This window comes from Amycolatopsis sp. NPDC059021 (genome assembly GCF_042739895.1).
In the GTDB taxonomy this organism is placed as follows: domain Bacteria; phylum Actinomycetota; class Actinomycetes; order Mycobacteriales; family Pseudonocardiaceae; genus Amycolatopsis.
This window is the reverse complement of the sequence record NZ_JBHYIQ010000074.1, coordinates 1-53,151: the sequence shown is the minus strand read 5'-3', so window position 1 is coordinate 53,151 and position 53,151 is coordinate 1. Positions and strand designations below refer to the sequence as shown.

Annotated in this window: 48 protein-coding genes; 19 read left to right on the top strand and 29 right to left on the bottom strand. The window is 69.7% G+C overall.

Annotated features, from left to right (window positions below):
* Positions 1–378: 378 nt before the first annotated feature.
* On the top strand, positions 379–726 hold the full coding sequence (locus ACFWX1_RS33970) for a DUF664 domain-containing protein (protein WP_378393857.1): 348 nt from the start codon (positions 379–381) through the stop codon (positions 724–726).
* A 43-nt stretch (positions 727–769) separates the two neighbouring features.
* Here the strand turns inward: ACFWX1_RS33970 and ACFWX1_RS33965 are convergent, their stop codons facing one another.
* From ACFWX1_RS33965 to ACFWX1_RS33950, 4 genes are all read right to left on the bottom strand, one after another.
* On the bottom strand, positions 770–1,603 hold the full coding sequence (locus ACFWX1_RS33965; protein WP_378393855.1) for a class I SAM-dependent methyltransferase: 834 nt from the start codon (positions 1,601–1,603) through the stop codon (positions 770–772).
* A 47-nt stretch (positions 1,604–1,650) separates the two neighbouring features.
* A complete protein-coding gene (locus ACFWX1_RS33960; protein ID WP_378393854.1) occupies positions 1,651–2,541 on the bottom strand; it encodes a hypothetical protein in 891 nt (296 codons plus the stop codon).
* Positions 2,542–2,569: 28 nt separating this feature from the next.
* Positions 2,570–3,208, bottom strand: coding sequence for a helix-turn-helix domain-containing protein (locus ACFWX1_RS33955; protein ID WP_378393853.1), 639 nt, complete (start codon positions 3,206–3,208; stop codon positions 2,570–2,572).
* Between the two features lie 67 nt (positions 3,209–3,275).
* The gene (locus ACFWX1_RS33950) at positions 3,276–4,445 is read right to left on the bottom strand and encodes an epoxide hydrolase family protein (RefSeq protein WP_378393852.1); all 1,170 of its coding nucleotides are present in this window, start codon (positions 4,443–4,445) and stop codon (positions 3,276–3,278) included.
* Positions 4,446–4,594: 149 nt separating this feature from the next.
* Here ACFWX1_RS33950 and ACFWX1_RS33945 point away from each other — a divergent pair, with 149 nt between their 5' ends.
* The 6 genes from ACFWX1_RS33945 to rho all read left to right on the top strand — a co-directional run bounded on the left by ACFWX1_RS33945 (position 4,595) and on the right by rho (position 11,968).
* A complete protein-coding gene (locus ACFWX1_RS33945) occupies positions 4,595–5,797 on the top strand; it encodes a cytochrome P450 (RefSeq protein WP_378393851.1) in 1,203 nt (400 codons plus the stop codon).
* Positions 5,798–6,036: 239 nt separating this feature from the next.
* Positions 6,037–6,864 (top strand): hypothetical protein, encoded by an 828-nt coding sequence (locus ACFWX1_RS33940; protein WP_378393850.1) that lies wholly within the window; start codon positions 6,037–6,039, stop codon positions 6,862–6,864.
* Between the two features lie 97 nt (positions 6,865–6,961).
* A complete protein-coding gene (locus ACFWX1_RS33935) occupies positions 6,962–8,368 on the top strand; it encodes a polysaccharide lyase 6 family protein (RefSeq protein WP_378393849.1) in 1,407 nt (468 codons plus the stop codon).
* 131 nt (positions 8,369–8,499) lie between these two features.
* Positions 8,500–9,684, top strand: a complete 1,185-nt coding sequence (locus ACFWX1_RS33930; protein WP_378393848.1) for an exo-alpha-sialidase — start codon at positions 8,500–8,502, stop codon at positions 9,682–9,684.
* The gene (locus ACFWX1_RS33925; RefSeq protein WP_378393847.1) at positions 9,677–10,648 is read left to right on the top strand and encodes a YncE family protein; all 972 of its coding nucleotides are present in this window, start codon (positions 9,677–9,679) and stop codon (positions 10,646–10,648) included. The genes ACFWX1_RS33930 and ACFWX1_RS33925 overlap by 8 nt, the downstream gene beginning before the upstream one ends.
* Before the next feature lie 240 nt (positions 10,649–10,888).
* Complete coding sequence (rho, locus tag ACFWX1_RS33920; protein ID WP_378393846.1) at positions 10,889–11,968, top strand: transcription termination factor Rho; 1,080 nt, start codon at positions 10,889–10,891, stop codon at positions 11,966–11,968.
* Positions 11,969–12,001: 33 nt separating this feature from the next.
* Here the strand turns inward: rho and ACFWX1_RS33915 are convergent, their stop codons facing one another.
* Positions 12,002–12,490 carry a beta-class carbonic anhydrase gene (locus ACFWX1_RS33915; RefSeq protein WP_378393845.1) on the bottom strand — a complete coding sequence of 163 codons (489 nt, stop codon included), beginning with the start codon at positions 12,488–12,490 and terminating at the stop codon, positions 12,002–12,004.
* A gap of 276 nt (positions 12,491–12,766) precedes the next feature.
* Between ACFWX1_RS33915 and ACFWX1_RS33910 the strand changes: the two genes are divergently transcribed.
* The gene (locus ACFWX1_RS33910; RefSeq protein WP_378393844.1) at positions 12,767–14,011 is read left to right on the top strand and encodes a hypothetical protein; all 1,245 of its coding nucleotides are present in this window, start codon (positions 12,767–12,769) and stop codon (positions 14,009–14,011) included.
* A gap of 25 nt (positions 14,012–14,036) precedes the next feature.
* On the opposite strand, the gene ACFWX1_RS33905 is transcribed toward ACFWX1_RS33910, so the two are convergent.
* Positions 14,037–15,221: a cytochrome P450 gene (locus ACFWX1_RS33905; protein WP_378393843.1), complete on the bottom strand. Its 1,185-nt coding sequence runs from the start codon at positions 15,219–15,221 to the stop codon at positions 14,037–14,039.
* Between the two features lie 126 nt (positions 15,222–15,347).
* On the bottom strand, positions 15,348–15,944 hold the full coding sequence (locus ACFWX1_RS33900) for a TetR/AcrR family transcriptional regulator (protein ID WP_378393842.1): 597 nt from the start codon (positions 15,942–15,944) through the stop codon (positions 15,348–15,350).
* Positions 15,945–16,044: 100 nt separating this feature from the next.
* Between ACFWX1_RS33900 and ACFWX1_RS33895 the strand changes: the two genes are divergently transcribed.
* Together ACFWX1_RS33895 and ACFWX1_RS33890 are read left to right on the top strand one after the other, a co-directional pair.
* Positions 16,045–16,986 (top strand): MBL fold metallo-hydrolase, encoded by a 942-nt coding sequence (locus tag ACFWX1_RS33895; RefSeq protein ID WP_378393841.1) that lies wholly within the window; start codon positions 16,045–16,047, stop codon positions 16,984–16,986.
* A 5-nt stretch (positions 16,987–16,991) separates the two neighbouring features.
* Positions 16,992–17,594 carry a carboxymuconolactone decarboxylase family protein gene (locus ACFWX1_RS33890; RefSeq protein ID WP_378393840.1) on the top strand — a complete coding sequence of 201 codons (603 nt, stop codon included), beginning with the start codon at positions 16,992–16,994 and terminating at the stop codon, positions 17,592–17,594.
* Between the two features lie 9 nt (positions 17,595–17,603).
* On the opposite strand, the gene ACFWX1_RS33885 is transcribed toward ACFWX1_RS33890, so the two are convergent.
* The 3 genes from ACFWX1_RS33885 to ACFWX1_RS33875 are packed head-to-tail and all read right to left on the bottom strand — an operon-like array spanning position 17,604 to position 19,656.
* On the bottom strand, positions 17,604–18,599 hold the full coding sequence (locus ACFWX1_RS33885; RefSeq protein WP_378393839.1) for an amidohydrolase family protein: 996 nt from the start codon (positions 18,597–18,599) through the stop codon (positions 17,604–17,606).
* Positions 18,596–19,342 carry an SDR family NAD(P)-dependent oxidoreductase gene (locus ACFWX1_RS33880; RefSeq protein WP_378393838.1) on the bottom strand — a complete coding sequence of 249 codons (747 nt, stop codon included), beginning with the start codon at positions 19,340–19,342 and terminating at the stop codon, positions 18,596–18,598. Before ACFWX1_RS33880 ends, ACFWX1_RS33885 begins: the two co-directional genes overlap by 4 nt.
* Complete coding sequence (locus tag ACFWX1_RS33875; RefSeq protein WP_378393837.1) at positions 19,339–19,656, bottom strand: hypothetical protein; 318 nt, start codon at positions 19,654–19,656, stop codon at positions 19,339–19,341. The genes ACFWX1_RS33880 and ACFWX1_RS33875 overlap by 4 nt, the downstream gene beginning before the upstream one ends.
* A 70-nt stretch (positions 19,657–19,726) precedes the next feature.
* On the opposite strand from ACFWX1_RS33875, the gene ACFWX1_RS33870 reads away from it, so the two are divergent.
* Positions 19,727–20,614 (top strand): LysR family transcriptional regulator, encoded by an 888-nt coding sequence (locus ACFWX1_RS33870; protein ID WP_378393836.1) that lies wholly within the window; start codon positions 19,727–19,729, stop codon positions 20,612–20,614.
* Here the strand turns inward: ACFWX1_RS33870 and ACFWX1_RS33865 are convergent.
* Positions 20,598–21,407: a hypothetical protein gene (locus ACFWX1_RS33865; RefSeq protein ID WP_378393835.1), complete on the bottom strand. Its 810-nt coding sequence runs from the start codon at positions 21,405–21,407 to the stop codon at positions 20,598–20,600. The two genes, ACFWX1_RS33870 and ACFWX1_RS33865, sit on opposite strands and share 17 nt — an antisense overlap.
* 103 nt (positions 21,408–21,510) lie before the next feature.
* Positions 21,511–21,939 carry a MarR family winged helix-turn-helix transcriptional regulator gene (locus tag ACFWX1_RS33860; protein WP_378393834.1) on the bottom strand — a complete coding sequence of 143 codons (429 nt, stop codon included), beginning with the start codon at positions 21,937–21,939 and terminating at the stop codon, positions 21,511–21,513.
* Positions 21,940–22,001: 62 nt separating this feature from the next.
* On the opposite strand from ACFWX1_RS33860, the gene ACFWX1_RS33855 reads away from it, so the two are divergent.
* Positions 22,002–22,607, top strand: a complete 606-nt coding sequence (locus tag ACFWX1_RS33855) for a TIGR03086 family metal-binding protein (protein ID WP_378393833.1) — start codon at positions 22,002–22,004, stop codon at positions 22,605–22,607.
* A gap of 24 nt (positions 22,608–22,631) precedes the next feature.
* Here the strand turns inward: ACFWX1_RS33855 and ACFWX1_RS33850 are convergent, their stop codons facing one another.
* The 8 genes from ACFWX1_RS33850 to ACFWX1_RS33815 form a co-directional block, all read right to left on the bottom strand.
* The gene (locus ACFWX1_RS33850) at positions 22,632–22,976 is read right to left on the bottom strand and encodes a hypothetical protein (protein WP_378393832.1); all 345 of its coding nucleotides are present in this window, start codon (positions 22,974–22,976) and stop codon (positions 22,632–22,634) included.
* A 230-nt stretch (positions 22,977–23,206) separates the two neighbouring features.
* The gene (locus ACFWX1_RS33845; protein ID WP_378393831.1) at positions 23,207–27,868 is read right to left on the bottom strand and encodes an internalin; all 4,662 of its coding nucleotides are present in this window, start codon (positions 27,866–27,868) and stop codon (positions 23,207–23,209) included.
* A 90-nt stretch (positions 27,869–27,958) separates the two neighbouring features.
* Positions 27,959–28,627 (bottom strand): TMEM175 family protein, encoded by a 669-nt coding sequence (locus ACFWX1_RS33840; RefSeq protein ID WP_378393830.1) that lies wholly within the window; start codon positions 28,625–28,627, stop codon positions 27,959–27,961.
* Between the two features lie 69 nt (positions 28,628–28,696).
* Positions 28,697–30,277, bottom strand: coding sequence for a helix-turn-helix domain-containing protein (locus ACFWX1_RS33835; RefSeq protein ID WP_378393829.1), 1,581 nt, complete (start codon positions 30,275–30,277; stop codon positions 28,697–28,699).
* Between the two features lie 5 nt (positions 30,278–30,282).
* Positions 30,283–31,350, bottom strand: a complete 1,068-nt coding sequence (locus ACFWX1_RS33830) for a DUF917 domain-containing protein (protein WP_378393828.1) — start codon at positions 31,348–31,350, stop codon at positions 30,283–30,285.
* Positions 31,347–32,438, bottom strand: a complete 1,092-nt coding sequence (locus ACFWX1_RS33825; protein ID WP_378393827.1) for a DUF917 domain-containing protein — start codon at positions 32,436–32,438, stop codon at positions 31,347–31,349. Before ACFWX1_RS33825 ends, ACFWX1_RS33830 begins: the two co-directional genes overlap by 4 nt.
* Complete coding sequence (locus ACFWX1_RS33820) at positions 32,438–34,009, bottom strand: hydantoinase/oxoprolinase N-terminal domain-containing protein (RefSeq protein ID WP_378393856.1); 1,572 nt, start codon at positions 34,007–34,009, stop codon at positions 32,438–32,440. The genes ACFWX1_RS33825 and ACFWX1_RS33820 overlap by 1 nt, the downstream gene beginning before the upstream one ends.
* Before the next feature lie 2 nt (positions 34,010–34,011).
* Positions 34,012–35,310 carry a purine-cytosine permease family protein gene (locus tag ACFWX1_RS33815; RefSeq protein ID WP_378393826.1) on the bottom strand — a complete coding sequence of 433 codons (1,299 nt, stop codon included), beginning with the start codon at positions 35,308–35,310 and terminating at the stop codon, positions 34,012–34,014.
* A 372-nt stretch (positions 35,311–35,682) separates the two neighbouring features.
* Here ACFWX1_RS33815 and ACFWX1_RS33810 point away from each other — a divergent pair, with 372 nt between their 5' ends.
* The 4 genes from ACFWX1_RS33810 (at position 35,683) to ACFWX1_RS33795 (ending at position 38,202) form a co-directional block, all read left to right on the top strand.
* The gene (locus ACFWX1_RS33810) at positions 35,683–36,468 is read left to right on the top strand and encodes a GGDEF domain-containing protein (RefSeq protein WP_378393825.1); all 786 of its coding nucleotides are present in this window, start codon (positions 35,683–35,685) and stop codon (positions 36,466–36,468) included.
* 141 nt (positions 36,469–36,609) lie between these two features.
* Positions 36,610–36,984 (top strand): Na-translocating system protein MpsC family protein, encoded by a 375-nt coding sequence (locus ACFWX1_RS33805; RefSeq protein WP_378393824.1) that lies wholly within the window; start codon positions 36,610–36,612, stop codon positions 36,982–36,984.
* 214 nt (positions 36,985–37,198) lie between these two features.
* Positions 37,199–37,774, top strand: a complete 576-nt coding sequence (locus ACFWX1_RS33800) for a cysteine dioxygenase (RefSeq protein ID WP_378393823.1) — start codon at positions 37,199–37,201, stop codon at positions 37,772–37,774.
* On the top strand, positions 37,771–38,202 hold the full coding sequence (locus ACFWX1_RS33795) for a rhodanese-like domain-containing protein (protein WP_378393822.1): 432 nt from the start codon (positions 37,771–37,773) through the stop codon (positions 38,200–38,202). Before ACFWX1_RS33800 ends, ACFWX1_RS33795 begins: the two co-directional genes overlap by 4 nt.
* 54 nt (positions 38,203–38,256) lie before the next feature.
* Here ACFWX1_RS33795 and ACFWX1_RS33790 read toward each other — a convergent pair whose 3' ends face one another.
* From ACFWX1_RS33790 to ACFWX1_RS33770, 5 genes are all read right to left on the bottom strand, one after another.
* Positions 38,257–40,119: a hypothetical protein gene (locus tag ACFWX1_RS33790; protein ID WP_378393821.1), complete on the bottom strand. Its 1,863-nt coding sequence runs from the start codon at positions 40,117–40,119 to the stop codon at positions 38,257–38,259.
* Complete coding sequence (locus ACFWX1_RS33785; protein WP_378393820.1) at positions 40,112–40,981, bottom strand: hypothetical protein; 870 nt, start codon at positions 40,979–40,981, stop codon at positions 40,112–40,114. Before ACFWX1_RS33785 ends, ACFWX1_RS33790 begins: the two co-directional genes overlap by 8 nt.
* A 174-nt stretch (positions 40,982–41,155) precedes the next feature.
* Positions 41,156–42,076, bottom strand: coding sequence for an RICIN domain-containing protein (locus ACFWX1_RS33780; RefSeq protein ID WP_378393819.1), 921 nt, complete (start codon positions 42,074–42,076; stop codon positions 41,156–41,158).
* A 125-nt stretch (positions 42,077–42,201) separates the two neighbouring features.
* Positions 42,202–42,381: a hypothetical protein gene (locus tag ACFWX1_RS33775; protein ID WP_378393818.1), complete on the bottom strand. Its 180-nt coding sequence runs from the start codon at positions 42,379–42,381 to the stop codon at positions 42,202–42,204.
* Positions 42,382–42,483: 102 nt separating this feature from the next.
* Positions 42,484–43,920: an amidase gene (locus ACFWX1_RS33770; protein WP_378393817.1), complete on the bottom strand. Its 1,437-nt coding sequence runs from the start codon at positions 43,918–43,920 to the stop codon at positions 42,484–42,486.
* A 193-nt stretch (positions 43,921–44,113) separates the two neighbouring features.
* Here ACFWX1_RS33770 and ACFWX1_RS33765 point away from each other — a divergent pair, with 193 nt between their 5' ends.
* From ACFWX1_RS33765 to ACFWX1_RS33755, 3 genes are all read left to right on the top strand, one after another.
* Entirely contained in the window at positions 44,114–44,860 is a 747-nt protein-coding gene (locus ACFWX1_RS33765) for a S1 family peptidase (protein ID WP_378393816.1), read from the top strand.
* 63 nt (positions 44,861–44,923) lie between these two features.
* Positions 44,924–45,571: a TetR/AcrR family transcriptional regulator gene (locus ACFWX1_RS33760; protein ID WP_378393815.1), complete on the top strand. Its 648-nt coding sequence runs from the start codon at positions 44,924–44,926 to the stop codon at positions 45,569–45,571.
* Positions 45,572–45,708: 137 nt separating this feature from the next.
* Positions 45,709–47,310 carry an alpha/beta hydrolase gene (locus ACFWX1_RS33755; protein ID WP_378393814.1) on the top strand — a complete coding sequence of 534 codons (1,602 nt, stop codon included), beginning with the start codon at positions 45,709–45,711 and terminating at the stop codon, positions 47,308–47,310.
* 67 nt (positions 47,311–47,377) lie between these two features.
* Here the strand turns inward: ACFWX1_RS33755 and ACFWX1_RS33750 are convergent, their stop codons facing one another.
* The 4 genes from ACFWX1_RS33750 to ACFWX1_RS33735 all read right to left on the bottom strand — a co-directional run bounded on the left by ACFWX1_RS33750 (position 47,378) and on the right by ACFWX1_RS33735 (position 52,963).
* The gene (locus ACFWX1_RS33750) at positions 47,378–48,796 is read right to left on the bottom strand and encodes an MFS transporter (protein WP_378393813.1); all 1,419 of its coding nucleotides are present in this window, start codon (positions 48,794–48,796) and stop codon (positions 47,378–47,380) included.
* The gene (locus ACFWX1_RS33745) at positions 48,796–49,911 is read right to left on the bottom strand and encodes an FAD-dependent monooxygenase (RefSeq protein ID WP_378393812.1); all 1,116 of its coding nucleotides are present in this window, start codon (positions 49,909–49,911) and stop codon (positions 48,796–48,798) included. Before ACFWX1_RS33745 ends, ACFWX1_RS33750 begins: the two co-directional genes overlap by 1 nt.
* Positions 49,908–51,341 (bottom strand): FAD-binding oxidoreductase, encoded by a 1,434-nt coding sequence (locus ACFWX1_RS33740; RefSeq protein ID WP_378393811.1) that lies wholly within the window; start codon positions 51,339–51,341, stop codon positions 49,908–49,910. Before ACFWX1_RS33740 ends, ACFWX1_RS33745 begins: the two co-directional genes overlap by 4 nt.
* Positions 51,342–51,670: 329 nt before the next feature.
* A complete protein-coding gene (locus tag ACFWX1_RS33735; RefSeq protein ID WP_378393810.1) occupies positions 51,671–52,963 on the bottom strand; it encodes an alpha/beta hydrolase in 1,293 nt (430 codons plus the stop codon).
* Between the last annotated feature and the right edge of the window lie 188 nt (positions 52,964–53,151).

Genomic DNA, 53,151 nt, shown 5'->3' with positions numbered 1-53,151 from the left:
TGGGAAGTCCGCATCACCACCGACGGACTCCCCGAATTCATCCCACCCGCCTGGCTCGACGCCACCCGCACACCACGACGCAACACCATCCACCTACGAACTTAAATGTGTCCTGTAAGACATCGGAGCCAGATGATGATGGCGGCGATGGTGAGTTCGGTGGTCGTCCGCCGTGGGAGCACTTGGTCCTACAGGTGAACCGGATCCTGCGTGTCCGCGATCCGTCGACTCACCCCGACCAACCACTTACAGGGCACGTGTACGACTGTACGGGCTCAGTCTTTTGTCCCGTTCGATGGGGTGTTCGGTGGCTTCGAGGTTCGATGCTGCCGCAGGTGTTGTCCTGGCGCATGGCAGGCTCGTGTCTCATGATCGACGATTTCGCGAAGGAGTACCTGCGTAGCGATCTGCGCCGTTCCCCGAGCCCCTGCCCCGACGGGACGACCTCGGACGATCAACGCCCTCGCCATCGACGCGCCCGGTCACGTGCCCTGGTGGCCACGCCCTGCCGTGATGCTGTTCAACGTCCTGGTGCACATGCTCACCGAGACCAGTCGGCACGCCGGACACGCCGACATCCTGCGCGAACAACTCGATCGCTCGACAGGGGCGACCGCTCACTTCGCGACCCAGCAGCACGACACAGCGTTCTGGGACGCCCGACGCGCCAAGATCGAGCAGGCCGCCACAGCAGCCGCCGCCAAGCTCGATCACGACCAGCTATAAACGACAAGCCAAGCCGATCATCCACAAAGGACCCGAGGCGCGGTCACGGCTGCCAGAGGCCGACGGCGATATCGTGCGTCTGTTCACTGAAGACGCCACTCGGGCTGGCGCGATGCAACAGCCGCCGCAGCTCGGTTTCGAACTCGGCTCGGTCGTCGCCGAACAGGTGAGGTGCCGAGCTGGACAACGAGAACACCGCCGCGACGAGATCTTCCGTCACACGCGTGACCACCCGGCCCGGGATCTCGATCCGCCGAGGCCCGGTGAATCCCGCGGCCCGGTAGATCTCGTCCTCACCGGAGGCCGTGCCCTGCGGCAGACAGCCCCGGCCCGCGCGTCGCACCGGGCCGAGGTACTCGCGCACCAGAGCCCCGATCGCCGAGTGCGGTGGACGCGGGTGTGGCAGTTCGGCGTCGCTCTCGACACCCTGGTGGGTCGTCGCGTGGACGTGCGCGCACACTCCGCCGTCCGCCAGCATTCCGCGTACCACAGCGGCGACCTTGGGCCGGTCCAGCCAATGAAACGACTGGGCGAACGTGACCAGCCTGAAGGTGCCGAGCCCGGCGGGAAGTTCCTCGGCACGCAGCCGCAGCCAGCGAGCGGTGCGAATCCCAGCCTCGGCGGCGGACCGCTCGGCCTGGTCGAGCATGTCCCGGTCGGCGTCGAGCCCGATCGCCTCCTCGAACAGCCCGGCCAGCGGCAGCGTCAGCGAACCGGGACCACAGCCGACGTCGAGGAGACGACCGGAACCGTCAAGGCGCAGCTCGCTCACCAGCGCATCGACGAGGGCCTTCGGGTAGGCCAACCGGCCTCGCGCGTAGTACGCGGCACTGCCGGAATAGAGCGACGCATCCCATTCCCACGTATCCCCACTCACACCGGCAGCGTAGCGACAGCGGTGTCCTTTGTGGATGCCTCGGTGAATCAGCGGCCGTTCGAGCGCAAGACGGAGATGGCTTTGACCGTGGCGTGACCACGCCATTCGAGCGCCGCGGCGGCCGAGTAGCTGGTGAAGTCGACGGCCCAGCCGCCGTCCTGGCGCTGTCCGCGTTCCAGGCGGTCGAGGTCGTCCGACACGGCTTGGGGGTCGAGCAGGTCCCTGACCGGTCGCCCTGGCTCGGGCGCGTAGTCGAGAAGATGCAGCGTTTCGCCCTCGGCCCCGCCGACTACGGCGACCGCGCCGTCCCGGGGAACGAACTGTCCAAGGTGGACGAGCAGCTCGCGCGCCTCCTCGTGCGTATCGGTTGCGATGTCCAGGAATTGGAGCGCGAACGAGAGCACGTACGCGAACGGGGCTTCGTCGATCCGGCGGATCGCGTCGAAGCAGTAGCGCGTCGCCTTCGCCAGCCACGGATGGTCTGGGATGGTCTTGTCCCACCGCGCCGCGCGATAGGCCTGCGCGGTCACCGCGGCCGTGATCTGCAGCGAGGACTCCGCGGGGTCCGCGTGCACCCAGAACGGCGCGCACGCCGTCGGGTCGCCGATCGGGAGGGCGAAAGGCAGTCCGCCATCGGGCAGTGTCGCGGAGTCCAGCCAGTCGAGGAGGGCGGCGACGTGCGGCGAGGTCGCGGGGCCGGCGTCGGCCATGGCCTCGAACGCATGCAGCGCGCCTCCCGGCTGGCTCTCCGTGGCACGAAGGTCCGGTTCGAGCCCCCAGCCGTAGCCACCATCAGGGTTCCGGTAGGCGTCGAGCCCGTCGATGACGGCCTGACGAGCCGCGTCGTTGTCGGTCGTGACGGCTTCGAAGCGCCGCCGGTCGAGAACTCGCGCGTGCGAAGCCATGAACGCTCCGGCGCGACCAAGATTGATGCTCATACGAGAACCTTGTCATCGATCGACGGCGTCAGGATTGAACGAAACGGCCAGCCAGCGCGGCGGGTGTCCGGCCGGCGAGCAGGTTGCTCTCCCGGGTGAAGTGGGCTTGGTCGGCGTAGCCCGCCGTCGCCGCGGCGTCGCTCAACGGCAGGCCCGCTCGCACCAGATGGAGTGCGTGCTGGAAACGGTGAATCCGCGTGAGTGTCTTGGGGCCGTAGCCGAAGAGCCGGTTGCTGAGCCGGCGCAAGGACCGCTCCGGCAGGCCGTGCAACTCCGCCATCTCCCGCACGCTCAAGCCTTCGCGGGCCGCGCGGTCGAGCGAGGCCGCCTCGCGCAGGAGGGAACGTTCCGGATCTGCCTGTGTCCACAGGGCGATGAAGACCCGCTCGAGCGCATCGGCCGCGTTGTCCTCGAAGGACCAGGTGCCGGGCAGCGAGACGAACTCCGACAGTTCGGCGCGCTGGTCGGTCAGTTCGTCCGCCGGCACACCGAGGAGCGCGTAGGCCACGCCAGGCGCGAATTGCAGGCCCCACGTCACCTCGCCCGCCCGTGTCTCCATGATCATCGTCCGGGTGTCGGCTCCCGCCACGACGAGACGATTCTGGAACCACATCAGATCCATCACACCATCGGGGACGACGTGCTTTTCCGGGCCGTCGGAGGACACGCGCCACAGCGTCGCGCCGGTCCGGGCGCCCCGTCGTGTCGCGTAATTCCCCATACTGCCGTCCTTTTCAGCCGATCGCGGTCCGATAGGGACGGAAGAACTCACGCAGTTCCTCCGCGTAGAGCTCCGGTTCCTCGAACGGCGCGAAATGTCCGCCCCGCGCGGGCTCGGTCGCCCGCACGACGTTCGCCGTGCGTTCGAGCCACGCTCGCGGCGGACGGACGAGATCGCCACGGAAGATCGAGAAACCGGACGGCACTTCGACCCGGCGAGCGAGTTGCGCCGGCGGGATCAGCGAGTTCGCGCGGTACATGCGCATCGCCGAGCCGATCGTCTCCGTGAGCCAGTAGAGCGTGACGTTCGTGAGGATCTCGTCCTTGGTGAAACGCCGCTCGATGTCCCCGTCGCAGTCGCTCCACGACCGCAGCTTCTCGACGATCCATGCCGCGAGCCCGGCCGGCGAATCGGTCAGCCCGAACGCGGCCGTCTGGGGTTTCGTGCGGTGCATGGCGGCGTAGGCGCCCTCGGCCGCGCTCCAGCCCGCGACGTCCTCGATCCAGGCACGTTCCTCCGGCGTGAGCTCTGCCGGATCGCCGGTGAAGACGGGCACGCCCGCGTCGGTGCGGTGCACGGCCACGACCCGGTCGGCGTGATCGAGGGCGAGATAGCGGCTCACGTGGCTGCCGAGGTCCCCGCCCGCCGCGCCGAACCGCGGATAGCCGAGAACGTCCATGAGTTCGGCCCACAGCCCGGCGACGGCGATGGAGTCGAGAGGTGTGGCGGGACGCTCGGAATAGCCGTAACCCGGGATGTCGGGCACGACCACGTCGAACGCGTCGGCGGGGTCACCGCCGTGCGCGCCGGGATCGGTGAGGAGCGGGATGACCTTGGTGTAGCGCCAGAACGAGTCCGGCCAGCCGTGGCTGAGGACCAACGGCAGGACGGGCCCGCCCGGCGCGACGGCCCGGACGTGTACGAAGTGGACGCCCAGGCCGCCGAGCGGGACGCGGAAATGGGGGAACCGGGCGAGCGCCGCCTCCTGCGCCTGCCAGTCGAACTCGTCCGCCCAGTAGGCGACGAGCTCACGGAGATAGCCGAGATCGGTGCCGAGCGACCACCCGGCGTCCTCCGGCGCGTCCGGCCAGCGCGTCCCCCGGAGCCGCGCGCGCAGGTCCTCCAGCACCGCGGGAGCGGTCCGCGGGACGAACGGCTCGGGACGAGGCGGAGTGTCCGACATGGCCCCAGTCTATGGGCTGTGCCGCCACGTAAGGACGCACCGGCGCCCGGCTTCATACCCGCCCCGAATGTGACGTAGTTCACGTCCGTTTTGTCCGATCACCGGGGTCTCCCGCGCCGCCATGATGCGAAGCGACGTGAGGAGAACCGATGACCGACAAGGCGAAGACACCGAAGTTCCCGATGCCCCGCGCCGCGGGGTGCCCATTCGACCCGGCACCGGAGCTGGCCCGGCAGGCGCCGGTTTCCCGGGTGCGGCTGTGGGACGGCAGCACGCCGTGGCTGATCACCCGGTATGCGGACGTGCGCGCACTGCTGGCCGACCCCCGGGTCAGCGTCGACGTGACGTGGCCCGGCTTCCCGCACACCAACGCCGTCAGCAAGGCCCGTGACACGCGGATGAAGACGTTGATGCAGCTGGACGCGCCCGAACACACCGCTCAGCGGCGGCTGCTGACCGCGGACTTCACGATCCGGAAGATGACCGCCCTGCGGCCCCGGATCCAGCGGATCGCCGACGCGCTCGTCGACGACCTCCTGGCCGGGCCGAACCCGGCGGATCTCGTGGCCGCCTTCGCCCTGCCGCTGCCGTCGCTGGTGATCTGCGAGCTGCTCGGCGTGCCCTACGCCGACCGCGACTTCTTCCAGCGGGTGGCCCGCACCCTCGTCATGGACGAGCCCGACCCCGAGCAGGCGATGGCCGCCAGCGAAGAGCTGAACGCCTATCTCGAGGATCTGGTGGCCACGAAGGCCGCCGACCCGGAGGACGACCTGCTCAGCAGGCTGGCCGTCGAGCAGTTCCGGACCGGTGCGATGACCCGGCGCGAAATCGCCGTGCTCGGGCAGCTGCTCATGGTGGCCGGGCACGACACCACCACCGCGATGATCGCGCTGGGCGTCACCGCGTTGTTCGCGCACCCGGAACAGCTCCGCGCGGTCCGCGACGGCGACCCCGAAGTGGTGGCCGGCGCGGTGGAGGAACTGTTGCGCTACCTGTCCATCACGCACACCGAGGCCCGCCGCGTCGCGCGGGAGGATCTGGAGATCGGCGGCACACGCATCCGCGCGGGCGAGGGCATCATCGCCGTGAAGAGCACCGCCAACCGGGATCCCGCGGCCTTCCCGGACCCCGGCATGCTCGACGTCGGGCGCAAGGCCCGTCACCACGTCGCCTTCGGCTACGGCACACACCAGTGTCTCGGCCAGGGCCTCGCCAGGGTCGAACTGCGGATCGCCTATCGCACCCTCCTCCGGCGGCTCCCCGCGCTGGCCCCGGCCGTACCGCTGGAACGCCTGGCGTACAAGGAGAACGCGGTCTTCTACGGGGTGCGGGAACTGCCCGTCACCTGGTGACCCGACGAGTGATCCGATGACCGGCACACGAGTTGAAGCGGGAAAGCCCGCGCTTCCAGGGTGAATTCCCCACCGGTTCCCCAAGAAACCGGATTACCGTTGACACCGTTCCCGCCGTCCTTCTACGTTCATCCCCGGAAGACATCGGATGTCCTGGCGCCGAGGCCGCAAAGTCTCGGCGCCCCTCCGCCGGCCGATGTGACCCCTGTCGATCCGCCGTCAGGAAGGACACACCGACGATGACGGACTCCCAGCCCCGGCCCGGCGGATTCCCCAGGCGGACGGCCCTGCGCACCCTGGCCGTCTCCGCCCTCGCCGCCCCGATCGCGCTCAGTCCCCTGTCCCGCGCCGTCGCGGCACCCGCGGCCGCGCCGCTGTGGCATCCGAACCCGGCGACGGACGGCACGAAGGCCTTCGAAGGCATCGAAGCCGACCGCGGCCACCAGCATCCGGGCCGCAAATACGTCTACGTCGAAGGCGATCACTACCGGTTCGACATCTGGGCCGACGACCGCGACACCACCGGCGGCGGCGACCGCCAGCGCACCGAGGTCAAGGGCATGGTGCAGAACGGCACCGCGCTGAAGATGCGCGACGGCGAGACGTGGACGATCTCCTACGAGATGTACGTGCCGTCCACTTTGCACGGCACCAGCAAGTTCACCCACATCTTCCAGACCAAGACGCCGTCGACCAACGGCGGTCCGTGGGTGACCCTCGACCTCACCCGCGACGGCGGCACCGAGCTGATCCAGGCCCGCGCCTACGCGAATCCCGGTTCCCCGTCCATCGCCTCGACCCGGCTCGCGCCGCTGCGCGACAAGTGGATCACCGTCGAGTGGACGCTGACCCCCGGCTCGAAGGGCGCGGCGGCGTGCGTCATCCGCGACGGCACCGGTCCTGGCGCGCCGGTCGCCGTGCAGGGCAGCCGCACCGGCGTGACCATCCCTGACCAGGGTGACTACGTCCGCCCGAAGTGGGGTATCTACCGCTCGGTCCAGAGCGCGAAGACCGACATCATCGACACTCATCTGCTGTTCCGCAATTTCCAGGCGGGCCGCAAGTAGCGCTCCCGAAACGTCCACTGTGGATCGACGAGATCCCGGCGCCGCCCGCCCCAGTCTGCCGCCATCACACGAAAATGGTCCTACCCAAGGAGAATCCATGGCCCGCAACCCCCTGTTCCGGAGATTCGGCGTACTGGCCGCCGCCGGGCTGCTCACCGTCGGCGGCGGGCTGGTCGCCTCGTCGGCCAGCGCGGCCGCGGGGACGCGGACGCTGACGGCGTCGTCGCCGGACGAACTGTCCGCGGCACTGGCACGGGCGCGGCCGGGCGACCGGGTCGAGGTGGCCGCGGGCGCTTACGACAGCGGCCCGATCCGGGTGGGACGTTCGGGCACCGCGCGGGCGCCGATCACGATCGCCGCGGCCACGCCGGGGCGGACGCGGTTCACCGGGGCGGGCGGGCTGGACCTGACCGGCGTGTCCCACGTAGTGGTGGAAGGCTTCGTTTTCGCCAACGACGCGGGGCTCACCGTGCCCGGTGACGCCGCGGGCGACCGGGTGACGCGGAACGTGTTCGAGGGCAACCCCGGCAAGGCGGATCTGACCGTCAAGGCCGACGACACCGAGGTCGACCACAACACGTTCCAGAACCGCACCGAGGAGGGCGTGTTCCTCCAGGTCGTCGGGCCGGGCGCGAAGGACATGGCGCAGCGGGTCCACGTGCATCACAACTACTTCTTCAACCACCAGTTCAAGGGCACCAACGGCGGTGAGTCGATCCGCTTCGGCCTGTCCGGCAGGCAGCACGCCGTCGCGAAGGGGCTGATCGAGAACAACCTGTTCGAGAAGGCCGACGGCGATTCCGAGGCGATCTCGGTGAAGTCGAGCAACAACGTGGTGCGGTACAACACGATCGTCAACAGCCGCGGCACGCTGTCGATGCGGCACGGGTGGGATTCGCGCGTCGAGGGCAACATCCTCATCGGCGGCACCACCGGCATCCGCTTCTTCGGCAACAACCACGTCGTCGTCAACAACGTCGTGGAAGACACCGCCGGGACGGCGATGGAATTCGGCGGCGGCGAGGTCCGCGACGACACCACGAGCGGCACCAACCACGACGCCGCGGACCACTGCCTGGTCGCCTTCAACACGCTGTCCGGCTCCGGCGCGCTCATCTCGTACGGGAGCGGCAAACCGTTCCCGCCGTCGGACGACACGCTGGCCGACAACGTCCTGCTCGGCAAGGGCCAGGCCGCGGCCAAGGGCACCGGCACGTCGGCGCACTTCACCGGCAACATCCTGTTCGGCTCCCCCGCCGGCAGCCTGCCCGCCGACGCGTACCGCACGATCGACCCGAAGCTGACGCGGGACGCGCACGGGCTGCTTCGCCCCGCCGCCGGCAGCCCGGTGATCGGCGCGGCGACCGGCTCCTTCCCCCAGGTCACCCTCGACATCGACCAGCAGGCCCGGCCCGCGGCCAAGGACGTCGGCGCCGACCAGTACAACGCCGCCACCCCGGCCCGGCCGCTGACCAAGGCCGACGTCGGACCGGCCGCGCCGTGACACCCGGGTCCGGGGCCGCCCGCGCGGCGGCCCCGGACCTCACGGACACTTCTGCACCAAACGAGTGAAAATCCGGCAAATTATTCACTCGATGGTGTAAATGCATGGCCGTCGTGCGGTAAGGACGGTACATGCGACGCCTGGGGAGCAGTCTCGCGCTGTTGATGACACTGCTGCTGGCGGCGGGGATGCTCGCCCCGGCCTCGGCGGCACCGGCCCCTGCCGGACGCCAGTTGCTCGCGGAGGGCATGGGGTCCTACCCCCGGCTCCTCCGGCTGGCGCACGGCGGTCCGGTGCGCAACGGCCGGATCATCGCGGCGATGACCAGCGAGGACGGCCGCGGCCGGTTCGCGCCGGTCTTCCAGAGCCTCGACGAGGGACGCAGCTTCCAGAAGATCGGCGAAATCCGCGACCCCGAGGGTGCCGCCGGGATGTGCTGCGGCACGCTGTACGAGCTGCCGCGGCGGGTCGGCGACCTGCGGGAAGGCACCCTGCTCTGGGCCGCGAGCTACGGCCAGAACGCGGGGCCGGGCCGCCGGATCGGGATCAAGATCCTGGCCAGCAAGGACGGCGGCCGCTCCTGGCAGTTCCTGTCCGAGGCGGCCCGTTCGCACAACCACGACGGGGTCTGGGAACCCGAGCTGACCGTGGACGCGGGTGGCACGCTCTGGCTGCATTTCGCCGACGAGACCGAGGCACCGCGGTTCGCCCAGGTGCTCAACCGGGTCGCGTCCACCGACGGGGTGCACTGGGGCACCAAGCAACGCACCATGGCGATCCCGCCGGACCGGGTCCGCCCCGGGATGCCGATCGTGCGCGGCCTGCCGGACGGCCGGTTCTACTTCGGCTACGAAATCTGCAACTTCGGCTCCCGCTACTGCGATCCGTACTACAAGATCTCCGCGGACGGTGCGAATTTCGGTGATCCGGGGGCGCCGGGTGCCCAGATCGGCACCGCGAGCGGCAATCATTTCCAGCACGCGCAGACGGTGACGCTGTTCCCCGGCGGGCCGAAGGGCACCCGGTTGCTGATGGTCGGCCAGATCTTCGTGGACGCCAAGGGGAACCCGCTGCCCGGCAACGGGAAAACCTTGCTGGCCAACGACAATCTCGGCGAAGGCCCGTGGTACGAACTGCCCGCGCCGGTCGCGGTCGGCAAACCGTACAACGACTGGTGCCCGAACTACAGCTCGACGCTGCTGCCGGTGGACGGCGGGGCGAACGTGCTGGAAATCGCCGCGGACTACGACAACGGAACCTGCCGCGCCTACTTCGGCAAGGGACCGGCCGCCGCCGCGGGAGGCAGGCATGCGTGAGCCGGTCCTCCGCAGACGGACGGTGTTCGCGCTGGCCGGAGCCGCCCTCGTCACGACGTTCGGCGTCGCGGCCCCGGCCGCCGCGGCGCAGGTCGTGACCGTCGACGTCGGTGATCGCCCAGGCCCTCTCGCGGTGAACTCGGCCACCGGAATCGTGTACGTGGCCAACTCCGCCGCCGGTACCGTCTCGGTGGTGGACGGCCGGTCCACCACCGTCACCGCGACCGTCCGGGTCGGCGACGGGCCGGGCGGCGTCGCGGTGAACGAGGCCACGAACCGGGTGTACGTCTCCAGCCCGGCGGCCGGCACGGTCACCGTGCTCGACGGCCGGACGAACAAGGTGCTCAGCGTGGTCGGCGCGGGCGCCGGTGCCTCGGCGCTGGCCGCGGACGAGGCGGCGAACAAGATTTACGCGGCCAGTGCGACGTCCGGTTCCGTGGGCGTCATCGACGGGATCAGCAGCACCCTGATCGGCACCGTGCCCGGACCGGGCCAGGGTTTCTCCGGGGTGAGCGTGGATTCCGGACGGCACCTGGCGTATCTGTCCAGCCTGTACACCGACACCGTCGAGATCCTGGACCTCGCAGGCAACGCCTTCACCGGGAGCGTCAAGGTCGGCAAGGGCCCGGCCGGGCTCGCCGTGCACCCCGCGTCCGGCCGGATCTACGTGAGCAACTCCGGAATCCACCACCTCTCGATCGTGGACGGGGCGAGCCGGACCGAGCTGCCGCACGTGCTGCTGCGCAGCGCGGCCTCCTCGGCCGCGGTGCACCAAGGAACGAACACGGTTTACACCAACGGCGGCCCGAACGGGGTCGTGAAGATCGACGGTCTGCTGAGCAAGCTCACCGGGGAACTGTCGCTCGGCATCAACCCCGGCGACGTCGCGGTCGACCAGCGCACCGGCACGGTCTACGTCACCGATCCGCTGCACGACCTCGTCTCGGTGATCACCGGCTTCTGACCCCGTCGCGCTCGGCCTCCCCGCAGCACCGGCGAGCAGCGTCCACAGTGGACTCGAAGGTGGGTCGCCGGGGTCACTGTTGCGCATCGGAGCGGTACCGGCTATCCTGACCTTGCTTCTCATGGATGTCGGCCGTCGGCCGCCCAGGGAGCATCCCCTCACCGGAATCCTCTCAGGACCGGTTCTCGATCGCGGCTTTCTTCTGTTCACCGCCGCCTCATCTCTGTTTGGGAGACCCCTATGTCTTTTCACGGAATCCTTGACGTACAAGGAAAATCCTGGTTCGTCCGGGTCGGCTACGCGGCCGCCCCCGACGACGTTCCCCTGCCCATGTCCGTGGTGCGCCGGTACGGCTTGCGCCGCGGCGACGAAATCACCGGTACCACCGACGAGATCACCGCCGTGAACGGCGCCGATCCGGTGCCGAAGCGGCCGAACTTCGACGAACTCGTCCCCGTCCATCCGCACGAACGGATCCTGCTCGAAACCGGGCCACGGCCGCTCACCACGCGGCTGATCGACCTGGTCGCCCCGATCGGCAAGGGCCAGCGCGCGCTCGTGGTGTCCCCGCCCAAGGCGGGAAAAACCATGATACTGCGGGACATCGCGGACGCGGTCGCGAAGAACGCCCCCGAATGTCACCTGATGGCCGTCCTCGCCGACGAACGGCCGGAGGAGGTCACCGACATGCGCCGCTCGATCCGCGGCGAGGTCGTCGCGTCCACTTTCGACAATCCGCCCGCGCACCACACGGCGGTCGCCGAGCTCGCCGTCGAACGGGCCAAAAGGCTTGTCGAGCAAGGAAAGGACGTCGTCCTGCTGCTCGATTCGCTCACCCGGCTCGGCCGGGCCTACAACCTCGCCGGCCGTGCTTCCGGCCGCATCCTCTCCGGCGGTATCGACGCCTCCGCGCTGCATCCGCTCAAGCGGATCCTCGGCGCGGCCCGCGCCGTCGAGGACGGCGGCTCGCTCACCATCATCGCCACCGCCATGGTCGAAACCGGCTCGCTCGCCGACACGGTGTTCTTCGAGGAGCTCAAGAGCACCGGCAACGCGGAGCTCCGGCTGGACCGCAAACTCGCCGAACGCCGGATCTTCCCCGCCGTGGATCTCGCCGCGTCGAGTACCCGCCGCGAGGAACTGCTGATACCGGCGGACGAACTCGCCGTCCTCCACGGCGTGCGCCGCGCGTTGTTCGGCCGCGAAGGCCAGCACGCCACCGAACTGCTGCTCGACCAGCTCCGTAAGACCGGCTCGAACGCCGAGTTCCTCCACCGCGTGTCCGGCTCGGTGCCCTCCTCGCTGCCGAAGGCGGCATGAACCACAGCCCACGCCGCCCGCGTCCGGCACGCCTCAGTGGACTTCGTTCAGCTTCCCCGTGGCGACGTCGAAAACGAAGCCACGAACGGAGTCCTTCCGGGGAATGAAGGGACTGGTGCGGATCCGGGCGATGGACTGGCGGACGTCCTCGTCCAGATCGGTGAAGGCCTCGGAGGCCCACGCGGGCTTCAGGCCGACGTCCTGCTGGATCGAGGCCTTGAAAGCGTCATCGGTGAAGGTGAGCATGCCGCAGTCGGTGTGGTGGATGAGGATGATCTCCTCGGTGCCGAGCAGCCGCTGGCTGATGGCGAGCGAACGGATCTCGTCCTCGGTGACCACACCACCCGCGTTGCGGATGACGTGCACCTCGCCTTCCGCGAGGCCGAGAACCCCGTAGACATTGATACGGGCGTCCATACAGGCGAGGACGGCGACGTGCTTGGCGGGCGGCAACGGCAGCGGCCCGGTGAAGCTCGCGGCGTATTCGGCGTTGTTGGCCAGAAGTTCGTCGGTGACCGACATGATGATCCTTCCGCGCGAAGGGTGGACGGACCGAGTGGACCGCTGCTCGCGGCCACGCGCAACGGTGTCCAGGAGCTGAGCCGGAATGTCCGGAATCCCGGCGAACCCCTTGACCTGCTCCGCCAAACGGACTATGGCTCAAATCACGTTCGACACCGGTAAAAGACGCGCGCCCGGAAGCGATACCCTCCTGAGGCAGCTGATCGGCGATAGCAGCCGCGGCTATGTAGTAGGGGGAACCATGCATTTCGACCTGAGAATTCACGCAACTCCATTATGAGCAATCGTTTACCCGACCTGATTTCGCCGCCTCGGAAGACCGTTCTCGCCCAGCGGGCCTGGGTTTATCTGGGGCTGGTCACGGTCACCCTGCTCAATGTCATCTCGTACGCGAATGTCGAGCGCGACGCGCACCGGAAAGCGTGGGGCGACGCGGTCAACTACTTCCGGATGTCGGAGCAGACCGGCGCCCCGGTGGACAATCCCTTCGCGCTGCGCATGCTCAGCCCGTGGCTGGTACACCGGGCCCATCTGCTCACCGGGTTCTCGCTGGACACGCTCTGGCTCGGCCTGACCATCGCCGCCACGCTGGCGGCGGTCATCGTCTTCTTCGAGTTCCTGTGGCGCCACCTGAACCTGCGCCTGTTCACCGCGGCGCTCGTCGCGGCCGCGCTGGCCTGCACGTTCTGGTACGCGCCTTACGCGTTCTCCAACCCGTACCTCGTCGACCCGCTGAACAACCTGCTCTACGTGTGCGCGATCTGGGCGGCTTTCCGGCGCAGGCTCGTCCTGTTCACGGTGTTCGTCATCGTGGGCTCCCTCAACAAGGAGACCACGCTGCTGCTCGCCCCCCTCTACCCCCTTCTGGTGTGGACGCAGGAACGCACGCTGCGCCACCGCGGTGTTCTCGGTGGCATCGCCGCCCTGGTCGTTTCGGGCGCCGCCTACTTCGGCTACCGGCTCTGGGCCCAACATCTCATCGGCGGCGACTACGGATTCGGCACCGGACAGGCGAACGCGAGCCTGCTCGACAACATCAGGTTCGCGTTGTCGGCGAACAAGGGGACCGATCAGCTCGAACTGTTCACGACGTTCCACTTCCTCTGGCTGATTTTCGCCTACGGGCTCTACCGGCTCTATCGTGCCCACGGCCTGCGCAGCGAACTGCTGGTCGCCAGCCTGTGGCTGTTCGCCTGCTGTGTCGCCGGGCGGCTCGTCGCCACCGACACCGCGCGGGTGATCGTGATGATGGCCCCGCTCGTGCTGGCCGTGACCGCGGTCGTCCTCGACCGCCAGCGCGGAGAACACCGGCGGGCATGGGTCGGGCTGCTCCTGTTCCTCTACGTCGCGCTCAGCCTCCGCTGGATTCCGGCACCGGCCAGCCTCGTGCTCGACGTGGCGGGCGCGGCCGGGTTCGTCGTGCTCGCGACCTTCCCGGTGCGAAGCCGGTCAGTCATCCCCACGTTCGGCCGGCCGGCCTCGGATGACCAACCAGCCTCGGAAGACGAATCGGCCGCGTGAGCTCCGGCCGGTTCCACGGCTCGAGCTACCACGCGACCGGCATCGTGCGCGGCCCGCGCACGATCATCCGGGTCTTCCACTCGATCTCACCTGCCCGCCGCAGCCGCGGCATCTTCGCCATCAGCGCGCCGAACGCCTCCTGGAGTTCCAGCCTGGCCAGCTGAGCACCGAGGCAGTGGTGCAGGCCGTGGCCGAACCCGAGATGCCGGTTGTCCGCCCGGTCGAACCGCAGCACCTCCGGTTCGTCGAACCGGAGCGAGTCGTAGTTGGCCGACCCCACCGAGGCCAGCACCGGCTCACCCGCGCGGACGAGGACCCCGCCGACCTCGACATCCTCGGTGGCGTAGCGGGCGAAAGCCGCGCCGATCCCGAGCGGAACGTAGCGCAGCAACTCCTCTACCGCCGCCGGGATGCGCTCCGGAGCGGCACACAACTCGGCGTACCGCTCGGGCTGTTCGGTCAGCGCGTAGGCGAAATTGGCGATCTGGGTCGCGGTGGTCTCGTGGCCGCCGACCAGGATGGCGATGGAGACGTCGATCAGTTCCTGTTCGGAAAGCCGGTCGTGCAGGTCCCGCGCCTCGATCAGCGCCGTGATCAGGTCGTCGGCGGGTGTGGCGCGGCGCTTCGCGGCGTGTGCCCCGATGTACGCGCGCAGTTCTTCGCGGTTGGCCTGGTACTCCTCGGCGGTCAGTGAACTCGTGGACAGCAACGCGTCGCTCCACACCTGGAACCGGGGACGATCGTCCGACGGAACGCCGAGCAGTTCGCAGATCACCGCGACGGGCAGCGGCAGCGCGAAGTTCTCCACCAGATCGGCGGGAGATCCGCCGGCGATCATCCCGTCGAGCAACGCGTCCGCGAGTGAGCGCACTCTCGGCCGCAGCGATTCGACCCTGCGCACGGTGAAGGCCTTGGCCACCAGCGTGCGCAGCCTGGTGTGATCGGGCGGGTCCTGATCGAGGAACCCGGCTCCGACCTGGCCAGGAGTGGCTCTCGGTTCGTCTCGCCCGGTCGCGGCCGCCCTGCTGAATCTGCGATCGCCGAGCACGAACCGGACGTCGGCGTACCGGGTGGCCAGCCACGCGGGCTCGCCGTACGGCAGCCGCACCCGCACCATCCCCTCGCGGGACCGGGCCTCGGCGTAGGCGGGATCCATGGTCAGCCCTCGCGGGCTGTTGAACGGGTAGCTGACGACGTCGGCAGTGGTCATGGCCGGGAACTCCCTTGATCGGCGGGAATTGCGCGAGCGACCTTTCGAACGTAGGGAGGTCCCCGTCGAGCGTCAACGGGCCAAGCGGGTGCCCGTGGCGGCCACCGATGTATCCACAAAGGACAGCTAGCGGAGGCCGTCGAGGATCACCGACAGCTTGGCCAGCAGCGACTCTCCCAAGGGCGCGGGCGTTTCCTGGCGAAGCCAGCGCCCCAGGGTGCACAGATAGCTGTCGAAGATGACCTCCGCGGCCAGCTCCGGGTCCACGGCGCGGTCGAATTCGCCGTGCTCCTGACCGAGCCGGATGCTTTCGGCGAACGCGTCCGGCGGGGGTTCGCCGACCATCATGTCCATGCTGATCGCGAGGGTGGCGGCGAGCGTGTCCCGGAGGTGCCGGTCGTCCTCGTTGAACCCGGCCAGTGCGCGCAGGTAGGCGGCGAGCTGCTCGGCGGCGGGAGCCTGCCGGAAGGCGGTCTCGGTCATCAGCTCCCGCAGGCGTTCGCGCCGGTGCTCGACCCACGCCTTGACGAAGTCTTCCTTGCGGGGGAAGTAGTTGAACGCGGTCTGGCGCGCGACGTCGGCGCGCTGGGCGATCTCGTCGTAGGTCGTGGCGTCGAAACCCCGGGCGGCGAACAACTCCAGCGCTGCCGTGTACAGCCGTTGCCGGGTCTGCTGTTTGCGGCGTTCGAGCCTGCCCCCACCGGGCGTGGATGTCGCACTCACCCGCCGAACCCTACCTTTCCTGTCCCGCGTCACAGTCGGTTGTGTACTTGAGTATAAGTTTGTACTCTAGTACAAGACACCGGAACAGAAGGAGAAACCCATGAAGGTTCCGTATCGCACCGGCCTGCACAAGGTCGCGCCCGCGACCTACGCCTATCTGCAGCCCAACGGCTCCTGGGGCTGGAGCAACGCCGGGCTGGTCGTCGACGGCGACGAAGCGCTGCTCGTCGACACCTTGTTCACCGTCGCGCTGACCCGGCAAATGCTCGACGCGGTCGGGCAAGCGCTTCCTGCCGCGAAGATCCGCACCCTGGTCAACACCCACGGCGACGGCGACCACTGGTGGGGCAACCAGCTCCTGCCCGAGGCGAGGATCATCTCCTCGGCCGCGTCCGCCGAGGAGATGCGGCACTCGGGCCCGGAGCCGATGCTGCAGGCCCTCGCCGCCGGCGCGTCGGACCCGGGTATGCGGGGCCTCACGGACCTGTTCGCCCCGTTCGACTTCACCGACGTCACCCCCACCTATCCCGGCGAAACCTTCGACGGGGAACTCGAGGTGAAGGTGGGCACGCGCGCCGTACGCCTGATCGAGGTCGGTCCCGCGCACACCGAAGGCGACGTGCTCGTCCACGTCCCCGGCGAGCGGGTCCTGTTCACCGGGGACATCCTGTTCATCGGCGGCCACCCCGTCGTCCACAGTGGACCGGTCAGTCGCTGGATCCGGGCCTGCGACCTGATTCTCGGCCTGGACGTGGACACCATCGTCCCCGGTCACGGCCCGGTGGCCGGCAAGCCCGAGGTCACCCGGTTCCGCGAGTACCTGCACCGCGTGCTGGACCACGCCGTCGCCGCCCATCAGCGGGGACGGACAGCGCTGGAAGCCGCGCGGGAATTCGACCACCGCGGGTTCGAGGATCTCGACGACCCGGGCAGGCTGGTGCTGAACGTCGGCGCGGTCTACCGCGAACTCAATGGCGACGGCACCCCCGCCGAGCTGGAGCTGATGCCGCAGATGCTCGACGTGACAACGGAAGCACGGTGACGACCATGTCCACTTCGGACACCTCGCCCCGCATCTCCCCCGCACCGCCCGAGGAAATCCGTCCGCTGCTGGGCGGTCTCTTCGGCGGGTTGGACGCCACGGAGGCCCCGGCCGCGGCACACATCACGGCGAATCCCGTGCTCAACATCCTCGCCACCGTCGGCAACCACCCCGGCCTGCTGACCGGGCTGGCCCCGCTGCTCGGGGCGATCAGCACCGGGCTGCTCCCGGCACGCGATCGCGAACTGGTCATCCTGCGCGTCGCCTGGCACACCCAGGCCCGCTACGAATGGGCGCACCACGTGGTGATCGCCGACGGCGCCGGCCTGACCGAGCGGGAGATCGCCCGGATACCCCAAGGGCCCGACGAACCCGGCTGGGGCGACCGCGACGCGGCCTTGCTCCGCGCCGTCGACGAACTGCACGGCCCGGGGGCCGCGGTGTCGGACGAGACCTGGCGGCAGCTCTCGTCCTGCTACGACCACCGGCAACTGCTGGAACTGCTGGCGTTGACCGGCACCTACACGCTGGTGGCCTACGTCCTCAACTCCTGCCGGGTCCCGATCGACGACTGGCTCCGCGATCCGGCCGCCCTGCCCGAGGCCTGATCACCGGGTTCAAGCGAGACCGAATATGCGATCGGCTGTGCGGTGGCCGATCGCGCTCCGCTGCTCGTCGGTCAGCGGTGCGTCGCGCAGGAAGGCCACGGCGGCGGCCGGATCCTCGTACGGGTGGTCGATCGCGAACATGATCTTGTCCGCGCCGGCCGCGCGCAGGGCCAGCCCGAGCACGTCCGGATCGTCGATGCCACTCGTGGTGAGCACGAAGTTGCGCCGGAAGTACTCGCTCGGCGTGAGCGACAGGCGCGGCATCGGCGTGGCCGCCCCTGCCGTCCGCACCGCGAACGCGTGCCGGTTGTCGATCCGCCGCAGCCAGTACGGAATGCCTTCGCCGAGGTGCCCGAGCACGATGGTCAGTCCCGGATGGCGGTCCAGGGTGCCGCTGAGGATGAGCCGCATGGCGTGCAGCCCGGCCTCGGCCTGGTAACCCCAGATCGCCCCCGGCATCCCGTAGTCGCGGTAGGCGGCGAGCATGCCCGGCGCGCGCGGGTGCAGGTAGATCGGCGCCCGGCTCGCCTCGGCCGCCGCCAGCAGCGGCGCGAACTCCGGCTCGTCCAGATACCGCCCGCCGGTGTGCGAGTTGACCATGATGCCGTTGAGTCCGAGCGGACCCATGGCCCGCTCGATCTCGGTGGCCGCGGCGGCCGGATCCTGCGGTGCCACCGTGGCCAGCCCGCCGAATCGGTCCGGACGCCGCCGCACAATCGCGGCCAGCGCGTCGTTGAACTCCCGGGCCAGCGGCACCGCGTCGGCCGCGGGGTAGGGCTGGACCCCTGGCGGGTTGAGGCTGAGCACCGCCATGTCCTGTCCGAGCGCGTCCATCTCCCGCAGCCGGGCATCGAGATCGACGAGCCGGGCGTGGAACTCGGGAGAGTTTTCCACCGTGCGCATCAACTCGATCTCGGTCTCGTCGCCCGGCACGACGTCCAGCCCGTGCGCGACGCGCAGGAACGCCTCCGTGGCCAGGTGCTCTTCGACCGCGACGACCTTCATGCCCGTCGCCCGCCGTCCACCGACAGCGCGATCCCGGTGACGTAGGACGCGGCGTCCGAGCAGAGCCACACCGCGGCCGCCGCGGCCTCCTCCGGCGTGGCCATCCGGCCGAGCGGCGTGATCGCCTCCTGCATCGCGATCATGTCGGTGCCGGCCGCCACCTTCTCGAACCCGGGCGTGCGGGTCGGACCGGGGCAGACGGCGTTGACCCGGATGCCGTCCGGCGCGTAATCGACGGCGGCGGCCTTGGTGAGCCCGACGATGCCGTGTTTCGCTGCCACATAAGCGGGAGCGCGCGGGATCGCGTACAGGCCGCCGTTGGAGGCGACGTTGACGATGGCCCCGCCACCTTTGAGGAGCGGCAGCTCGTACTTCATGCACAGGTAGGTCCCGGCCAGGTTGACATGGACCACGCGCTCGAACTCGTCCAGTGTCATCTCGTCGAGCTGCCGGTGGTGCGAGGCCATACCGGCGTTGTTCACGGCGAAATCGAGGCCGCCGAAGGCTTCGACCGTGCGCTCGATGGCCGATCGCACGGAGTGTTCATCGGCGATGTCGACGGCGATTGCCAGCGCTTCGCCGCCGTTCTTCTCGATCATCTCGACGGTCTCGGCCGCCGTGCTCTCGTCGATGTCGAGCACGGCGACCGCGGCACCTTGCCGGGAGAATCCGATCGCCGCCGCACGCCCGATCCCGCTGCCCGCGCCGGTGACCAGCCCCGCCTTCCGGGTGACGTCACTCATGACAGCGGCTCGTGATTGGCCCAGGCGACCTTGTACGGGTGCCGCGACTGCCAGCGGTCGATGACCTCGTGCAGGCCGGGCGCGGCGAACGCCTTCGCCAGCGTGGCGGTGTCGGCCACGGTGACCTGCACGATCGCGGTCGCGATCAGCGCGGGGATGGCCTCCTCGCCGGGGATGGGCAGGTGCCGCCTGGTCACGACCGATTGGGTGAGGCCGGTGTCGAGCATGACGCGTTCGATGTCCGCGAGGTATTGGTCGAGCGCGCTGTCCGGCAGCGGCTGATCGAAGGAGACGATCATCGTGTGGTTGATCATGTCTCAATTTTTGCCGCGGTAGGCCGTCGGCGTCCAAGACCGATCCGCTCTTCGGCGATAACCTGGAGGCATGGTTGATCTGGAGACCCGCGAGCTGGAGTACTTCCTCGCGGTCGCCGACGAGCTGCACTTCGGCCGGGCCGCCGTCCGGCTCTCGATCGCCCAGCCGGCGCTGTCGAAGGCGATCCGGCGGGTCGAGACCCGGCTCGGCGTCCCGCTGTTCCTCCGTTCCAGCCGCCACGTCGAGCTCACTCCGGCCGGGAAGGCACTGCGGGAACACGGGCGGCACGCGCTCAACGCGGTCAGCGCCGCCGTCCGGAGCGCCCGGCACGCCGGGGACAGCCAGGCCCGCTTGCGGCTCGTGCTCAAACCCGGCGGCGACGCCGGACTGCTGTCCCCGCTGCTGGCCGCGTACGCCCACCAGCCCGACGCGCGCCGGGTGGACATCCTGTTCAGCGGCCCGGCCGACCGCGCCGACTTCCTGCGCGACGGCCGGGCCGACGTCGGCCTGCTGTACGCACCGTTCGACCCGCTCGACGGCCTCGCCCACGAGACACTGCTCACCGAAGGCCGCGTGGCCATCGTCCCCTCCGGCCACCGTCTCGCCGGGCGCGCCTCGATACGTATGTCCGATTTGGACGGTGAGACACTGCCACGCTGGAAAGGCGTCCCTGGCGGCGACGGCACCGGCCCCGAAGTCGTCGACGTGGTCCAACTGCTCCAGCTGATCTCGGTGGGCCGGATGATCGGGGTACTGCCCCGTTCGCTGGTCGAACCGCCGCCCGCCGGCCTGGTCTGCGTCCCGGTCACCGACGCGCCGCCCAGCCGCCTCGTGCTCGCCTGGAACGAGCACGATCGGCGGCCGGTGGTCGCGGCGTTCGTGGCCGCCGCTCTTCAGATGGTCTTGAACCCTTCCATCGCGGTCCGGAGCGCGTCGAGCCTCAGCTCACCGGCCTGACGCTGTCGAGCAGCACGCGCACGTCCTCCTCGGCCGGTGCGGACACGCAGACCGGATCACCGCCGAGCGTCGCCGACACCACGCAGACGAGGTACCTGTCCCCGTGGTCCAGCACCAGGACCCCGAGCACGCCGCGGCCGCCGCCGCACCCGTCGTCCGCGACGGGGAACACGCCGTCGATTTCCACGCCGGGATAGGTCGCCGCCCCGTCATAGGACAGCCGGGACACGCGCTTCGGCGGGCCGTAGTTGACGTGTTCGTCGCGGCGCAGCAGGTTTTTCATGATCTTGTCGCCGAATCGCGTCGCGGTGGCGGCCGCGCTCATCCGCCCCCGGGGCACCTCGGTTTCGCTCAAGGCCGCGCGCCAGCGTATTTCCCCGCCGCATTGATAGCCGAGGAAGGTGTGGACCCCGACCGATTCCGGGATCTCCCGCCGAAGCTGACCGGTCGCGCGATTGAGCCGATCCGGAACGGTGTAGTGGGCGACGACCGAAACCGGCTCGGCCACGATCGGGTGATTTTCGGGCTCCTTGGCGAAATGTGCGGAAACCACCACATCGACGACGACATTCAGCGAGGCCACACCCGCCACCACGGACAGCACCAGCCACCACGGGCGAGGCCCTCTCCTCGATGGCGTGTGCAGGTGAATTCCGCCGAACACCGTACGGGCCTGCGCCGCGGCCTGCGCTTTGCCGCTGAACTGATTACGTGCCGACGCATCGGCGCCGGGCTCGCCGACACCGAATTCGCTGATACCGCGTTCGCTGACAGTGCGTTCGTCGTCCCTCATCGCGCCCCCAGAAGCACCCCTCTGCCGCAAGGACGTCCATTCGGCATCTTCCGTTATACGCGCGGCGCCTGAGAACGCCCTAAGAAATAAAACGTGAAAGGATTTACGAACGGGACAATGTCCACAGTTTTCGCGCCGCGTCCAGGAAAGCCGCCCGTTCCCCGGCGGACAGGTGAGCGAGCAGTTTCTCCTCACCCGCCTGGATCCGGGCCTGCGCCGAGGTGCGCACGCGGTGTCCCGCCTCGGTGATCGCCAGCAGCCGGACGCGCCGGTCGGCCGGGTCGGGATCGCGGCTGATGAACCCGGCCTTCTGGAGCGCTTCCAGCGTGCCGATGATCCGCGTCTTGTCGGCGCCGATGGCCTGCGCGAGCGCCGCCTGCGTGCGCACCGGCCCGCCGTCGAGCGCGCTCAGCACGACATAGCCCCACATGGTCAGCCCGTGCTCGTCGAGAACAGGGGATTCCATTGCGATCAGCGTTCGCAACAACCCGCCGAGCATCGCGGCGAGGTCCGGTCGTCCCTGTTCCGACATACGCCGACGATACCCAGCGGAACCCCGTTGACAGATCATACGCAGGCGCACATCATAAGCACATGCATATCAATGAGCTCCGTGACTTCGACGCCGCCGCGGTGCGGATCAGCGTCGACCTCGTCTCCCAGCTGAAGCCCGCCGACCTGGCCAAACCGACCCCGTGCGCCGCGTGGACCGTGTACGGGCTGGTGGCCCATATGGCCGCCCAGCACCACGGATTCGCCGCCGCCTCCACCGGCGACGGCAGTCCCGACCACTGGAAGCTCGTCTCGCTCGGCGACGACCCGGCGGAGACCTACCGCGCCGCGGCCGACCGCGTCCTCGCCGCGTTCGCCGTCGAGGACCTCGCCGAGCGACGGTTCCCGCTCCCCGAGTTCTCCGCCGAAGCCACCTTCCCGGCGGAACAGGCGCTCAGCTTCCACCTGGTCGACTACGTCGTGCACGCCTGGGACGTCGCCCGCGCGCTGGACCTTCCGGTGAGCTTCCCGTCCGAGGTGCTCGAGGCCGCGCTGGCCGTGGCCCGGATCGTCCCCGACGGGGAGATCAGGCTCGCGCCCGGCGCCGCGTTCGCCCCGATCGTGCCGGCCCCTGGCACGGCCGGTCTCGACGAACTCGTCGCCCTGCTGGGGCGCTCACCCGCGTGGCCGGTGGCCGCGGCGGCGTGAATCCCGTGCGCTGGTCCCGCGCGATCAGCGCCCGGCGCCCGCGGTGAACCGGATGCGCACCTCGGCGCCCCGCCAGGCGTCCGGGACACCGGGACCCGCCGGGCAGTAGTGCCAGCTGGGGTGGTTGGAGGTCGCGAAGGTGCGGTGGCAGCAGCACGGGGTGACGCGCCACCAGCCGAGCCGGATCACGTGCAGCCGCACGGCCGAGGCAGAGGGCGCGCCGGTGGCCACCACCGCCCGCGCCCTGGTCACGATTTCCTCGATCGTGCTCCCGCGCACGAGCAGCTGCCCGCGTGCTTCGAGATGATTGGTCACCCATTCGACCGGGCCGAGGCGCGGGTCGCCGGCTGTTACGGTTCTCGGCTGCACGGGATTCTCGCTTCCCCTCGTCGCCAAGTCCCCTGCGGACCGTCTGTCACGACGGTCTTCCTTGATGCAGCCCCGCATGTCGACGGTACCGCGCTCGGTGGTCCCGCAGAGCCGGCCGTGCCCGAGTGTTGCCCGATCGTGGCACGCGGAACCCTGCCGCGCCGCCGATCGGCCCACGACGAACGACTGTCCGAAGTAGACGGCGAACGCCGTTCCGGCTCTCGTCCGCGTCAGCCCCGGCGAGCCCGCAGACGTGCCGAGAGCAGCATCGTGAACCCGCTGAGCAGCAGGAAAAGCATGCCGAGGGCCAGGTCACCGAGCGGCGTGCCGGTCGAAGCCAGCGGCGGCGTCCCCGGTCCCGTCGGCGGGGTGCCGGGCGGCGGGGGTTTCGGCGTGGTGACCGGGGTGTCGGTCGTGCAGCCCGGCTCGCCTCCGGTGACGCAGTTCGTCCCCTGACTCGGGGAGACCACCACGTTGCGGAGGTGGCGTTCCCCGGTGAGCCCGGTCCTGACGGTGATCGAGTAGGTGATCCTGACGGTCTGGCCGACCTCCAGCCGTCCGTGCCAGGCCAGGCGCGAGCCGCTCTGCTCGACGACACCGCCCGTGGCCTTCGCGTCCTGGTTGTAGACGGCGTCGTCGAGGACGTCGGTGAGGTCGTCGACGAAGGCGGCGTCCAGGTAGACGACGCTGCCGGTGTTGACGACGTCGACCGTGTAGGTGACCTTGTCCCCCGGCTTCGCGGTCGCCGACGGCGTCCGCTTCACGATGGTCATCGCGCGAACCGGGGTTTCGGTGCCACAGGCGGGATCCTCGGCACGGGCGGTCTTCGGTGGCGGGCAGTTGGTGTTGTCGGGGCTGGTGACGGCGTTGCGCAGGATCTTGTCGCCGCGCGGCGGGTTCCCGGCCGTCACCGAATAGGTGACAACGATTTCGGCCCCGGCCGCGACCGTGCCGGTCCAGTGCAGGCGCGGACGCTGGTAGGTGACCGATCCGCCGGTGGCCTTCGCGTCGTCGTTGTAGGTGGCGTCGTCCAGGACGCCCGTCAGATCGTCGGTGAAGGACGCGGCCGGCTGCGGCGCCTCGCCGACGTTGCGCACCCTTACCGTGTAAGTGATCTTCCCGCCGGGCACGGCGGTCTTCGGGTCGGCGGTCTTGGTGATCCGCAGCTGCGGCTTCGGCAGCACCACCCGGCAGTCCGGATCGGCAGAGCCTTCGGTGCAGTTCGATCCCGTACCCGAGACCACATTGGTGAGCCGGTGGTCACCGGCGTTCGTGACCGTGACGGAGTAGGTGATGGTCGCCTTGGCGCCCTTGGCCAGGTCCCCGGTCCAGCTCAAGTTCGGCCGGGCGAACGTGACGACGCCCGAGTCCGCGCGCGCGTCGTCGCCGTAAGTCGCGTCGTCGAGGACGCCGGAGAGGTCATCGGTGAACGAGGCGCCGGGATAGGCGGCCTCACCGGTGTTCTCCACCGTGACCGTGTACGTGACCTTGTCCCCGGTCTTGATTTCCTCGGGGGTGGCTCGCTTCGTGATCTTCAACGCCGGGAGCGGTGTCTCGGTCCCGCACGCGGGGTCCGGGCTTCCCGGCGGACAGTTCGTGTCCTCCGTACCGGTGACCGCGTTCTTGAGCTTCTTGTCGCCTCGGGGTGGATTGCCGACCGTGACGGTGTAGGTGATCGTGACCGCCGAACCGGCCTCGACGTCCCCGGTCCAGACGAGGTTCGGCGCACGGTAGCTGACCGATCCGCCGGTGGCCTTCGCGTCGTCGTTGTACGTCGCGTCGTCCAGAACGCCGGTCAGGTCGTCGGTGACCGATGCGCCGGGGTAGTCCGCCGCGCCGGGGTTGGACACCGTGACGGAATAGGTGACGACCTCGCCCGGCTTCGGATTCGCCGGGCTCGCGGCCTTCTTGATCTCCAGCTGCGCGAGTTGCGTGACCACACGGCATTCCGGGCGGTTGGAACCCGGAGGGCAGGTCGAGTCGGGCGGTCCGGTGACGACGTTGCCGAGCCGGTGGTCGCCGCGCGGCGGGGTGTCCACGGTGACCGAGTAGGTGATCGTGACCGTGGCGCCCGCGGGCAGGTCGTGCGTCCAGCTCAGGACCGGCCGCGCGTAGCTCACTGTGCCGCCGGTGGCCCGCACGTCGTCGTTGTAGGTCGCGTCGTCGAGCACCCCGGACAGATCGTCCGAGAACCGCGCGCCGCGATAGGTGCCGGTGCCGGGGTTGTGCGCGGTCACCGTGTAGGTGACCTTCTCGCCGGGCTTCGCGACGTCCGGAGAGGCCGTCTTGGTCAGCCGCAGTTCCCCGATCCGGGTGTCGGTGGTGCAGGCCGGGTCGGTGCTGCCAGGCGGGCAGGGCGAGCCCTCCGGCCCGGTCACCGCGTTGCGCAGCCGATGGTCCCCGGCGGGTGGCGAACCGACCGTGACCGAATACGTCACCGTCACGGTGGCGCCCTTCGCGAGGTCGCCAGTCCAGTGGAAGCGCTGGGCCGCAGCGTCGAACGACGTCGTGCCCGAGGTGGCCGTGGCGTCGTTGTTCCACGTCGCGTCGTCGAGGACGCCGGAAAGGTCGTCGGTGAACGACGCGCCGGGATAGGGCGCCTCACCGGTGTTCCGCACCGTCACCGTGTAAGTGACCTTCTCGCCCGGCTTGGCGTCGGCCTTGTCCACGGTCTTCTTGATATCGAGGGCGGGAACCTGTGTCTCGGTCACGCAGGCGGGATCGGTCGGGTCCGCGCAGTTCGTGCCCGGTGGGCTGGTGACCGCGTTGCGCAGCACGTGATCTCCGCGCGGGGGCGCGTTCACCTTGACGGTGTAGGTGATCGTCACGGTCCGCCCGGCGGGGACGTCGCCGGTCCAGATCAGTTTCGCGGTGCCCTGGTCGTAGCCGGGCTGGGTGGGCGCGGTGGCACCGCCGATCCTGGCGACGGCGTCGTTGCCGTACGTGGCGTCGTCGACCACGCCGCTCAGGTCGTCGGACAGGGTGACCCCGGATGCCGTGGTGGCGCCGACGTTCTCGGCGGTGATCGTGTACGTGACGGTGTCCCCTGGCTTCACCGTGTCCGGTGCGGCCGTTTTCCGGATCACCAGGCCGGAGATCGGTTCGTCGGTGGTACAGGCCGGATCCGTGCTGTCGCGGCCGCAGTTCGAGCCGTCCGGGCCGACCACGCGGTTGACCAGGCGCCGGTTCCCGGCGGGCGGATCGCCGACCGTGACGGTGTAGGTGATGGTGACCGTGGCGCCCTTCGGAACGTCGCCGGTCCAGCGCAGCTTGCGGCCCGCCGCGTCGTAGGACACCACCCCGGTGGAGGTTCCGTCTGCTTTGTGAGCGCGGGCGTCGTTGTTGTACGCGGCGTCATCGACCACATCGGACAGATCGTCGGTGACCACCGCGCCGGTCCAGTCGGCTTCGCCGTCGTTCGTCGCGGTGATGGTGTACGAGACGACGCTGCCGGGGCCGGGGTTGGCGGGTGACGCGTGCTTCGCGATCTTCAGCGCGGCGATCGGTACCACGGACCAGCAGGCCGGATCCTTCGTCGCCTGCTCGCAGTTGCTCTCCGGCACGGTCACGACGTTCCGCAGGCTTTTGTCCCCTGTGGACGGAGACTTCACGGTCACCGAGTACGTCATGGTCACCGAGGCGCCGGGCGCGATTTCGCCCGCCCAGTTCAGTTTCTTCCCCGCGCTGTCGTAGCTCGGCTGCGACGGCGTCGGCGACCCGCCGGTCGTGGTCGCCGCGTCGGAATTGTAGGTGGCGTCGTCGAGGACCCCGGACAGATCGTCGGTGAGCCGGGCATCCGGGGCGGGGCCGTCGCCCTCGTTGGTCACCGTCACCGTGTACCGCACGGTGTCCCCCGGTTTCGCGGTCCGCGGGCTCGCGGTCTTGCGCACGACGAGTTTCGAGGTCAGGTTCGGCGCGATCGAGCAGCTGGCCAGGTCGGTGATCGGCCAGGAACCCCCTGCCTCCGAGGTGATCCGCCCGACCTGGTTGTTCTGCGCGTTGCCGCCGGGGACCAGCACCGACGCCCCGGTCCGCGGGTCCACTTTGTACAGTGCGCCGCCGTAGTACCCGAGGTAGATCGAGCCGTGGTGATACGCCATCCCGTAGTTGTTGAAGCCGTTGGACGAACCGGGGCCGGTCACGTGGACGGCCTGCGTCGTGGTGCCGGTCGCCGGGTCCAGCCGGTAGATGTAGGTCGAACCGCCGTAGCTGATGCCGTAGTAGGCGCCACCCTGGTCGTCGACGAACAGATCCGGCACGATCGACCCGCCGAGGAAGACGGGATCATTCGCGGGCACCGGGGTCAGGTTGGCGCCCCGGGTCCAGATCGTGGTGTTCCCGCTCGCCAGGTCCATCCCGAACAGTTTCGGCACGCCGCCGTTCTGCGCGCCGAACAGCATTCCGGTGTTCGGATCCTCGGTGATCCCGCCCCAGTTCGCTCCGGCGGGCAGGTCCCGCGTCGCGCCACCGGCGATCACGTCGGTGACGCTGTCGGTTCCGGAAACGTGTTTGTACAACTTGCGGTTGGCCGAGGTGTAGTTCGAGTAGAACGCGGCGGCCCGCCCGGTGTCGGGATCCTTCCCGAGCGCCATGTTGGTGGACCAGTAGTCCGGCGGGCCAGGGCCGGTCCGCTTGCTGATCACCGTGTTCTCGATGGTCGCGGCACCGGCGGCGTCGTTGCGGAACTGCATCCCGGAGCGGTAGTTGCTGTAGTACAGGTGATCGCAGTCGAAAGTGGACGGACTGTGCTCACCCTCGACCGGCCACGAGGACTGCGCGGCGGCGGGCGCGGCACCACCCACCAGCACGGCGGAAATCGCCACGGCCGCGGCGACGACCTGGATCGCGATCCCGCGGGGCACGGAAATATCGCGGCGGCGTCCGGGGCTCATATTTCCGCCAGTGCACGCCGCTTCTCCATGATCGCATCAAAGCAACGCGCACCATTCCGGACAACTCGAATGCGTTCAGCCCGGAACAAGTCACCCGACCGGGTGGGCTCGCCGTTCGGTCAGGTGATCCGCCACGGACGAGACGACGACGAGGGACAACCAGACATACCTTCCCCAGGAAGGGTTGATGAAGCTCACGGGGATGGACAGCAGGAACACCCCGGCCGCGGTCAAGCCACCGACGATCACCGACCGCGTCGCGCTCCGGGGCAGGCCAGGGCGATTCAGCCCGGCCCGTGCGGCGTGCGCGGCCATGGCCGCCAGCACCAGCGCCAGCGCGGCGATCACGACCGCGAAGAACACCGGCCCCAGCACGAAGGCGGAGTCCTCACTGTCCAGCCGGGTGGCGAACGGCGACACCGCGATGAAGAACAGCCACAATATGTTCAGCCGCAGCAACTTCGGGGAAACCACGTATACGCCGCGGAAGAACCGGTGGTGATTCCACCAGAAGAAGGCGATGACCGCGAACCCGACGAGGAAGTTCAGGTATTCTTTCGGCAGTAGTTCCAGAAAGGAGTGCCACACCTGGGCGTTGGTCTTCCCGTGCGGCACCGGCAGATCCAGCGCGAGCAGCGTGATCGCGATCGCGACGACCGCGTCTGAGAAGAAGATCAGACGATCCTGAAGGTACCGCCGATCCTCTTCGTCAGTGAAATACGGAGAGCGCTTCCCGCCCGATGGTTCTTCTTGCACCACGGGAGGACAGCCTGCCAGGCGCGGACATCCTTGTCACTTCAAGGTGATTCCGGGACAAAATCGTGAGCCTTAAGTACCAGGAGGGGCGGCGTCGTCGGCTTCGCGGACCTTCGGGCGCAGGGTGCGGCAGGCCAGTTCGACGGCGAGGCGGTCGTCGGGATCGCGGAGGTTGACGCCGAGGATCTTCTGCGCGCGGGCGATCCGGTCGGCGACGGTGTTGCGGTGCAGGCCCAGTGCCGCCGAGGCCGCCACCACCGAGGATTCGTGTTCGAGGTAGGCGTCCAGGGTCGCGAGCAGCGTGTCGTGGTCGGCCAGCGGCGCCAGCAACGTGGTCGCCAGCGCGCGGGCAGTCCGCGACCGGGTCCAGACGCGGACCAGCCTGCCCACGCCGAGCGCGTCGATGTGCACGACGCGGGAACCGGCGTCCAGGCTGTGGTCCTCGACGACGGCGGGGTCGACCGAAAGCGCGGCCTCGCGGGCTTCGTCGATGGTGCGGGCCAGACCACCGATCCCGGGGTGGGTGCGGCCCACCCCGCCCGCGATCTCGACGCCGGTCCCCAGCCGTTTGAGCACGAGCCGGATCGCGGAGATCAGCGATTTCACGTTCTGCGGTGAGGAATCGAACGTCGCGGTGTGCCAGGCGACCCAGCCGTCGGACTGTTCGACCAGCGGTCCCTCGAGATGACTTTCCCGCAGCACGCGCACGATCTCGTCGCGGTCGGTGACGTGGTCGTTCGCCGGTTCGTCGAGCCGGCGCAGGTAGACGGCGGTGTGCCAGCCGTCCAGCCGCCAGCCGAGAATCGCCGCGCGGTGCCGCACCACCGACCCGGCCTCCTCGCGCAGCCGCAGCAGATCCGCCAGCAACGTGGTGCGCGTCCTGGCGTCGCGTTCGGCCGCGAGCCGCTGGGTGGCCAGCCAGGACACCGCCCACGGCTCCGCGATCGCCAGCACGGACTGGGCGATCGCGACGCGGGCCGGAGTCGGGCTGGTCAGCGCGGCGGTGAGCCACAGCGGCGCGGACGTCGCGGAGACCGGCTGGACGACGTGGGTGAGCTCGTCCTCGACCACCACCTGCGGCAGGGTCAGATCGCGCCGGAAGGAGGACGGGAAATGGACGCCGTGCACGAGCGCGCCGTCCGGGCTCAGCATGCTGACCGGGGCCCGCAGCACCTTCGCCGCCGCGTCGGCCACCGCGCCCAGGCTGCCCACCTGGCCCCGCATCTGCCGCACGAACTGCAGGACCTGTTCGGCCCGCGCCACCTCCGGGGTGGCGACCAGCTGGGCGAGCTGAAGCGCGACGTCGTGCGTGCTCGCTTCCCTGGGCAGGAGCACCATCGGGAGGCCGAGCCGTTCGGCGAGCAGCAGGCTGGTGGCCAGCGGTCCGCGGCTCCCGCCGGGCAGCACCAGCCCGGCGACCCCGGCGAGCGCGCAGCGCCGGATCCCGGCCTCGACCTGCCATCCCGTCGCGTCGCCGAGGTCGGTGACCACGATGAGGTCGCCGGGTCCGAGCCCGGTGGCGTCGACACCCGGGCGCACCCGTACCCGGTGCACCACGGTGTCGCCGGTCTCGCCGCCGACGACCTCGGCGTCGGCGAGCACCGGATGCGCCGCCAGCTGGCGCAGGGCAAGGGGATCCGCGGGCTCCGTCACCGCATTCAGCCTTTCGCTCGCCGCACCGGTTCGGCGTCGAGGCCGTAGGCCCGCGGCTCGACCCTGGGCAGGATGTCGGGATGCCACAACCGGTCCGGCACCGGCAGGGCGAGGACCACGACCTCGTGACCGCGCCGGACCTCGCCGGTCTGGATCACCTGGAGGCTGTGGGTGTCCAGCAGGCAGATCACGTCGGGCGTGGTGGCCACCACCTCGCCGTCGCGCAGCACCATCGCGTATTCGTTCTGCATTTCGACGCGCAGCACCTGCTTGCCGTCCGTGGTGCGCAACGCCACCGAGCCGCTGGAAAAGCCCTTCCCCGCGTACCGGTGCACCTCGAGAACGGTGCCCTGGCCGAGATGTTCGGCGCCCAGCCGCTCGGCCAGCTCGGGGCCGTCGAGACCGGCGTCCGCGCCCGCGCGGTACCGCCTGCCGAGCCGGATCGCGGCCCATACCGTGCCCCGCAGGGCGACCCGGCGATAGGTTTCCGCGCTCAGCGGCGGATAGGCGAGTGCCGCCCAGCCGCCGAGCCCGGTCAGCGCGCCCCGCATCACCCGTTCCGCCGTGCGCGGGTCGACGCCGTCGACGACCATCGCGGCGCCGTGCGCTTCCGCGCACACCCAAGCGCCGGTCATCGCGGGCTCCATCACGGTCTGGTCCAGCCGCGAGAACGCCCGGCCCATCAGATCCGCGTCCACCACGGGTTTCCCGGTCTGCACCGCGGCGATGAACGGGAACAACGCGTTGCTGCCGCCGACCTCGACCACGCCGATCGCGTCGATGTGCACGCCGTGGTACTTCTCGGCGACCGCGACGCAGCGGCGCAGTTCGTCCCCCGCGGGCAGCTTCTCGATCCCCACCGAGGCGGTGGACCCGGCCACCGCGACGGTCAGCACCCAGCCCTGCACCAGGGTATCGACGGCTACGACCTCGACCCTGGCTCCCCCGGCCATCTCGCGGTTCAGCCACAGCGCGCCCAGCCGCGGCTCGCCGCCCCCACCCGAACCGAGCAGGCTCGCGCCCCACCGCAGCGCGTCGACGTCGTCGACGCTCAGTACCTGCCCGCCGGTCACGCCAGCTCCTCCACCGGGGCGAAATCGGCGTCGATCCCGAAGGCACGCGGGCCGAACACCGCCAGCGCCTCGGGCGTGCGCATGATCGGGGGCGCGGCGATCGCGAACACCGTCACCCGCAGGCCGTAGCGCAGCGCCTCGGTGGTGATCGGCTCGGCGGTTTCGGCGTTCAGCACCGTGATGAGATCGGGCACGATGACGCGGATACGTCCGTCCACCCGCGCCACCAGATGTTCGTTCTGAAAGGACAGTTCGAGCACCGAATCGTCCACAAAGGACTCTATGACCGCGCTGCCGCGCGCGAACCCGCCGGTGGTCCGGCGTTCGACGTCGACGATCCGGCCGCTGAAGACCGGTTCGGCGTGCGCGTAGGCGGTCTCCTTGAACAGATTCGCCAGCGCCCCGAACGGATCGCGGTAGCCCTCCCTGGCTTCCCGCAGGCACCGGCCGATCCGCAGGGCGAGCGTGAGCGTGCCGGGGATGGCGGTGCGCCGGACGTCGGCGGCGCTCATCGGGAACTGCGCGATACTCGCCGTCCCGCCCAGCCGTACCGTGATGCCGCGCGCGAGGCGTTCCAGCCGGACGTTGTCGGTGCCGGTGTCGAGCACCCCGCGTTCGCCGTGCGAACCGCTGAACGCCAGCGGTGAGCCGGAAATCCCGTACACGCCGAAGGTCTGCATCTGCAGTTCGGGAAACGCGCGGCCCATGCCGTCGGCGTCGACCACCGGCAATCCGAGTTGCGCGCCCACCAGCAACGGGACCATCGAATTGGACCCACCGCATTCGACGGGCATCGTGGCGTCGGCGCGACGACCGAGATGGTCCTCCAGCGTCCGCAACGCCGTGCTCGCCTCATCCCCGTTGGGCAGCTTCTCGACGCGCACCGTCGGCGCGCCCATCCCGGCGGTCGGGATCACCAGCGCGTCGTCGGGCAGTTCGGAGACGTCCAGCAGCCGGACCGTGCGGCCCCGCAGGTATTCGCGCCGCACCAGCAGACGGCCGAGGTAGGGGTCGCCGCCCCCGCCGGTGCCCAGCAGCGCGGCGCCGGTGGCGATGTCGGGCAGTTCCGCTGCCTGGACCTCCCGCACTACGTCGTCCCCGCCCCGTCCGCGCTCAGCACCAGATCGCCGACCGCCTTGACCCGGACGCGGGTGGCGTTGCCCGGCAGATAGGCGATCGGGATCTCGTCGATGTCCACGATCTCGACGCGGCCGGGATCGGCGCCGCCCGCCACGGCCCGGTCGACCGCCTCCTGTTTGGCCGCGTCCAGTACGGCCTCGCGGCGTCCCGGTTCGATCGGGTAGATCCGGTCGACCTCGCCGCCGACCTGCGCGATGGCCGCGCCGATCGCGTTGGCCACGGCGAAGTGCTCGGTCCGGTGCACGGTCCCGGCGCCCTCGAGGGTGTCCGGCACCAGGATCCCGCCGCCCCCGACGACCACGACCGGCGGCCGCTCGCGCGAGCTGCGCATCCGGTCGACCGTGCGGGCGACCTTGGTCTCGATGTCGGCCAGTACCGCGGTGACGAAATCCTTGGCCAGATGCCGAATCCGGCCGCGGTCGCCGATGTCGAGAATGCCCGCGGCGACGGCGATGTCGGTCGCGGTGAGGGTGTCGCCGCCGAACACCAGCGCCTGCTCGGTGAGCCGGTAGCCGACGCTGTCCGGCCCGACTTCGACGTCGCCCGCGCCGCTCCCGTGGACCAGCGAGCCGCCGCCGAGCCCGATCGAAAGCACGTCGGGCATGCGGAAGTTGGTCCGCACGCCTGCCACGATCACCTCGGTCGCCGCCTCGCGGGGAAAACCGTGCCGCAGCACGCCGACGTCGGTGGTGGTGCCGCCGACGTCGACCACCGCGCAGTCGGTGAGCCCGGACAGGAAAGCCGCGCCGCGCATGGAGTTCGTCGGTCCCGAAGCGAACGTCGCGACCGGATACCGCCGCGCGTAGTCGACCTCCATCAGCGTGCCGTCGTTCTGGCTCAGATACAGCGGGGCGACGATCCCCGCGCCCCGCACGGCGTCGGCGAGCCCGTCGACGATCTGCGCGGCCATCTCGCGCAGCGCGGCGTTGATGATCGTGGCGTTTTCCCGCTGCAGCAAGCCGAGCCTGCCGATCTCGTGCGAGAGGCTCACGTTCAGGCCGGGCGCCTCGGCAGTGAGGATCTCGGCCGCGCGCAGCTCGTGTTCCGCGCTGACCGGTGAGAAAACCGAGGAGACCGCGACGCTGCGCACCCCGTGTCCGAGCATGTCGTGCGCGGCACGGCGGATCTCGTCCTCGTCCAGATCGGCGATGTCCTGACCGTCGAATTCGACCCCGCCGTGGCACAGATAGGACTTGCCGCCGACCGCCGTCACCAGCGATTCCGGCCAGTCGACCATCGGCGGCAGCGCCGCTGTCGCGGGCAGTCCGAAGCGCAGCGCGGCGGTCGGCGCGAGCCGGTTCGCCTCGACCAGCGCGTTGATGAAGTGCGTCGTCCCGATCATCACCGCACGCACCGCGGCCGGGTCCAGTTCGGAACGGACGCGGAGCTCGTGCAGCGCGTTGACGATCCCGGACGTGACGTCCTCGGTCGTCGCGCACTTCACCGTGGCGACGACGCGATCGCCGTCCATCACGATGGCGTCGGTGTGCGTACCACCGACGTCGATACCGATGCGCAGCGTCATGCCCCCGCCAGCTCCCCCGACGAGCGTCGCCGGGTGACGCGCCCGGCGATCAGGTACAGCACGAACGCGGTGACCAGCGCGTTGATGCTGGGCAGTCCGATCGTGACGAATTTGCCGACGAGCGTCGCCGCGGCCCAGCAGAGCAGCGTCGCCGGGACCCACGCCGGTGCCCCGGTGCGCAGCTGGTCCGGACCGGCCGCGGCGAGCGCGGCACGCCAGCGTCTGGCGAAGAAGTACTCCGCGACCATGATCCCCGGAATCGGCGGGAAGACGATGCCGAGCAGGGTCAGGAAACCCGTGTAGCTGCCCAGGATCCCGGCCGCCGCGAGCAGGCTGCCGAGCACGCCGACGGCCAGCGACATATGGGCGCGGTTCAGTTTCCGGCCGAACACCGTCTCGGCGAAGTTGACCAGCCCCAGCGACGAGACATACAGGTTCCAGTCGTTGACCTTGACCGCCGCGGTGACGATCACCAGCAGGCCGAGCCAGCCGGTGGACGAGGTGACGATCGCGATCACGTCGTTGCTGCGCACCGCGTGCGCCAGCAGCACGCCGATCGAGCCGATCACCCATTCGCCGAGGGTGATGCCGACGATCGTCTGCTTGACCACGTCACCCGGCGAGCGGTTGAAGCGGGTCATGTCCGGGGTGATCACCGCGCCCACCATGAACTGGCCCGCCACCAGCGTGACCGCCTGGATCAGGCTCAGGTGCGGACCCGGCGCGGGACTGCTGACCAGTTCACCGAGATCGTGCCTGCTCAGTTCGGCCACAATGGACACTCCGGCGAGCACGAGGAACGCGGGCACAGCGACATACGCCGTCCACGCCATCCACCGGAAGCCGTAGGTCACGATCACCGTGACGACCAGCCCGAAGATCAGCGACCACACCCAGGTCGGCAGGACGCCGACGAGCCGGGCGAGCCCGCTGCCCGCGATGCCGGACTGGACGCCGAACCAGCCGGTCGCGGACAGCCCGATGGCCAGCCCGACCACCGCGGCGCCGCCGCGCCCGAACCCGGTCCAGCGGGCCAGCACCGACGTCGAGAGTCCCTCGCGCTGGCCGATGACGCCGACCGCGATCGCGATCAGCTCCAGCACCACCGCGCCCAGGGTGAAGGCGAGGAACGCCTGCCAGAACGGCATGCCGAAGCCCAGTGTCGCGCCCAGCAGGAACTGGCTCAGCGCGGACAGCTGGCCGAACCGCTGGGTCGCCACCGAAAACCACGGGTACCGGGCCTCGGGAGGAACTCGGGTCAGCGCGTAGTCGTCGCGCCCCACGGAGTTCGCCATCCGGTGATCCTTCCCCTCTCACCACGTGCGAGACGCCGGATAGTACTCACGTCGACACGGCGCGTCCATGGGCCATCGGCCCTCTTTCGAGGGAAACGGAAGGCAAATCGCCCTGTCCCGTTGGCCGGGACGGCAGACAAATTCAACTTTCAACCACGCAGTCCTCCTACTCCTGTCGGCGGATTGACCTGATGTGCCATCCGCCCAGTGCGTCCCGCCTGGATGGGCAACTCGCACGTAGCCGCATCGGCACCGAATGGCTACCGTCGGTCATCCAGCGCAGTGTTCCGGTGTTGTCCAGTGGGAGGGGGACCGGCCATGTGGCTCCCGCGCGGATGGCGCGCCGCGGTCCGCCGAGGATTCCGGCGCCCCGTGGATGCGCGCAGCCCGCGGGCCAGGGAACACGTGGCGGCCACGATCCGCCGGTCACCGGAGTTCCAGACGGGCGAACCGGTCTGCACGGCGTGCGGCAAGCCGCTGGACGAAGGGGCCATGGACTGGCTGACCGGGCTGCTCGATCGCGGCAGCTGGCACAGACGGGCGACCGCCGCGCTGACCACGGCGAGGGCACACGGCTATCCGGTGTCGCTGCTCATCGCCGATCTGGACTGGTTCAAATGGATCAACGACGTGCACGGGCACCTCGCCGGCGACGACGCGCTCCGGCACGTCGCCCGGATCCTGCGCGCGGTCACCCGGGAACAGGACCTGGTGGCCCGGTACGGCGGTGACGAGTTCCTGGTCCTGTTGCCCGGCACCAGGATCACCGACGCGCTCGCGGTGGCCAGGCGGCTGAACCTCGCCCTCAACGCGGCCAGCGTCGCGACCACCAGCGTCCGGGCCGGGCAGACCGACCTCACCGGCCTGACCGCCTCGATCGGGCTCACGGCGTGGCCGCCGGCGGGCGACACCGGCGTCGGCCTGGACAAGCTCCTGCTGGCGGCGGACGCGGCCCTGCTCGCGGCCAAGCGCAACGGACGCGGGCAGAGCTGCCGCGCCGCGCGGGCCGACCGGCCGTTCGGCAAGGGCGTCACGTGGAGCTACGACCGGGTCGTGCGGGCGAGGCCTCCGGAAACCACGTCGATCCTCGCCGAGCCGGACCCTTCCGGCCCCGACCTCGGTGTGCCGCACCGGGTCGCGACCCGGCAGCACCCCTGACACCGACCGTCCACAACGGACAGGCGGGCGGCTCGGACTGGGGGTAGCCGCCCGCCTGTCCGGGGATCTCCGGCCCCCACACCTGCGCGCGAGTAGGGTGACCAGGCGTTACGGACGGAGACGGGGAAGGGACCGATCGGCGTGCAGATCACCCGCGCTCAGCGGGCCGCGGTCGCGGAACGGATCACTCAGCTCGAGCGGTCGTTCTACGGGCGGGGCCCGAGCAACGTCAAGGTTTCGGTGAGCCAGGAGGATCCGGTCAGCCTGGTGGTGCTCTCGATCGACAGCCTGACCGTCGCCGACAGCGTGCTCGGCGACCGGGGCTACCGGGAGGCGGTGCTCCGGCACCACGAGGCGCTGCACGAGGCGACGCGAGCGGATTTCATCGGCGCGGTCGAGGAGATCGTCGGCGAGCGGGTGCACGCCTACCTCGCCCAGGTGCATCCCGGCACCGGGCACGCGGTCCGGGTGTTCATCTTCGCCGACCTCGGGGACTCGCTCGAGCTCGACGCCTGAAACCGAACGCGCTTTCGGCCGATTCCATGATCGGCACCCGCGGCCTAGGATCGGGGCGATCGACAATTCCACAGTCATCGGGCCGTTCGGCAGTACTCCGGCGTCAGCCGGTAAGCGGCGGGGCGGCTCGGGACGAGACCATCCGCACGCGGGTCGGGCGAGGGCGTCAGCCGGCGCCGGGCACGCGGCGGGTTCAAGCGGAGGAGCTTGTCTCGTGCAGACACCGAACATCACCCGTGCCCCGGCGCTCCCGGCAGGCCTGCGGCCCTCGGCCGCCGACTTCGACGGCATCCGGGTCCGTCCCCGTGCCCTGCGCCGGATCGTGTCGGCCGTGGCCGGCAGGCCCGCGATCTGGGGCCCGCACGTCCGTTTCGACCTCACCGAACGCTACTTCGTCCGGCTGCACCACGACCCCCGGTTCGAGGTGTGGCTGATCTGCTGGGAACTGGGGCAGGACACCCTCCTGCACGACCACGGCGGCAGCGCCGGCGCGTTCGCGGTGGCGGGCGGAACCCTGCTGGAGGACCATGCCGAGCCCACCGCGCGGAGGCTGCGCACCCGCGTGCACCGGACCGGCGACAGCGTCGCGTTCGGCACGCGTTACCTGCACAACCTGGTCAACGTCGCGACCGAGCCCGCGGTCAGTGTGCACGCCTACTCGAAACCGTTGCGCACCATGAACTTCTACTGCTGGCTGCCCTCGGGCGCGCATCACCTGCGGGAGATCCCGTGCGATTCGCCGGAACCGGACACCGGCGATCTCGAAGCGACCGCGGCGAGCCTGCGATGACGGCACCGGAGTTCGAAGACGTCATCTCCCGCCGTCTCGCCGAAGCCAGGGAGCATCTGCCGCGCTACGCGCCGGAGGAGGCGGGCGAGGAGGTCCGCCGCGGCGCGCTCCTGGTTGATCTGCGCCCGCTGGAATACCGGCTGCGGTTCGGGGACATCCCCGGCGCGGTGCCGGTTTCCCGGCACGTCCTGGAATGGCGGCTGGACGTGCGCAGCCGCTGGCGGCTCAAGGAACTCGCGTTCGGCGACACCGGCCGCCGGATCATCCTGCTGTGCAACGAGGGCTACACCTCGAGCCTCGCCGCGCACCAGGTGTCGGCACTCGTCGGCCTCACCGACGTCGGCGACGTGCGCGGCGGCTTCGCCGCGTGGCAGGCCGCGGGAATGCCGGTGGTGCCTCGCTCTCAGGACGTCCGACAGGAAGGGTGAACGACCTCGGCGTCGACGAGCCGCGCCGGCCCGTCGACGCCGAGATCCCCCACGCTACCTACGCTTGACAGCCTCCTTCTTCGGCTTCGTCTCGGCGGCGCGGACCTTCTTCAGCCGGTCCTTGACGCACGTGTCGTAGCCACCGCAAATCCGCGAGGCCTCCTCGTACTGCTTCCTGGCCTTCGCGGCGGCGGTCTTCTTTCCGGCGTCGGTGTTCTTCGGCCCGGACGTCACCGGCTTGGCCGCCACCTGCTTGGCCGTCGCCGGTTTGGCCGCCCGCAGCTTCTTCAGCCGGTCCTGGACGCAGGTGTCGTAGCCTCCGCATTCACGCATCGCCTGCCGGTACAGCGGGTCGCCGGCCGATTTCTTGGCCTTCCTGTCCGCGTCGGCGATGTTCTTACGGAGCTTCTTCACCCGCTCCTTCACACACGTCTCGTAACCACCACAGTCACGACGCGCCTGCTGATAAACCGGATCACTCGCCGACTTCCCGGCCCTCCTCTCCGCATCGGCGATGTCCTTGCGCAGCTTCTTCACCCGCTCCTTCACACACGTCTCGTAACCACCACAATCACGACGCGCCTGCTGATAAACCGGATCACTCGCCGACTTCCCGGCCCTCCTCTCCGCATCGGCGATGTCCTTACGGAGCTTCTTCACCCGCTCTCGCACGCAGGTTTCATAGCCCCCGCAGTCCGCATACGCCTTCCGGTACACCGGGTCCGCATTGGACTTCCGCGCGAGTTCCTTCGTGTGGTAGTCGAGCAGCGCGGGACCGATCTCGTCCAGCTCGCCCGGCGTGAACTTCTTGGTATCGTCGAAGGGACGCTTGAGATCGTCGATCGGGCTGTTGTCCCGGAGGTCGAGGTACTCGTCCACGATCCGCTGGCGCAACTTCGGATCGTGCAGCGCCTTCTTGAGCAGTTTCTGATGTTCTTCGCTCGCGTGTTCCGCGCGGGCCTGTTCGAGCAGGTCGCCGATCACCGCGGCCAGCTCGGCTCCGCCACCGCTCCGGCCCCCATTCCGGGGCAGCCAGTTCCTGGGCCCGGAAAAGATCCGGCCCGGCTTCCCGGCCCCGGTCTTCGGGGTACCGGTCACCGGCACGGTCCTCCTGGCCCCGGTCGGCGGGTTCTTCGGCGGGTCCGTCGGGCCCTTCCGCGGGACGGGGGTGCCGCCCTCGTCGTCCGGCCGCTGGTACCGGTCGCGGTCGGCCCTGGCCTTCTCGAGGTCGGCCCTCGCCTTGGCCAGTTCCGTCGCCACCTTGTTCTTGGCCGCGTCGGAACGGTGCTTGCCGTTGACCCGCTTTTCCAGCTCCTTGACCCGGTTCTCGAGGTGGGTGACCTCCTTGTCCCAATCGAACGGCCGGGTCTGCCGCACGGCGTCCTTGTAGAGCTTCTTCAGCTTTTCGCGGTTCTTCTTCGCTTTCTCCAGCTTCTCGATCGCCTTTTTCTGCTTGTCCCCCTTGGCTTCCAGCGCCTTCTTTTCGAGCTGCCGGATGTACTCGTCCATTTTCGTCATGCGGGACTGCAGCCCATCCACGGTCTGCTTCGACCGGAGGTAGTACTTGAAGGCGCCTTCGATGACCTGCCTCGCGTCACTCGGCGAGACCCCCAGAGCGCCGCTGCGGAAATCGCTGAGCAACGCGTCACCGGCGAGCCGTGCGAGCAGCTTCTTCCGGTAGTCCGGGTCGGCGCTGTTGAGCTGTGACGCCTCCTCGTGGATCCTGGCCTTGATCCTGTTCAGGAGACTTTGCTTGTCCTTGCCGGGATCCGCGTCGGCGGCCGGTGGATCCGCCTTGGCGACCGGGGACGGTCCGACCGCGGCCATGCCGCCGAACGCGACCGCCGCCGCCATGGCGACCAGGAAGCCTTGCACCGTGACGCGCAGCGCCCGCCGTGTTCGCGCACGTTCAGCCAACGTGGCCTCCCAGAAGCCGCTGCCCGTGCCGGTGGTCCGGACGTACACCGTCACCCGGCCGGGGGCCCGGTTCCGGAAGCACGGTCGCGATGTCGGCACGCCGGTCCGGCTGAGGCACGACGAAGATCCGGGACGCACCCTTCGGTTCCGCCCATGGCGGGTTCTTGTTCGCCTTCGGGCGGTCCTGATTCCCCTGAGGTTTGCCGTGCTTCCCGGTGTCGCGCCGCCGGTCTTCCTCGACCGGCCGGCCGGCGGACATCGGAACAGCCATCGACACAGCCATCGGCTCAGGCGGGTCCGCGGCCCGGCCACCGGCCTCCGGCAGCGCGAGCACGGCGGTATCCTGCCGGCTCGGGGGCTCGGGAACCTCCAGAGCCGCCGAGACCGGTTCGGACACCGTGGCCAGGATCGGCGTGACGACCTCTTCGGCCGCCTTCACCACCGGCTCGGCGACGGTCTGCACGGCCGTGCCGGCTTCGCTCCTGGGCGGCGGCGGGACGGCGTCGGCCATCTGAGGCACCACCTCGGCCACGGGCTGCTGGACGACCGGCGCCGGTGGTGGCGCCACCGGCGGTTCCGGTGTGCCGGGCTCGGTGCCGTCATCGATGTCGCCCAGGTCGTTGTCGCCGAGCCGCGGGCCCGGCACAGGCGCGGCGGGCGGGACCGGCGGCGCGGCGATCGTCGTGCTGACCGGACGGTCGCCGAAGCCACCGCCGAACAACCCCACGCTCAGTGCGCCGATGGCCACCCCGCCGGCGAGCGCGGTCCACACCCAGGGATTGGCCGCGCTCCGCCGGGGCGGGTCGTGATCGGGCACCGGATCCGGTGCCCTTCTGGCGCGGGAAACTCTGCGTTCAGCCATACGCGGGCTCCTCGTTTTCGATCGATAGGCGCGCCTCTCGGCGCTCACGAGGAACCGAACCCGTCCCGGGTTCCGCTTACAACGCGTTCGGGGTGTCCCGCACTGTCCCGGACTGTCCCGGCGGTGTGACCAGCCAGGACAGCCCGGCTCGGTCGTTCGCGGTGCCGCGGCCCGTCACAGTCCGTCGACGACGAAGATCTGGTGCGCACCACCGTCGCAAGGGGCCTGAACGAGCTGGACGCCCGCCTCGGTGCTCCCGCCGTACACCCCGACGCACCACTGGGCTCCGGCGACCGAGTGGATCCGGTAACCAGTGAGCGGGCTGGTGACCTTCTCGAAGGTGAACCGCTGATCGGGACGGTCGCCCTCGCAGCCGGCACCGGCGAGGAGCACCTCGGCGTGGGCACCGCCGTAGTCGACGGTCACGCAACCCGGGCCGAGATCGGGATTGAGCAGGACGAGCCGGTAGCTCCCGCTCGCCGCAGGTTCCAGGCTGATCGGAGGTTTCGCCGCGGCGCACGGATGCTGGCCGAGCACCGTCCTGTCGCCCGGCTTGAACTTCTCCGGCCCCTCGCCGAGACACAGCCCGGTGTAGGCCAGCCTGATCGGCTGCCGGTGAGCGCTTTCCCCCGGTGGCGGAGACGGCGCCGCCGGGGCCGCCGACCCCGGCTTGTCCCTGCCGAAGAGGAGCACGACGGCGGCCACCGCGACCACGACGACCACCGCCGCGGCGATGACGAACTGCCGGCCGCGGCGCCCGCGAGGTCCGGCCTCGGCGCTCTCCGGCTCCGCCCCTTCGATCGGCTCGATCGCTTCGACGACAAGGGCGGCCCGCGCCGCGAGCCAGTCCTCCACGGTCTGGTCGTCACCGCCGCAGGCACGCACGAACGCGGCGACCAGATCGGCCCTGGGCAGCTTGTCCCGGGACAACGCCGCACTGATCGTCGAGCTCGGCAGGGCGTCACCGGCCTTCGCGGCACGGCGTTCCAGCGCACGAAAACTCAACCCGGTCAGCGCCCGGACCTGGCGCATCCCGGCCAGGAATCCCGGGACATCGGCCGCGGTACGGGGATCCGGCCAGCCATCCGGCACCATGGTCCTCCCTCACGACTCTGTGACGGCTCAGCGGCACCGAGGTGCCTGGGCCGCGAGGCATTCTAGGAGGAACTCGGGACGTCCGGGACGATTCCGGGCAACTCGGGAAGAACCGCGTTCGCCGCTTACCCGCCCACCGGCACGAAGATCAGGCCGAACCCCGCGAGCGCGAGGAAGATCGCCAGCGTGGTGAGGCCGAGGAGCCCCGCGACGAGGGCGAGCACCAGCGCGCGGAAACCGAATCGGCGCAGCAGCAGGCTCAGGTCCGTGCTCCCTGGCCCTGGTCTGTGCGGCGCTCCCTGCATGGTCCGAGTATTCGGCCGCGCCCGGCAGCGCGTCCAGCGCACAGTTTCGCTGGGATTCAGCTGCCGGATCGATCAATGCCCCCGACGCTCCACAGTGGACGTTCAGGGGACCGGTGGACGACGTCCGGCCCATGGGGCGGCTTGTTCGAGTTGGGCGGCGAGGCGGATGAGGACGTCTTCGCGGTTCTGGGCGGCGACGAGCTGGACACCGGTGGGCAGGCCCTCGGCGTTCCAGCGCAGCGGCAGCGAGATCGCGGGTTGCCCGGTGATGTTGAACGGCGCGGTGAACGCGGCGGTCTGCCCGACGCCGGCGATCAGTTCTTCCGGGGACTTCGCCTCCGGCGCCAGTTCGCCGAGTTTGGCGGGCGGCGCGGGCATGGTCGGGGTCAGCAGGACGTCCAGTTCGCCGTCCCAGAGCGCGGCCACGCCGCGGGCCCACTGCTGCGAAGCGGTCATCCCCGCCAGCCATTGAGTGGCGGTGACCGATCGGCCCGCTTCGGCGAGCAGCGCGTTCATCGGCTCCAGGACCGACGACGGCAGTTGCTCGCCGAGACGCTCCGACCAGGCGTCGAGTTCCCAGGTGACCACGGCGGCCAGCAGGGCGGGCATGGTGTCGAACATCCCGGGGGCGTCCAGCGCGGCAGCCGCGGTGGGCCCGACCAGGTGGCCGAGGGATTCGAGCAGGTGAGCGGCGTGTTCGACCGCGGCCACGCTGTCCGCGTGAGCGGCTTCCCCCGAACCCGGCGCGGTGGTCCGGAATCCGATACGCAAGCTGCCGGGGTCCGCGCCGACCTCCTCACGGTAGGGGCGAGCGGGCGGCGGGGCGGTGTACGGATCGCCCGGCGCGGCCCCCGCGATGGCATCGAGTACGGCCGCCGTGTCGCGGACGGAGCGGGTCAGGACGTGCTCGTGCGTGACCTGGCCCCAGTACTCGCCGAACTGCGGCCCCAGGCTCGTCCGCGCGCGGGTCGGTTTCAGGCCGACCAGCCCGCAGGCGCTCGCCGGGATCCGGATCGAGCCCGCCATGTCGTTGCCGTGGGCGACCGGGACCATGCCGGTGGCCACCGCGACGGCCGAACCGCCGCTGGAGCCGCCGGGTGAGCGGGTCGGGTCCCACGGGTTCCTGGTCGCGCCGTGGGCCAGCGGTTCGGTGGTGATGCTCGTCGCCAGCTCCGGCGTGTTGGTCCGGCCGCAGAACACGAAACCTGCCGCTCGCAGCCGCGTCGCCAGATGCGAGTCCGCCGGTGCCCGCCAGTCGCGCTCGCGCAGTACCCGCATGCCGCCGTGGACCGGGTCGCCCGCGGTGTGGCAGAGGAAGTCCTTCAGCAGCATGGGAACCCCGCGGAACGGCCCGTCCGCCGGTGCCGCCGCCTCGCGCCGTGCCTGGTCGAACCGCGTGCTGACCACGGCGTTGAGTTCGCCGTTGAGCCGTTCGATCCGCGCGATCGCCGCGTCGAGCAGTTCCACTGGCGTGACCTCGCCGCGCCGGACGAGGCCGGCCTGCGCTGTCGCGTCGAGCCAGGCGAATTCGTCAGTCACCGGCGGGTTCCCACTTCCTTGATCAGGTGCACGATCGGGGATATCCGGTTATCCCGCCGGGAAAATCGGGCAGGCGGCCGAACCTCCCGCCAGCGTAGGACGTCCTCCTGACACGCATCAAGAACGCACACTCCTTAGTGGACATGAAGACAATATTCGGTGCGCAACCGGGCAAAACGAGGGAAGGACGCCCATGGTATTTCGTCGTATTCGCCGCCTGACCGTGCTGCTGCCGTTGCTGGCGCTCGCGGCGATCGTCCCTGCCCCCGCGGCATCCGCCGTGATCGGCGGCTCCGTCAGTACGCACGCCCCGTGGGCGGTGCGCATGCTGGTCGACGGAAAGCCGCAATGCACGGCGACCGCGATCAGTCGCGAATGGATCCTCAGCGCGTCGCATTGCTTCTTCGACCACGCCGAATCCATCGCGGATTCCCGTATCGAATTCCGCGTCGGCGACCTCGACCAGCGGAAGGGCACACCGGTCCGCCCGGTGACCGGCAGCAGGCAAGGGGCACCGGTCGCCGACATGATGCTGATCAAGGTGCCGCCGCTGAACGTCACGCCGGCGAAGCTTCCCGGCGCCGAATCGGTCCGCCCCGGGCAGGTCGTCCGGCAATACGGCTGGGGTGCCACCTGTCAGGGTGACGAAACGGCCTGTCAGTCGGAGGTGCTGAAGCAGTCGGATCTGCGGGTGCTCGCTTCCGGTGACGCGCGGTGCGAGCGTTTCACCGTTCCCGGCGGAACCGATTTCTGCGTGGCCAGGATCTCCGGGCTGCCCGCGGGCGGCGATTCCGGTGGACCGGTCATGACCACCGGAACCCTCGGCGAGGACACGATTGTCGGCGTCGTCGACGACTCCGACCGTGACAGCACCGCGGGCGCGGGAGACGTTTCCCAGCAGCTGCCGTGGATCCGGCAGGTCATCGGCGGCGGCAAGTAGCGAACTTGCCCACTCTGTCACTAAGTGACACACTGTCGCTTGGAGACAAAGTGGAGGGACGTCATGACGACGAGCACCCGCAAGCCGGGCGCGATGAGCGAGCTGCGGCGCAGGCGCGTCCGCCTGGAGATCTCCCGGGAGGCGGCGCGGCTGTTCTGGGAGCAGGGAGTCGCCGCGACCAGCGGGGAGCAGATCGCCGCGTCGGTGGGCTTGTCGGTGCGTACGCTCTGGCGGCATTTCCGCACCAAGGAGAGCTGCGCTGAGCCGATCGTGGCGAGAAGCGCCGAATGGTTCGTGACGGCACTGCACCGCTGGCCGCCCGAACTGTCCATTGAGGACCATCTGGCCGCGACGCGGGCGGAGCTGCGCCGGACGCCGGAGGAGCTGGCCGACGATCTGGCCGGGGTACGGATGATGGTGCTGGGCGATACCGAACCGGCGCTGCGCTCGGCCTGGCTGATGACGTGCGACCACGTGGAGAAGGAACTGGCCGCGGTCATCGCGGACCGGTTGGGACGCCCGGCCGACGACGTCGAGGTCCGGACGCACGCGGCGGCCGCGGGCGGAGCCATGCGGGTCCTCAACGAGTCCCTCGGCCCCGCCGTGCTGGCGGGCGAGGACCTGACCGGGATCCCGGATCCGTTCCAGAGCATGGCCCGCGTGGTGCGTGTGGCCACCAGCGGGGCCGTCGGCGATCCCGTCGATTCCTGAACCGGACGCGCGCGACCGGCCCCGGCGGCATTTTGTCGCGGTCATCCCATAGTCCGAGCGCGAGCGCTACCTGTGGTCGATGTGCCCCTTCGGCGCGCCAACTTAGCGTGGGCGCAGTTTCGAAGAAGGGGAAAAGCATGAAGAAACTACGTCTCGCCGTGGTGATTCCGGCGGCCGTGGGCGGACTGCTCGCCGGGATGACACCGGCATGGGCGGACCCCGCGACAACGCCGCTGAACACCACGAAGATCCCGGCCCGCTATTCCGGGCAAGCACTGGACTGGCACGCCTGCGGCAAGGACGAACTGGTGGATCTCCCGCCAGGCACCGATATCGCGGGACTCGAATGCACCACGTATCGCACGCCCCGCGACTGGGAACGGCCGGACGAACGGCAGGATCTGACCATCGCGGTCAGCAGGCTCAAGTCCACCGGCGCGACGACGGCGTCGGTGTTCACCAACCCGGGCGGCCCCGGTGGGCCCGGCCGCTGGTTCCCGGCCGCTTTCCGCGAGCAGAACAGACTGCGCGAACACCAGGAGATCATCGGCATCGACACGCGCGGCACCGGCCGGAGCACGAACGTCACCTGCGGCGGCGCGTCCGGCACCGGCAGCGATCTGGACCCGCGTGACCGCGATCCGCGCAATCTCGACCTGATCGTGGACGCCGTCGCGTACACCGCGAACGCCTGCCGTCAGGCCGCCGGCGAACTGGGTCCGCTGATCACCACCTTCCAGAACGTCCGGGACCTGGACCTGCTGCGGACCCTGCTCGGCCGGGAAAAGATCAACTGGGTCGGGTACTCCGCCGGGACCTGGCTGGGAGCGCACTACGCCCAGCAGTTCCCGCAGCGCACCGGCCGGTTCGTGCTGGACTCGTCGACCGAATTCACCGGCACCTGGCAGAGTTCGTTCGACTGGCAGCCACTCGCCTACGAGCGTCGCTGGCGGCAGGACTTCCTTCCGTGGCTGGCCCGCTACGACGCCAAGTACCACTTCGGCACCAGCGGCGAAGCGGCGCGCCAGATCTACGAAAACGTCCGATACGCCTTGACTCGCGAGCCGGTCGAGGTGAACGGCACGAAGTTCGGCGCGACCACGCTGGACGGCTACCTCGTCGGCGCGCTCAAGTCCAAGAGCCAGTTCCCCGCGATGGCGGACACCCTCGTGGCGATCAAGACGCTGACCGACGCTCGCGCTTCGGCGCAGGCCAAGGACGCTGCCAGGGCGGCACTCAAGGCCACGTTGTCGGAGTCCGGTAAACCCGGCCCGCTGCCCGGCCTCGTCGCCGATTCCTCCGACGCCATGGCGGCCACGCTGATCACCACCCTGTGCGGCGAGGGCACGTGGCGGGGCAGTCGCCAGTCGCTGATCCGTCAGTCGCAGGAGTACATCGACCGCGGCGTGACGCTGTACAACGCGGTCTGGATGCAGGCCCAGGTCTGTGCCTTCTGGAAGAACCGGCCCCGGCCGCTGCCGGCGCTGAACGGCAGGGGCGTTCCGCCGGTGGTGATCGTCCAGTCCGAGCACGATCCCGCCACGCCGATCGAAGGCGCGAGGAAGGCCCACGCCGCCTTCCAGAACTCCCGGATGCTCACTGTCACCGGCGAAGGCGACCACGGCATCTACGCGGTCGGCGGGAACAAGGCCGTGGACAAGCTCGTCGACGACTACCTGGTCGACGGCGTCGTCCCGCGGGACCAGAGCGTCCCCGGCCTGCCACTGCCGACTCCATGACACCCCGGAAACAGCGGGCCCGCCGGTCACCACCGGCGGGCCCGCCGCATTGCTCCACTGTGGACTGTCAGCCCACCGGCTGTGGTCGCGCGGCCTTGCGATCGAGCAGCAGGCTGGCCACGCAAGCCAGTGCGAACACCACCGCCTCGTAGAGCAGCAGATCGGTGAATCCGGTGACATGCCGATCGCGGACGACGGTGGCTTCACCCGCGAGCGCCGCCGAGGGAGAAGCCAGATAGAACACGACGCCGCCGACGGTGAGGCCGAGCGAACCGGCGGCCTGCTGCGCGGTGGTGAGCAGTCCCGACGCGGAACCGGTCGCGTCCGGTGGGACACGGGACAGCGCGTGCGTGAACGCCGTCGTGGTGAACACGCCGAAGCACGCACCGCCCACAGCCATGGGCACGGCCAGATCCCATGGCTGCGCGTCGGCGCCCCGTGCGGCCACGATCGCCGCGAGCGCGAGCATGGACAGCGCCAGTGCCCCGGTCGCCTTCACCAGGACACCGCGCCCCAGCCAGGACGTGAGGGAAGCCGACCAGCGCGACGCGGCCCCGGTGGCCACCGCGAACGGGAGCTGCGTCAGACCGGCGACCAGCGCGGAATGCCCGAAACCCGTCTGCAGGTACACCGAAAGGAAGAAGAAGAACGGCGGAACGCCCGCGAAGAAGGCCGCCACGGCGACCAGCCCGGCACGGAAACCGGGATCGCGCAGCAGGATCAGCTTCAGCAAGGGCCACCGGCCGCGGCGCTCCCGGGAGAGCTGGTGTGCGACCAAGACCGCGAGCGTCACCAGAGCGGCGCAGAGCATCACGACTGTCCACACGGGCCAGTCCGCCGAGTGGCCGACGGCGAGTGGATAGACGAGCAGGCCCAGTGCGAGCACGGACAACGCCGCACCCGCCAGATCCAGCGCTGTCCGTTCCCCTGGCGGCGATTCGGGCAGCCGCCGAAGGCCCCACAGCGCCGCGATCCCGACGGGCAGGTTGATCGCGAAGACCAGTCTCCAGTCGAGTCCGGGCACCCGCAGCTGGACCAGCAGGCCGCCGAGCACCGGCCCGGTAACGGTCGCGAGACCGATCGCCGAGCCATAAGCGGCGAAGAGACGTCCTCGCTGCTCGGGCGCGAAAGTGCGTTGAATGAGCGAAAGAACCTGGGGAGCCATCACCCCCGCACCGAACCCTTGCAGCGCACGGGAACCGATGAGCCATTCGATGGTGAACGACGACGCGCAGAGCACCGACGCCAGCGTGAAGATCGCCATTCCGATCAGGTACAGACGGCGGTAACCGTACCGGTCCCCCAGCCGGCCGGACGTGATCAGCGTGCACGCGAAGGCGAGGGTGTACACGGACGCTACCAGCTCGACGGCGCCGGTGGACGCGCCGAGATCCTGCCGGATGGCGGGAGCGGCCACGTTGACGATCGAAACGTCGAGGAACAGCATGAACGTCGCGCTCAGCAACGCGGCCGTGCGCAGCGCCATCACAACACGTCCCCGCCATGCAGAACCACGTCGTGGACGCCCAGGTAGGCGTCCCTGTCGTGATAGTGACGGGCCAGGTTGTCGCCGTATTCGACCAATCTCGCGTGGACGGCGCGCCGGGGTTCGTAGCGTTGTCCGAGCAGCCGGTCCAGCTCGTCCGCGTCGCGCGCTTCGCCGAGCACGGCGGCCAGGACCGTCGCGTCTTCCATGGTGTAGCTCATTCCCTGCCCGGTCATCGGATGACAGCCGAACGTACTGCCGCCGAGCAGCACCGCGTTGCCGCGGTGATACGGACCGCTGGTGAAGGCCGACACGGGTGCGCGTTCGAAGGCGCTGGCGTCGAGCGCGGCGATACCGTCTTCGTCCGTGACGAAGGAGGAGAGTTTCGTTGTCAGGTCGACGGATTGCCGGAGGAACACCGCTTCTTCGAGTTCGCTGGGCACCCCGACGAAGACGCGGGCCGAGCCGGCCGTCACGGAGTAGAGGTAGGCGAGCCAGCGTTCGGAGCTGAAGTAGAGCTGACCGCGGGTCCGCGTGCTGGGGATCGTGGTCATCCACAAACCGTGGTCGTAGCTGATCATCCGGCGCTCCGGCTCGATCAGGTCACGCAACGGCGTGCCCGAACCGCTGGAGTCGACAAACGCCCGCGCTCTCAGCCGGGTGCCGTCGGAAAGCCCGGCCTCGGTCACCATCGAGCCCTCGGTGTGGACGTCCACCAGGGAGGTGTCGAAGCGTATGTCTACAGTAGACAGACCGGCGCACGCTCCGAGCACCGCGCGGACCGTCTCGGCGTACGGGATGACGAGGTAGTACCCGAGCCCGGTGTGCTCGGCGAAGTCGTAGGACAGCAAGGGGGCGCCGTCGTGATGGAAGTCGATCGTGGCCCGCTGCAAGGCGCCCCGCGCGCGCAGGACGTCGAGCAACCCGTGTTCGGCGAGGATGCGCAGGCCGCGCGGTTTGAGGAAGTCGGCGCCCTTCGTGCCGACGGCGGGTTTCGGCTCGACTACGGTGACCCGCAGGCCCTGCCGCCCCAGCAGCAGGGCGAGCAGCGAGCCGCTGATACCCGCGCCGAGGATGACGACGTCGACGTCCGAAGTCCGTGTCCGGTCGCTCATCGGGACACCGCCAGGTAGCGTCCGGGCGCGATGATGCCGTCCGGGTCGAAGAGATCTTTCAGGCCACCGAGCGGCTCGTCCCGGTAGCCTGCCGAACGGGCGGTCAGTTCCGAGTCCTGCTGGTCGATGTTCGACCGATAGACCGGGAAACCCGCGCGGAGGAAGGCTTCCCTGGCCGTGGTGCGTAGCGCGTGCGCCCGCTCGATGGCGTCCGGTTCCCGGACGAACGGGACCTGCACGACCATGTTGGTGGAGTGCTGGGAGATCACGTTGAACTCGAGCATGCTCGCGGTTCCGTGTCGTTCGGACTCGGCACGCATCAGGTCGACGGCGGCGACCAGGCTCTCACGTCGCAACGGCACCGTCGGCAGGAACATGAGCCACCCCACGGGCGCCTCGTCCGCGTCCGCGCAGGTTCGCACGCGCAGCCCTGCTCGCAGCGCGTCGCAGGTCGGGACGCCGCGCGCGAACTGGGCGCGTGCGTACAAGGGATCGTCCTCCGCGGTGGTTTCCGTGTCCAGCACGCGGACGGACACCGGTGTCATGGCGTCCCGGAAGATAGCCTGGATAGCGTTTTCTTCCTCCTGCACAGCAGCCCGTGAGCCGAGCAGCGGCACCTGAATCGTCACCCTGTCCGGGTCCGCGGTGGGCGGGACGGCGGCGGCACCACGGTCCGGGACGACGAAGAGTTCCTTGAGCCGCAGCATCCCGTGTTCCGGCACGCGTGACCGGCCGATCCGGATCAGAGCGTCCGCGCCGGCATCGAGTGCGTCGCGGGCGAAGGTCGCGTGGACGAGCGTGATCGCCTCGGGCCGGGGAATCAGGCTGATCACCGCGGCCGTGACGACCCCGAGATTGGACTGCTGGAAGACGCGGGTCAGGTCGGGGCCCGCGACCCGGCCCGCGCGCCGGTTGTGCCGGTCGAGACCGCCGGTCGTCAGCACTTCACCGGTGCCCAGCACCACCTCCAGCCCCAGCAGATCCTCGGTGCGGCCCCGGATCGTGCCGTCACCGCGTTCGAGGGTGTTGCCGACGACACCGGCGTCCGCGCACCCCGCGGTCACGTTCAGCATCCACGGCGTGCCCGCCAGCCGTTCGGCGAGCTGCCGCTGCGTGACACCGGGTTCGACCACGGCGTAACCCTCGTCGAGGTCGAGCGTGCGGATGGCGTTCATCCGGCTCAGGTCGAGCACGGCGCACCCGTCGACCACCGGCGAGCGGGACCCCATCCCCCAGTTGCGTCCGGTGCTCAGCGGGTACAGCGGGGTCTTTCCGGCTCGGGCTGCGCGTACGGCTTCCCGGACCTCGTCGGTACTGGCGGGGAACTGCGTCGCCAGTGTCGCCCTGGGACGGTGTTCGCCCAGATCCGGCCGTGGCTCCGCGCCGGCCACCGGGCTCAGCGCTCTCGGACGGGCACCCATCGATGTCATTTCCGTCTCCCATGCTCCGAAATGAACACAAGCGAGCTGCAGTCGTACTGAAAGCGCTTTCTCAATTCAGAAAGAAGTACGCAGGCACGAACCGGGGGTCGCTCGGAAACCTCGACAGATACGTCGGGTGCTTCGCGTTACACCCCAGGATTACTCTTCACGACAAGGGGACACTACGACCGGAAAGCAGCTGAATACAAGCTTGCAAAAGGGTGAATGTTCGCACCGGAGCGTCAGCCGGGAACAAATGCCGTGAAGGCCTCCTTACCGGCACTGAGCGCCGGTAAGGAGGCCTTCACGGCCCATCGATCCACAAAGGAAGTCCGCTATTACGGGGTTGGCGGGGCGGGGCACCGGACATCCGCTTCAGGCAGTTTTCCGGTGAGCAGATAGTCGGCGACAGGCTTGTCGACGCAGGGATTCCGGTCGAACAGGAACTGTCCGTGGTTACCGCTGTCGGCGAGGACCAACCGAGAACCGCGCAGAGCCTGCTGCATGTGGCGAGCGCCTTCGGCGGGCGTAGCCGCGTCGTCCTTGGCCTGCACCAGCAACACGGGCGGGCTCTTCCCGTCGCCGATCCGGATCGGCGGCGCGGCCGGCGCCTTCCAGAAGGCGCAGGGCGCCGAATACCAGGTGTTCAGCCAGGCGAACAGCGGGGCGTCCCGGTCCGAGCGCACGGTGTCGTCGTGCCAGGTTCGCCAATCCCCCGGCCATTTCTCGTCGACGCAGTTGTAGGCGAGCTGCGGTCCGTCCACATGGTCCAGGCCGAGATTGCCCACAGCGGTGACGAGCCCGCTGGAATCACCCTTGCGGTGCTGCGCGACAGCGTCGGCCAACGATGGCCAGGAAGCCTCGACATACATGGCCGAAGCGAGCATGTCGTCGAGTTCGGCGCCGCCCACCTTGCCCGCGGCGGGACGCCCGGTCAGTTCGGCACGGACGTCGTTCCAGGTACGGCCGACGTCCTCGCCACGGGCGCCGAGGTGGTACTGGGCGTCGCGTGCCGCGGTCCATGCGAAGAACTGTCCGGCGCGCCGCTGCAACGCCGGGTTCTGCTGGAACCCCGTCTGGTAGCCGGAAAGCATCGGGTCCACGACGCTGTCCAGCACCATCCGGCCGCTGGTGGCGGGGAACATCGTCGCGTAGGTCGCGCCGAGCTTCGTACCGTACGAGTACCCCAGATAGTCCAGTTTGGACTTGCCGAGCGCGAGCCGGATCCGGTCCATGTCCCGCGCCGTGTTCTGGGTGGTGATGTGCGGCAACAGGTCGCCCGCGTGCTGCGCGCACGCGGCGGCGACGTTCCGCGCGATGCCCACCCGCTGCTCTTCGGCCTCCGCGTTCGCGGGTTTGTTGGGCGGCATGGGATGCGGGAAGAGACGCGAGGTGTCGCCACAGTTGACCGGCGCGCTGGCGCCGACACCGCGGGGGTCGAAACTGACGACCAGGTACTTGTCCCGGAGTTCGGGCGACATCGAGGACGAGACGAGCTTCGCGGTGCCGATGCCGGACTCGCCGGGGCCGCCCGGGTTGACCACCAGGACGTCCGGCGCGTCGAGCGAGCCCGCCGCCGACAGGGTGAGCTTGATCTGCCTGCCGGACGACTGGGCGTAGTCGAGCGGCACGTCGATCGTGGCGCACCCGGTCCCCCGCGGCGCGTTCAGTTCCGGGGCGCACTCGGCCCACTTGATCCCGGACGCGGGGGGGGGGGGGGGGGCCCGCCCCGGGGGGGGGGGCGCGGCGGGCCCCGCCCCCCCCCCACACACCGCGCCACCCCCCCCGCGGCTCACCCCCGCTCGCCAGCCCCCCAGGC

Coding starts and splice junctions, on each gene's coding strand:
- ACFWX1_RS33960 (WP_378393854.1), bottom strand. CDS start 2,541: ATGAGCATCAATCTTGGTCGCGCCGGAGCGTTCATGGCTTCGCACGCG.
- ACFWX1_RS33950 (WP_378393852.1), bottom strand. CDS start 4,445: ATGTCGGACACTCCGCCTCGTCCCGAGCCGTTCGTCCCGCGGACCGCT.
- ACFWX1_RS33945 (WP_378393851.1), top strand. CDS start 4,595: ATGACCGACAAGGCGAAGACACCGAAGTTCCCGATGCCCCGCGCCGCG.
- ACFWX1_RS33940 (WP_378393850.1), top strand. CDS start 6,037: ATGACGGACTCCCAGCCCCGGCCCGGCGGATTCCCCAGGCGGACGGCC.
- ACFWX1_RS33935 (WP_378393849.1), top strand. CDS start 6,962: ATGGCCCGCAACCCCCTGTTCCGGAGATTCGGCGTACTGGCCGCCGCC.
- ACFWX1_RS33930 (WP_378393848.1), top strand. CDS start 8,500: ATGCGACGCCTGGGGAGCAGTCTCGCGCTGTTGATGACACTGCTGCTG.
- ACFWX1_RS33925 (WP_378393847.1), top strand. CDS start 9,677: ATGCGTGAGCCGGTCCTCCGCAGACGGACGGTGTTCGCGCTGGCCGGA.
- rho (WP_378393846.1), top strand. CDS start 10,889: ATGTCTTTTCACGGAATCCTTGACGTACAAGGAAAATCCTGGTTCGTC.
- ACFWX1_RS33915 (WP_378393845.1), bottom strand. CDS start 12,490: ATGTCGGTCACCGACGAACTTCTGGCCAACAACGCCGAATACGCCGCG.
- ACFWX1_RS33910 (WP_378393844.1), top strand. CDS start 12,767: ATGAGCAATCGTTTACCCGACCTGATTTCGCCGCCTCGGAAGACCGTT.
- ACFWX1_RS33905 (WP_378393843.1), bottom strand. CDS start 15,221: ATGACCACTGCCGACGTCGTCAGCTACCCGTTCAACAGCCCGCGAGGG.
- ACFWX1_RS33895 (WP_378393841.1), top strand. CDS start 16,045: ATGAAGGTTCCGTATCGCACCGGCCTGCACAAGGTCGCGCCCGCGACC.
- ACFWX1_RS33890 (WP_378393840.1), top strand. CDS start 16,992: ATGTCCACTTCGGACACCTCGCCCCGCATCTCCCCCGCACCGCCCGAG.
- ACFWX1_RS33885 (WP_378393839.1), bottom strand. CDS start 18,599: ATGAAGGTCGTCGCGGTCGAAGAGCACCTGGCCACGGAGGCGTTCCTG.
- ACFWX1_RS33880 (WP_378393838.1), bottom strand. CDS start 19,342: ATGAGTGACGTCACCCGGAAGGCGGGGCTGGTCACCGGCGCGGGCAGC.
- ACFWX1_RS33875 (WP_378393837.1), bottom strand. CDS start 19,656: ATGATCAACCACACGATGATCGTCTCCTTCGATCAGCCGCTGCCGGAC.
- ACFWX1_RS33870 (WP_378393836.1), top strand. CDS start 19,727: ATGGTTGATCTGGAGACCCGCGAGCTGGAGTACTTCCTCGCGGTCGCC.
- ACFWX1_RS33865 (WP_378393835.1), bottom strand. CDS start 21,407: ATGAGGGACGACGAACGCACTGTCAGCGAACGCGGTATCAGCGAATTC.
- ACFWX1_RS33860 (WP_378393834.1), bottom strand. CDS start 21,939: ATGTCGGAACAGGGACGACCGGACCTCGCCGCGATGCTCGGCGGGTTG.
- ACFWX1_RS33855 (WP_378393833.1), top strand. CDS start 22,002: ATGCATATCAATGAGCTCCGTGACTTCGACGCCGCCGCGGTGCGGATC.
- ACFWX1_RS33845 (WP_378393831.1), bottom strand. CDS start 27,868: ATGAGCCCCGGACGCCGCCGCGATATTTCCGTGCCCCGCGGGATCGCG.
- ACFWX1_RS33815 (WP_378393826.1), bottom strand. CDS start 35,310: ATGGCGAACTCCGTGGGGCGCGACGACTACGCGCTGACCCGAGTTCCT.
- ACFWX1_RS33795 (WP_378393822.1), top strand. CDS start 37,771: ATGACGGCACCGGAGTTCGAAGACGTCATCTCCCGCCGTCTCGCCGAA.
- ACFWX1_RS33785 (WP_378393820.1), bottom strand. CDS start 40,981: ATGGCTGAACGCAGAGTTTCCCGCGCCAGAAGGGCACCGGATCCGGTG.
- ACFWX1_RS33780 (WP_378393819.1), bottom strand. CDS start 42,076: ATGGTGCCGGATGGCTGGCCGGATCCCCGTACCGCGGCCGATGTCCCG.
- ACFWX1_RS33775 (WP_378393818.1), bottom strand. CDS start 42,381: ATGCAGGGAGCGCCGCACAGACCAGGGCCAGGGAGCACGGACCTGAGC.
- ACFWX1_RS33765 (WP_378393816.1), top strand. CDS start 44,114: ATGGTATTTCGTCGTATTCGCCGCCTGACCGTGCTGCTGCCGTTGCTG.
- ACFWX1_RS33760 (WP_378393815.1), top strand. CDS start 44,924: ATGACGACGAGCACCCGCAAGCCGGGCGCGATGAGCGAGCTGCGGCGC.
- ACFWX1_RS33755 (WP_378393814.1), top strand. CDS start 45,709: ATGAAGAAACTACGTCTCGCCGTGGTGATTCCGGCGGCCGTGGGCGGA.
- ACFWX1_RS33750 (WP_378393813.1), bottom strand. CDS start 48,796: ATGGCGCTGCGCACGGCCGCGTTGCTGAGCGCGACGTTCATGCTGTTC.
- ACFWX1_RS33745 (WP_378393812.1), bottom strand. CDS start 49,911: ATGAGCGACCGGACACGGACTTCGGACGTCGACGTCGTCATCCTCGGC.
- ACFWX1_RS33740 (WP_378393811.1), bottom strand. CDS start 51,341: ATGACATCGATGGGTGCCCGTCCGAGAGCGCTGAGCCCGGTGGCCGGC.